The organism is Paraburkholderia sp. J94 (genome assembly GCF_905220285.1).
GTDB lineage: Bacteria > Pseudomonadota > Gammaproteobacteria > Burkholderiales > Burkholderiaceae > Paraburkholderia > Paraburkholderia tropica_A.
Genome location: NZ_CAJMZH010000001.1, coordinates 691,332 through 746,986, shown reverse-complemented (window position 1 = coordinate 746,986; position 55,655 = coordinate 691,332). Strand labels below are relative to the sequence as shown.

Here is a 55,655-nt window from a genome sequence, read left to right as displayed (position 1 = left end):
GCCCGGCGATGCGCCGGTTCACGTTCGGCAGCGCGTCCGAGGGCGCGGACAGCGCCGCGCGCACGCCGCCGCAATGGTGATGGCCGCAGACGATGATGTGCTCGACTTCGAGTGCATGCACGGCGTATTCGACGACGCTCGACGCGTTGGCGTCGTCGGCGGTGAACAGGTTCGCGATGTTGCGATGGACGAACAGCTCGCCCGGCTGCGCATTCACGATGCGCTCGGCGGGCACGCGGCTGTCCGAGCAACCGATCCAGAGCGCGCGTGGGCGCTGGCCTTGCGCGAGCTGCGTAAAGAATTCGGGCTCGCGCGCGGCGACCTCCGAGGACCACGCGAGATTGGCAAGCAGAAAGCGTTTCGGATGATTCATCGATCGAGGCTCCAGAATGAGCCGGCTAAAGAAGGTCCCGCGAGGCCGGCGTTGCGATCGATGTTTACGAATTGCTTTCTGTGGCTTGGTTCCGAAAATAAATCGGCTTCCCGGTGGAAAAAAATCGAAAATAATTTCGGTTGTGTATTTTATGAAGAATGCATGAAAAGGCGTGATGCGGAACCTTTCCCTTGTGCTATGCAAGACGCAACGTTATAGTTTTCGGACAAAATAACCTGAGAGAACCAGGCCCGCTGGCGCGCCCATTTTCATGGCGCAGCATTCGCGGCCTGGCGCCGGAGTCATGCATGTCCGAAATCGATCCCTGGTTGGGCCGTTATCCGCTTTTCCGCGAGGCGCTCCGGCATGGCGCCACTTCATTGAACGCATTACCGCTTCAGGCGCGAACGGTCGTATTTAATCGACTGTGCATGATTGAACCGGGCGCGAAATCCCCACAATCCACAAAATCGACACAATGCACAATTGGCGAAGTGCGCGTTGCGTATGTTGAATTGCCGATGACGATTGTCGACGCGGCGGTGCGCACGGAAATGGCCGATCAGAGTCCGCGCGGTGCCGAATCGCTGGAATTGCGCGCCGCGCTCGAAGAAAACGCCGTGCGTTATCCCACGGTCGCGCGGCCGCCGTGTTTGCTGATGCCGGGCGTGGGCGTGTTTCTCGACGGCTGGATGCGCTTTCTCGCTTATCGCGCGCGCGGCGATTTGACGGCGCCGCTGCTCGCGGTCGATTGGCACGATCTTTACGCACGCGTGGCGCGTGCGGACGGCGAATCGATCGATGAAATGGATGGCGCGCTGCTCGAATAAGCGATGAGTCAAAAGATTCTGGTCAGTGCCTGTTTGCTCGGGCGTCCCGTGCGTTACAACGGCTCGGCGAAAACGCTGGCGCATGCCACGCTTGACGCCTGGCAGCGCGAAGGCCGCGTCGTGCCCATCTGTCCAGAACTGAGCGCGGGATTTCCGGTGCCGCGCCCCGCCGCGGAAATCGCGCTCGCGCAATCGGGCGACGCGGTGCTCGCGGGCGCCGCGCGCGTGATCGACGAACACGGTGCCGATGTGAGCGCGCTCTTTATCGCGGGCGCGCAGGCGGCGCTCGATCTCGCGCGCGAACACGATTGCCGGTTTGCGCTGCTGATCGACGGCAGTCCCTCATGCGGCAGCCGCTTTATTTACGACGGCACATTCGCGGGCCGCAAGCTGGCGGGTGCGGGCGTGACGGCGGCATTGCTGCGCGCGCACGGCATTGAAGTGTTCGCCGATTCGGAAATCGACGCGCTCGCGGCGCGTCTCGCGCAAACCGCTTAGCGCATTGCCGCGCCAATACGCGAGCGTACAATGGCGCGATTCAATCACAGCACGCGGCGAATGGCGCGCCGGCCCAGCGCATGGAAATCAAATGGATCGAGGACTTCATCGCGCTCGCGCAATATCAGAGCTTTTCGCGCGCGGCTGAATTTCGCAATGTCACGCAATCGGGTTTCAGCCGCCGCATTCAATCGCTCGAACAATGGGTGGGCGCGGAACTCATCGATCGCAGCAGTTTTCCGCCTGTTCTGACGCCCGCCGGGCAACTGTTTCGCGAAGTGGCGGACGACGTGCTCAGCAAACTCTTCGATACGCGCGCGATTATTCGCACCGAGCAGCGGATTGGCGGCAAGAGTCTGCAAATCGCGGCGGGTCATACGATTGCGCTGAATTTTCTGCCCGCGTGGCTCAAGCAATTGGCGCGGCATGTCGGCGACATTCCCGCGCGCGTGGTGCCGACCAACGTGCACGATTCGATTTTGATGCTCGTGAACGGCAATTGCGAACTCATGTTCGCGTATCACCATCCCGAACTGCCGCTGCATCTCGATCCCGCGCGATACGAGCATGTGACCGTGGGCATCGACACGTTATTGCCCGCTAGTCGCCCGAATGCGCGGTCCGCGCCGATTTACCGTTTGCCCGGCACCGCGAAACAGCCTTTACCGCATATCGCTTATACGGAAACCAGTTATTTCGGCCGCTGCGTGGCGCTGCTGCTCGGGCACGCGGCCACGAAACCGCTATTGCGCCTGCACTACGAATCGGACATGGCGGCGGTGCTCAAGGAACTCGTGATGCAGGGCGAGGGCGTTGCGTGGCTGCCGAAAAGCGCCATTGCGCGCGAACTGGCCGAGGGCGAACTGGTGCCGGCCGGGCCGTCGGCCTGGCATCTCGACGTGGAGTTACGCGTGTATCGCGACGCCTCGAATCGCAGCGAGTTTCTCGACACGCTCTGGCAGCATCTGCGCGCGGCGGCGCCAGGCGGCCACGCATAAAGCAAGCCCGATCGCCAGGGTATTCCCGCGTTATGCGAGTTCCGCATACGCATATGCCAGACCGGCATCGACGTCTTTTTTCTGCTCCCTACCATCCGTTCTGACTGCGCGGCCCTCGTCGCGCGCCATTCAAGGACGGATATGAAGAATCGCCTCACTCTGAATATTGGCGTCGGCATGCTGCTGGGCGTGGCGGCCGGCTACGTGTGCCACACGCATGCAGTCGATGCCGCGAGCGCCAAGACCATCGCCGGTTATTTCTCGATCGTCACCGATATCTTTCTGCGGCTCATCAAAATGATTATCGCGCCGCTGGTATTCGTCACGCTCGTTTCGGGCCTGGCGGGCATGGAAAGCGGGCAGGACGTCGGGCGGATCGGTTTGCGTTCGGTGGGCTGGTTCGTGTGCGCGTCGCTCATTTCGCTCGCGCTCGGACTCGTGCTCGCCAATCTGCTACAACCGGGCGCGGGGCTGCATATGACGGCGGGCGCGGGCGAGGTCGACACCGGTCTCAACACGGCGGCGCTCAACGTCAAGGACGTGCTCACGCACGCGTTTCCGACGAGTCTGCTCGACGCCATGGCGCGTAACGACATTCTGCAGATTCTCGTGTTCTCGGTCTTTCTCGGCCTCGCGCTCGGCGCGCTCAAACGCCAGTCGCGCGTGGCCGTTGTGATCGAATGTATCGACGGCATGGTGCCGGTCATGCTGCGCGTGACGAATTACGTGATGCGCGCCGCGCCGCTCGGGGTGTTCGGTGCGATTGCCTCGGCCGTGACGCTGCGTGGGCTCGACGTGCTTTACACCTACGGCAAATTGATCGGCTCGTTTTATCTCGGACTGCTGATTTTGTGGGCGATTCTCGTGGCGGTGGGTTATCTGTTTCTCGGTCGCCGCGTGGGGACATTGCTCAAGGTGATTCGCGAACCCGCGATGATCGCTTTCTCGACGGCGAGCAGCGAAGCGGCGTATCCGCGCCTCACGGAACAACTCGAACGTTTCGGCGTGGAAAAGAAAGTGGTCGGTTTTACGCTGCCGCTGGGCTACGCGTTCAATCTCGACGGCTCGATGATGTATCAGGCGTTTGCAGCGATTTTCATCGCGCAGGCGTTTGGCGTGGAGATGCCGGTCTCGCAGCAGGTCTTCATGCTGCTCGTGCTGATGTTGAGCAGCAAGGGGATGGCGAGCGTGCCGCGCGGATCGGTGGTCGTGGTGGCCGCCGTGGCGCCAATGTTTCATCTGCCTGCCGCGGGCGTGGCGATGGTGCTCGCCATCGACCAGATTCTCGATATGGGCCGCACGATGACCAATGTGATCGGTAACAGCGTGGCGACCGCCGTGATCGCGAAGTGGGAAGCGGCGCGTGAGCCGCAGCGTGAGACGCCTGCGCAAGCGCTGTTTTCGCAAGCGCAGGGAGACGCGCAGTGATGCAAGGCGCAGGGTTGAAGGCGCTGAAATTCGGCGTGATTGGCGGGACTGCGCCGCTCGTGAGCGCCCGGTTTTATAGCGTGCTGGCGAAGGTGGCGGCGGCGCGAGCGGATGCGCAATATTTCGATGCGATTTTCCGCCAATTGCCGATGCCATTCGAAGCGTTCGATTCATCGGATTGCAAACTGCGGATATTCGAAACGATACGTGAATTCGAAAAATGCGGCGTGACGACGGTGCTGTTGCCGTCGCTCGCGAATCAGGCGTTGATCGATGAATTGAAGGCGAATACGCGTCTGGCTGTGCTCGGCAAATTCGAGGCGATGCAGTTTGCGATATTGGAATCGTTTCCTGATGTGAGGCGCGTGGGTTTGCTGATGTCGGATGACGTGCATGTGCAGTCGCCGTTTGCGTGGCTTTATCCGCGCGTACAGAGCGAGCGACGCGACGATTGGCGTGATGATTGGCAGGCCGCGTGCGAAAGCCTGGTCGAGCAGGGCGCGCAAGTGATCGTGCACGAGCTGAGTGCCGTTTCGCTTGCCGACGCCCAAAAGGCCGCGCCGAACGTGCCGATGATCGATGCGAATCTCGCCTACGCGCGCTATGCGATTGAAGGCCGTCACGATTGGCCGACGCCCGACGTCAAAGTGGGTGTGGTCGGCGGCATCGGTCCGGCGGCGACGGTCGATTTTCTGCAAAAGATCGTGCGCAATACGCCCGCCGCGCGCGATCAGGATCACATCAAGATGCTGGTCGAGCAGAATCCGCAAATTCCCGATCGCACGGAAAACCTGATCGGCGACGGCGCCGATCCCACGCTCTCGCTTTACGCGGCCTGCAAGCGGCTGGAGGAGGGCGGCGCGGGCGTCATCGCCATGCCGTGCAATACGGCGCACGCATTCGTCGAGCGCATTCAGCCTCATCTCGGCGTGCCCATCGTCAATATGCTGACCGAGACCGCGTGTTATTTGCGCGCGGCGCTTCCTGCGCTGCGCGATGTGGGCGTGCTCGCGACTTCGGGGACGATCGAAAGCGGTGTGTATCGAAAGGCGCTCGAATCGCAGGGGCTGCGCGAAGTCGCGCCGGGTGCCGCATTGCAGGCGCGCGTGATGGCGGCGATTTACGGCAAGCAGGGCGTGAAGGCGGGCTTCACGACCGGGCCATGTCTCGACGATATCTGCGCTGCGCTGGATGGTTTGATTGCCGAGGGCGTGGAAGTCGTCATTCTGGGCTGCACCGAATTGCCGCTGTTGCTCTCGTGCGCGACGTACGAATCGGCGGCGGGCGGGCGCGTCACGCTCATCGATCCCACGGACGTGCTGGCGAAGCGCTGTGTCGAGTTTGCGAAAGGGCATCGAGATCAGATAGCGACATTATAAGGTTAATGTCAAATCTCTAGATGGATAAGGTAGAAAATTGACGGTTTACGTAGTATTATTTATCAAATCGTAGCCGTGAAAATTCACCATGTCCGACATCGCCCCCGACGAAGTCCGCATCGCCGCGGAAATCGAGCGTCTTAAAGCCGACTTTCCCAAGACGCGCGAGCTGTATCGCGAAGTCTGCGCGCTGTTGTTCTTCCGCTTCGGCGTCACGCCCACCGCGAACCGGCTTTATCAACTCGTTCGGCGCGGCAGCATGGGTACGCCCACGGCCGTGCTGTCCGAATTCTGGGCGGAGTTGCGCGAGAAAAGCCGTGTGCGCATCGAGCACGCGGACTTGCCCGAGGAGTTGCAGGGCGCGGCGGGCGAACTGATCGGGGCGCTCTGGAAGCGCGCAACGGCATCCGCGCAGGCGTCGCTCGCGGCGCTGCGCGAGGAGGTCGAGGCCGCGCGGCAGCAGGCCGAAGCCGCCGTCGCCGGTTTGCGAAACGACCTGGCCCGCACCGAAACCGCGCTGGAGCAGCGCACCGCTGCCCTGCTCGCGGCGCAAGTGCGTATTCAGGACCTGGAGCAGTCGCAGGCGGCGGCGTCGGCCACGCGCGAGGCGCTGGAGGGCGAAGTTGAGCGGCTTCAGCAGGGCAATCGCGAGCGGGACAACGCATTGACGCAGGCGCGCGCGGACTTCGGCGCCGAACTCGACAAGCTGCGCACCAGCGCCGAGCTTGCCGAAACGCGGCTGCAAGCCGCTGAAAAGCGCGCGTTGCTGGAGATCGAGCGCGAGCGCTCGGCTGCGGCGCGCGTGCAGCGCGATAGCGAGGCCGCCGCGAAGCGCGCCGCGCGTGCCGAGGAAAGCGCGCGTGCCGAGATTCAGTCGCTGCAAGGTCAGCTTGGCGATCTGCGCCATCAGGCCGGCGTGCTCGAAGGGCGGCTCGACGCGCTGCGCGCCACGCATGCGGCGCAGGCGAAAGAACTCAGCGCGGCCCGCAACAAGCCTGGTACGGGCAGCGCGCCGACACCCGTGCGCCGTGCGCCGCGCCGCGCCGGACGGCCCGCCGAAGCCGCCGCGAAACCGCTGCGTCCCGCGCGCAAGACGGCCGCGAAATCGTAATTGCTCCACGCTGGCGTTGGCTTTTCGTGGCCCTACGAGCATGGCACTCTCTGGGTCTAGCGCTAGAGCCACCGCTTCGTTAGTCTGATCGGCATTTCATCGCAACCAGGAGATGCCGAGGATGTCCGAGACCGATAACGCCGCGAGCAAGACCACGCCGCCGTCGCCGCGCACGCGCGTGCGCCGCATGGCCGAGCGCGCCGACTACGAGACCGCCACGCTGTACTCGATTCTCGACGCGGCCTATGTGTGCCACGTCGCGTTCGCCGACGATCACGGCGTGCACTGCATCCCCACCGCGTGCTGGCGCGAAGGCGATCATCTCTACATCCACGGCTCGAACGGCAGCCGCATGCTCAAGCTCGCCGCCGAAGGCGCGCAGTGCTGCGTGACGATCACGCATCTCGACGGCCTCGTGCTCGCGCGCTCCGCGTTCCATCACTCGATGAACTATCGCTCGGCGATGATCTACGGCGCGTTCGACGTCGTGCCCGCCGGGCAGAAGGCCGCCGCGCTCGACGCGTTTCTCGAACACATCGCGCGTGGCCGCGTGCATGAAGTCCGCCGCGGCGATCGCAACGAACTCGCCGCGACGACGATCCTGCGTCTGCCGCTCGATGAAGCCGTGTCGAAGATTCGCACCGGCGGTCCGAGCGACGACGAAGCGGATCTCGCGTTGCCGGTCTGGGCCGGTGTGCTGCCGATGGCGCTCACGCCGCTGCCGCCCGAGCGCGTCGAGGGCGCGCAAGACGCGCAAGGCCAGGAAGCCCAGGAATTCGAGCCGGATTATGTGAAGGCGTGGGCACGGCGTGCGTCGGTGACGTCGCGTTGAAGCGGGGCACGAAGTCAGCGCCTGCTGGATAGCGGGCGCGTCCGCGCAATTGTTTTCTTCCGGGCATGCGCCTTTGATAAGCTCCGACCATGCCCGACATCAAGCTGAACATCACGCTCGACGACAGTCCGCCGATCGCGCCAGACGCCGCGCTGACGCGCGCGGACCGCGTCTATTACACGCTGCGCAACGAAATCTTCGACATGCACCTGCTGCCGGGCGACCGGCTCACCGAGGGCGCGATCGCGGAACGTTTCGCGGTGTCGCGCACGCCCGCGCGCGAAGCGCTGCAGCGGCTGCAAAGCGACGGGCTGATGCAGGGCTACGTGCGCGGCGGCTGGGAAGTCGTGCCGATCGACAACAAGCGTTTCGACGATCTCTACGAAATGCGCCAGATGATCGAGACCTTCGCGGTGCGCAAGCTGTGCTCAGGCGAAGCGCCGCAAGCCGAACTGCATCTGCTGCTCGACGCGCTCGACCGTATCTGGAAAGTCGGGCGCGCGCAGCGCATCGCCGATGGCCGCAAGCTCGTCGAACTCGACGAGGGGCTGCATCACGCGCTGGTGGCGGCGGCGGGCAACGACGAACTGACCGCGACGATGCAGCGCGTGACCGACCGCATCCGCGTGGTGCGGCGGCTCGATCTCGTGCACGGCGACGGCATCGCCGAAACCTACGACGAGCACGCCGCGATTCTCGACGCGATTCGCCGTGGCGACAGCGCGTTAAGCGTCGAACTCGTCTCGCGTCACATCGGCGGAAGTCAGGCGAGCGTCAACGGTCTCACGCTGCAACGCCTGCGCGCCGTGCGCACCGAGACGGGGCGCGATGCCGTTGTGCACGCACCAGCCCGGCCTCGGCGCACCACCTGACGGCACGGCGGGGCGGCCCGCGAAAGGCCGCGTAGGCAGGCTGAAAGCCTTATCCAATCGGCATTCTCAGGGTTTTTACCAAGACTTGGCACGGATTTCGCATTAACGTTTTCGTTGTATACAAGGAAACGTCGATGCCTCTCGAACACACTGCCGAACGCTTTGCTGAACTCCACGCAGCACCCACACTGAATCCCACGCGCGGTTCGCGCGGCATGGCGGTCGCGCCGCACGCGCTCGCTTCGCAGAGCGCGCTCGCCGTCCTGCGCGAAGGCGGCAACGCGGTCGAGGCGATGATCGCCGCCGCCGCGACCATCGCCGTGGTGTATCCGCATATGAACAGCATCGGCGGGGACGGCTTCTGGCTGATCTCGCGTCCCGGCCACGCGCCCATCGGCATCGAGGCGTGCGGTGCGGCGGCGATGCGCGCCGACATCGCCACCTATCGCGCGCTCGGTCTCTCCGCGGTGCCCGCGCGCGGCCCGCTCGCCGCGAATACGGTGGCGGGCACGGTGTCCGGCTGGGACTTCGCGCAACGCTATTCGCAAGCCGCGCTCGGCGGCCGCTTGCCCGTCGCGCGCCTGCTCGAAGACGCGATTCACTACGCGAAGTACGGCGTGCCGGTCACGCGCAGCCACGCCGATTGCGTCGCGGGCAAGGGCGCGGAACTGCAAAACGTGGCGGGCTTCGCACCCACCTTCATGCCCGACGCGCGCGCGCCGCGTACCGGCGAGCGCTTCGCGAACGCGCGGCTCGCGGCGACGCTGCAACAACTCGCCGATGCGGGCCTCGACGACTTCTATCGCGGCGATCTCGCGCGCAGCATCGCGCGCGATCTCTCGTCGCTCGAAACGCTGATCACGCTCGACGATCTCGAACGCCATCGCGCGCGCGAACGCACGCCGCTCGCGCTCGAACACACGCTCGGCACGGTCTACAACATGCCCCCGCCGACGCAAGGGCTCGTCTCGCTGCTGATTCTCGGCGTGCTCGACCGCGTGCTCACCGACGGCATGGACCCGCTCGGCCCCGAATTCGTGCACGCGTGCGTGGAAGCGACCAAGCTCGCGTTCAAGGTGCGCGACCAGTACGTGACCGATCCCGACCATATGCGCATCGATCCCGACGCGCTGCTCGCGCCCGCCGCGCTCGACGCGATGGCGCGCGAGGTGTCGATGTCGCGCGCGATGCCGTGGGGCAACGGACGCGGTCCCGGCGACACGGTCTGGATGGGCGTGGTCGACAACGAGGGCGTGGCCGTCAGCTTTATCCAAAGCATCTATCACGAGTTCGGCAGCGGCATCGTGCTGCCGGAATCGGGCATCAACTGGCAGAACCGCGGCTGCAGTTTTTCGCTCGATCCCGCGTCGCTGAATCCGCTGATGCCGGGACGCCGTCCGTTCCACACGCTCAATCCCGCGCTCGCGCAGTTCGCCGATGGCCGCACGATGGTCTACGGCAACATGGGCGGCGACGGCCAGCCGCAATCGCAAAGCGCGGTGTTCTCGCGCATCGCGCGCTACGGCTGGAATCCGCAGGCCGCGATCGATGCGCCGCGCTGGCTGCTCGGCCGCACGTGGGGCCAGTCGACCGATTCGCTGAAGCTCGAAGCGCGCTTTCCGGCGGAGACGGTCGACGCGTTGCGCGCGCTGGGCCACGACGTGGAAGTGCTCGCCGCGTATGACGAAGCGATGGGGCATGCCGGCGCAATCCTTCGCTATCCGAATGGATTGTTCGAGGCGGGCCACGATCCACGCAGCGACGGCGCGGCCGCGGGCTGGTAGCGCAAGCCAGCGCTCCACCTAATCGACTGATCGACTTTTTTTTTATATCCGGTTCGGCGGCTTGCCGAACCGGAGGGCGTCTCTCGTCCTTTTTCATCCGCATTCAACGGGGAAAACACATGAACACACGCACTCAGACGCTGCACGCTCAGACCACGGACGGCGCGAACGCCGTCGCGACGCATAACCGCTGGCTCCAGCTCGGCCTCGGCCTGCTGTGCATGATGGCGATTTCGAGCCCGCAATATGTCTGGACGCTGCTGACCAAGCCGCTGTCCGCGAAGCTCGGCGTGCCGCTGCCCGAATTGCAGGTCACGTTCTCGCTGCTGATCATTTTGCAGACCTTCTTCTCGCCGTTTCAGGGCAAGCTGATCGACCGCTTCGGCCCGCGTCTGCTGATCTCGCTCGGCACGGTGATGTCGGGCCTGAGCTGGGTGCTCGCCTCGATGGTCACGAGCACGTCGATGCTCTATCTCACGTACGGTCTCGTGGGCGGGCTCGGCACGGGCATCGTCTATGTCGGCGTGGTCGGGCTGATGGTGCGCTGGTTCCCGGATCGCCGCGGCTTCGCGGCGGGCGCGGTGGCGGCCGGTTATGGCATGGGCGCGATCGTCACGACGTTCCCGATCGCGGCCTCGCTCGCGACGCGCGGCCTCGACGCCACGCTCTGGATCTACGGCATCGCGTTCGCGGTCGTGGGCTTTCTCGCTTCGCAAGGCCTGCGCGTGCCGCGTGACGGCGCGGCTGCCGCGGCGCATGCTGCCGCCAACGTGCCGAACCTGCGTCCCTCGCAGATGATGAAGTCGCCGCTGTTCTGGCTGATGTTCGCCATGATGACGATGATGTCGACCTCGGGCCTCATGGTCACGTCGCAGATGGCGACCTTCGCGGCCGATTTCGGCATCACGAAAGTGGTGGTGTTCGGCATGGCCGCGCTGCCGCTCGCGCTGACCATCGACCGCTTCACGAATGGCCTCACGCGTCCGTTGTTCGGTTGGGTCTCGGATCGATTCGGCCGCGAAAACACGATGTTTTTCGCGTTCGCGCTCGAAGGCGTGGCGATGGCGCTGTGGCTGCTGACGCGCGATAACGCCGTGCTGTTCGTGCTGCTCTCGGGCGTGGTGTTCTTTGGCTGGGGCGAAATCTTCTCGCTGTTCCCGTCGACGCTGACCGACACCTTCGGCACGCGTCACGCTACCGAAAACTATGGCTGGCTCTATATCTCGCAGGGCATCGGCTCGATCTTCGGCGGGCCGCTCGCCGCGCTGCTGCATCTGCACGCGGGTAGCTGGGTGCCGGTGTTCGCCTCGGCGATCACGCTCGATATCGTCACCGCCGTGCTCGCGCTGTTCGTGCTCAAGCCGATGCGCGCGCGTTTTCTGCAGAAGGGCGCGGCGGTTGCGGCCAACTGATTCGGCCCACGTGATACGGCGCGCGCTCAGACGGTTTTGATGGCGCGCGCCACGATCGCGAAACCGCCCGCATACGCCGCCGCGATGATCGCGAATCCGGCCGCCGTCGCGCGTCCCGAATCCGCGATGCTATGCAGGACCACCGACGCAATCGCCACGCCGATCAGCGAGCCGATCTGGCGGCTCGCGTTGAGCGACGCGGCGGCGAGATTGGCGTCCTCGGGCCGCGCGGCGTGCATGACGACGAGGTTCATCGCCGGGATCGCCTGGCCCGCGCCGAAGTTCGCGACGCCGATACAGACCGCGAGCGCCCAGTAAGGCAGCGCGTCGATGCCGAGCATGGCGACGCTGCCGAGCGTGGCGAGCGCGAGCCCGGCGAGCAGCGTGCCGCGCGGACCGAAGCGGCGGCTCACGCGCGCCGAAGCGAGATTGCCGATGCCGAACATCGCCATCAGCGGGAAAAGCTGGAAGCCGGTCACGAGCGCGCTCGAACCGCGCTGCTGCTGAAGGTAGAGGCTGATCAGAAAGATTTCGGCGAGGATGCCGAAGTTGATCGCGAGGCCGAGCAGGCTGCCCGCAACGAAGCGCGGTTCGCCGAGCAGCGCGCGCGACAGGATGCGGTGGCGCGCGAAACGCTCGCGCAGCGCGAACGCGGCCGTGGCCGCGAGGGTCGTCAGCGCGCTCGCGACGATCGCGGGCGAGGTCCAGCCCAGACTCGGTCCCTGGATCAGCGTGAGGCTCAGCGCGCCGAGCGCGAGCGCGGCGAGCAGGTGGCCCGCGCCGTTGAGCGGCCCCGCATGGCGCGGCGAACGCGCCACGTAGCGCTGCGTGAGCCACAGACCCGCGAGGCCCACCGGCAGGTTCACCCAGAAGATGCTGCGCCAGCCGATCGCATCGACGAGCACGCCGCCGACGCATGGACCGAGCGCCATCGCCGCCGACACCAGCGCGCCCCAGATGCCGATCATGCGCGTGCGCAGCGGGCCGGGCGCAAAGGCGAGCGTCAGCAGGCTCAGCGAACTCGGCATGAACAGCGCCGCGCCGCCGCCTTGCAGCAGCCGCGCGGCGATCAGCGCGGCGGGCGTGGTGGCGCTCGCGCACAGCGCCGAGGCCGCCACGAACAGCGCGAGACCGATCAGATAGAGGTTCTTCGAGCCGTAACGGTTCGCCAGTGCGCCGCCGAACAGCAGCAGCGCGGCGAAGCTGAGCGCGTAGGCGTCGACGACCCAGACGAGCGTCGTCAGCGAGATCGCGAGGCTCGTCTGCATCGCCTTGAGCGCGACGTTGACGATCGTGACGTCGAGCATCGCCATGACGAAGCCGCAGGCGAGCGCGACCATGATCGTCGCCGGGCGCGCGCCCGGAGGCGCGAGCGCCGCGCGGGATTCTGCCGTTTCGGCCGAGACCGGATTCACGCCGCTCTCCCGCCGAGATAAAGCCGCCGCATCTCGTCGCTGTCGAGCAGGTCGGACGACGCTCCTTCGAGCGCGACGCGGCCCATCGTCAGCACGATGCCGCGGTCGGAGATGCGCAGCGCCTCGATCGCATTCTGCTCGACCATCAGGACACCGATATGTTCGGTGTCGCGCATGCGCACGATCGCGTCGAACACCTCATCGACCATTTTCGGCGACAGGCCCGCCGACGGTTCGTCGAGCAGCAGCATGGCGGGGCGCGGCATCAGCGCGCGCGCGAGCGAGACGATCTGGCGTTCGCCGCCCGAGAGCGCGGCGGCGGGCGAGCGGTAGCGCCGCCGCAGCACCGGATATTGCTCGCACAGTTCCTCGATGCGCGCCTCGCGCGGAAACGACGACATCCCCTGGCCGCCGAGCATCAGGTTCTCGCGCACCGTGAGCGCGCCGAACACGTTGTCGGTCTGCGGCACGAAGCCGACGCCGTGCAGGCGGACCTTGCGATGCACGGGCTCGCGCGCGAGGTCGGCGCCCTGCAGTTTCACCGTGCCCGCGCGCGGCAGCAGAAAGCCCGCGATCGCCTTGAGCAGCGTGGACTTGCCGCAGCCGTTCGGACCGAGGATCGAGACGATTTCGACCGCGCCCACGTGCAGCGTCACGCCATGCAGAATGTCGACGCCCGGCGTGTACCCGGCGACGAGTCCATCGACTTCGATCATGAGGCCTCCAGGGAGCGGCGGCCGTGCGCGCGGCCGAGGTACGCGTCGAGCACGCGCCGGTTGCGCTCCAGTTCGGCGGGCTTGCAGTTGGCGATGGCCGCGCCGCGGTCGAGCACGACGCAGCGGTCGCAGAGTTCGCGGATGAAATGCATGTCGTGCTCGATCACCATCAGCGTGACGCCGAGCCGGTGAATGCGCCGCAGTTCCGCCACCAGTTCGCCGCGCAGATTCGGATGGACGCCCGCCGTCGGTTCGTCGAGCAGCAGCAGCTTCGGCTCGGTCATCATCGCGCAGGCGATGCCGAGCAGCTTCTTCTGGCCGCCCGAGATCGACGCGGCGGGCAGATGCGCGACCGCCGCGAGCTTCAGTTCGTCGAGCAAGGCTCTCGCGCGATCGCGTGTTTTCTGTTCGAGCGCGCGCATTGCTGGGCCGCGCAGCAGCGCCGCGCCGATGCCGTGACGCTCCGACGACGCGGCCATCGTCAGTTCGAGCACCGACATGCGCGCGGGCATCGACGGCAACTGGAACGTGCGGCGGATGCCGAGCTGCGCGATGCGCTGCGGGGACAACCGGTCGATGCGCTGGCCGTCGAAGCGGATCTCGCCGCCCGCGAGCGGCGCGAAACCCGTCACGGCGTTGAGCACCGTGCTCTTGCCGGAGCCGTTCGGCCCGAGCAGGCCGACGATCTCGCCGCTGCCGACCGTCAGCGCGAGCCCGGACAGCACGATATTGCCGCCGTAGTGAATGGCGATGCCGTCGAGTTCGAGAAGCGCGCTCATGGCTGGACCTCCAGACGTTCGGGCAGCAGCCCGCGCGGCCGCCACAGCAGACAGGCGAGCAGCATCAGCCCGACGAGGCCGAGCCGCACGGCGCCCGCGAGATCGCTGCCGACGCCGAACCAGTCCTTCAGGAAGGGCGCGAGCGAATAGACCGCCTGCACGAGCACGGCGCCGACCAGCACGCCCGCATTGCTGCCCAGGCCGCCGACCATCACGATGGTCCAGAGCGCGAAGGTCTCGGACGAGAGCATCGTGTCGGGGCCGACGTAGCTGATGTACCAGGTCAGCAGCGCGCCCGCGAGCGCGGCGGGCAGCGCGGCCGCGACGCTCGCGCGCGTCTTCAGCGAGAGCGGGTCGTAGCCGAAGCAGACGGCGAGCGCCGGTTCCTCGCGCATGACCTTCAGCGCGCGGCCGAAGCGGCTGCGCACGATGCGCCGGTAGGCCAGATAGACGAGCGCGAGGCAGCCGGCCGCGACCGCGAGAAACGCCAGATCGGCCCACGGCGCGGCGAGCCCGCCGAACAGCGGCGCGATGCCGCCGATGCCTTGCGCGCCGCCCGTGAGCCAACTCTCGTTGAGCGCGACGGTGCGCAGGATTTCGGCGACCGCGAGCGTCGCGATGCCCCAGTAGTCCGACGACAGCATGCGGCCGAGCCGCGCGATGGCGACGGCCAGCACGCTGGCGGCCGCGAGCGCGAGCAGCAGGGCCGCGGGCAGTGGCCAGCCCAGTTGCGATGCGATCCCGGCCGCGTAGGCGCCGAGCCCGGCGAACGCGATGAAGCCGAAATTGACCATGCCCGCATAGCCCGCCTGGAGGTTGAGCCCGAGCGCCATCATCGCGGCGAGGCAGGCCGAGGTCAGCAGATGGATCAGGAAACTAGACACGCCGCACCTCCCGGTCGAAGATCCCGTACGGCCTGAACATCAGCGCGACCAGCAGGATCAGGAACGACACCGCGCTGACGTAGGTGACCGGAAACGCCAGCGAACCGTGGCCGGTCAGCGCGCCGAGATCGGTGTCGAGCATCACGGTTTCGGCGAGCGCGATCAGCAGCGCGCCCGCCGCCGCGCCGAGCGGATTGCCGAGGCCGCCGAGAATCGCCGCGGAAAACACGGGGATCAGCAGGTTGTTGCCGAGATTCACGTGCACGCTTTCCGTGAGCCCGAGCATCGTGCCGCCCAGCGCCGCGAGCACGCCGCTCGCGAACGTGATGATGTTGGTGACGCGTTGCGCGTCGATGCCGGTCGCGAGCGCGAGCGGGCGGTTCGAGGCGAGCGCGCGCATCGAGCGGCCGATATCCGTGCGGTAGAGCAGCACGGCGAACAGCAGCAAGGTCAGCGCGCCGCAGACGATCGAGTCGAGCTGTGCGTGCGAAACGGCGACCTCGCCGATCAGCAGCGGCGGCGTCAGATCCTGCGAATACTGGAGCGGACGCGAGCCTGCGGTGCCGAGCACGAGCGCGACCGCGATCAGCGAGACCGCAAGCGAGCCGATCATCGCGACCGCGCTGCCCGAGCGCAGCAGCCGGGCGAACACGAAGGCGTTGAGCAGCACCGCGAGCAGGCCGACCAGAGCGCACGACGCGGTGGCGGCGAGCACGAACGGCAGACCGGCGCGCTCGAAACCGAGCGAGGCGAACGCGCCGAGCATCGCGTATTGCACGTGAGCGATGTTGGGAAAGCGGATCAGCGAGTAAAGCGTGGACAGTCCGATCGAAACGAGCAGCAGGTCGGACGTGCGGATCAGGACGTCGAGCAGGAACTGCAGCATGGCGTTCTCCGTGGAAGTCAGACGAGGACGCTTACTGGGCGACGACGGCCTGCTTGAAGACCACTTTCTCGTAGGGCTGGACCGCGCGCTGACCGTCGCCGTCGAAGGCGATGTCGCCCGTCACGCCGTCGTAGCCTTTACCGATCGCGGCCATCGCGGTGCGGATCTTCGCCGGGTCCGCCGAATGCGCGCTGTTGATCGCCGCCGCCGCGAGCATGGTGGCGTCGTAGGCGTAGCTGCCGAACGCGGAGCGCGGCGCTTCCTTGTAGGCGCTCTGGTAGGCGTCGGCGTAGGCTTTCGCGGTGCCACCGAGGGCGCCCACTTCAAGACCGATCTGGCCTTGCGCGATCTGCGGCGGCGTATCGCTCGTGCACATCGTCAGATAGATGCCGTACCACGGCGTCTTGTTGAGCTGCATTTCGTACGCCTGACGATTGAGCGTCGCGGCTTCCTGGCCGTAGGCGCTGTAGACGTAGGCATCGGGCTTCGCGCGCGCCGCCTGCTCCAGTTCGCGGCGATAGGTCGACTGGCCCTCGGTATAGAGCACCTGTGAGACGACCGTGCCGCCGAGCGCCTCGAAGCGCTTCTTGAACTCGCCCGCAAGACCCTGACCATAGCCGTTGTTCGGCGCGATGAAGGCCACCCGGTGCAGGTTGCGCGCGTAGACGTCCTGCGCGGCGAAACGCGCCGAAAGATCGTCCAGGCCGATCACGCTGAACGAGCCCGCGCCGATCTTGCGCACCTGCTGGCTCGACGAGCCGATATTGACGTGCACCTCGCCTTGCCGCACGAGGAACTGGCCGATCGGAATCGTCACCGACGACGAGAATTCTCCGAGCACGACCGGCACGTGATCGACCGTGGCGAGCTTGCGCGTGGCGTCGAGCGCGGTGTTTGCCGTGCCGCCCGAATCCTCGACCCGCACCTTGAGCTTCTGGCCGAGCACGCCGCCTTGCGCATTGATCTTCGCGACCGCCAGTTCGATGCCGCGCCGCTGGTCCTCGCCGATCGACGCGCTCGATCCGCTCAACGGCAACACGGCGCCGAGCTCGACGTCCGCCCACGCAGTCGACACGCACAGCTGCGCCGCGACGGCGGCCCCGACACTCCAGCGAAACAGGCTCATCGTGGTTCTCCTTTTGCAGTTCTTTGTTGGGTTTTCAGATGGGTTTTTGATGCGCTTTGAACGGTATCGATATACAAAAGTGTCTACAGAATTGCTGAAAAAAAATAGTTGTGCGAGAAATTTTTAGGCATTTATTCGGTGCACGAATCGTGCGCTGTGAAACGCGCTTCTGTTTCGATAAATGCCCTTAAAAAGCGCATGTTTTCGCATTTATTGGGCTTGCGTCCGCACCGTTTTGGACGGTCTTGCACGTGCTTGGCGCGAGGCCGTTTTTTATTGAAAATGTGTATACACTTCTGAATAAGCGATGCTAGGATCGGCTCCAACATACCTGCCTAACGGAGGCGTCTGGATGGAAATCAAGCGATATGAAACCGGCGAGCGGATGAGTCAAATGGTGGTCGCAGGCGGGTTCGTTTTCATCGCGGGACAGGTGGCCGACGATACGTCGCTCGACGTCGCCGGCCAGACCCGCCAGATTCTCGACAAGCTCGACCGTCTGCTCGAAATCGCGGGCGGCGACAAACGCCAGATCGTCTCCGCGAACATCTGGCTCGCGGACCATCGCAGCTTCGCCGAGATGAACAGCGTCTGGGATGCATGGGTGCCGAAGGGCCATGCGCCTGCGCGAGCCTGTGTCGAATCGAAGCTCGCGTTCGAGCAGTACACGGTCGAGATCGGCGCGATTGCCGCCATCGCAGAGTCGACGTCCACGGCTGCCTGACCCCGGAGAACGCGCATGAAAACCATCGTGCTCGGTGGCGGAATCGTCGGCGTGACCACGGCCTACTTTCTGGCGAAGGCCGGCGACGAAGTCGTGGTGCTCGATCGCCGCGACGGCGTCGCGCTCGAAACCAGTTTCGCGAACGCCGGCCTGATCGCGCCGGGGCATTCGTATACGTGGGCGTCGCCGCGCGCGCCGAAGATCCTGCTCAAGTCGCTGTTCATGGAAGGGCAGGCGCTGCGGCTCAAGCCGAAGGCCGACTGGCGCATGTGGGCGTGGTGCTGGCTGTTCCTGCAGAACTGCACCGCCGAACGTTCGCGCCGCAATACCTCGATCAAGGTGCGCCTGTGCCGCTACGCGCAGCAGCAGCTTCAGCAGGCCACGCGCGACGAAGGGCTGGCCTATGACCGCATCAGCGGCGGGCTGCTTTATCTGTATCGCGATCCCGCATCGTTCGAGCGCGGCGTGGCCAATATGTCGATTCTTTCGGACAGCGGCCTGCCGCTCGAAACGCTCGACCGCCAGGCCACGATTGCGCGCGAGCCCGCGCTCAAAAGCGGCGGCGACGATATCGCGGGCGCGATCTATTGCCCGAGCGACGAGAGCGGCGACGCGCATCTGTTCACGCGCGCACTGGAGCAGCGTTGCCGCGAGCTGGGCGTCGATTTTCGCTTCGGCACCGCGATCGAGGGCATCCGCGCGTCAGGCGACGGCATCGACTATGTGCAGACTTCGGCGGGGCGGCTCAACGCCGACCGTTACGTGCTCGCGCTCGGCTCGTACTCGCCGTTGCTCGCGCGCGACCTCGGTTATCGCTTGCCGATTTATCCGGTCAAGGGCTATTCGGTCACGCTGCCGGTCGAGGCTTCGCACGACGCGCCGATGCTCGGCGGCGTCGAGGAGAATCAGCTGGTCGCGTGGGCGCGCTTCGGGCAGCGTCTGCGCCTCACGGCCACGGCCGAGTTCTGCGGCTACGACACGGCGCATGCGCCCGCCGACTTCTCGCACATGCTCGCGACCGCGCGCGCCTTGTTCCCGAATGGCGCCGATTATGCGCGGCCGTCGTACTGGGCCGGCTTGCGCCCGATGACGCCGGAGGGCACGCCGCTGATCGGCGCGACGCGCCATCGCAATCTGTTTCTGAACACGGGCCACGGGCATATGGGCTGGACCATGTCGTGCGGCACCGCGAAAATCCTCGCCGACGTCATGAACGGCCGGCAACCCGAGATCGACATCACAGGGATGACACTACAGTGAGCGAACTTCTAACGAACCGCATCGAGCCCGCTGTCGATGCCCCGGGTGACGACGCGTACACGCGCTTCGACTTCGCGCTCGACGACGGCATTTCCTCGCGCGCGGCGATCGGCCTCGTCGTGCTCGCCACCGATCACACGATCGAATACGAATGGCGCAGCCTGCTCGCGCTGCCGGGCGTGGCATTCTACGAAAGCCGCGTCGAGAATTCGGCGGAGATTACGCCGGCCACGCTGCGCGAGATGGACGACCGCATCGCGCCGGGCGTGGCGCTGATCCGGCCCGGCGAGCATCTCGACGTGGTGGCGTTCGGCTGCACCTCGGCGTCGATGGTGCTCGGCGAGGAGCGCGTGTTCGAGCGAATCCGCGAGGCGCGTCCGGGCATCGCGTGCACGACGCCGATCACGGCGGCGCGCGTGGCGCTCGATGCACTGGGCGCGCGCGGCGTCGCGCTGCTCACGCCGTACGAGCGTCCGATCAATGAGGCGATGGCGCGTTATCTGCGCGAGCGTGGCGTCGATATCGTGCGGATGGGCTCGTTCGAGCATCGCGACGACAACGAAGTCGCGCGCATCGACCGAGCCTCACTGGAGCAGGCGGTGACCGAACTGGCGAGCGATCCGGCCGTCGACGCGGTGTTCGTGTCGTGCACGAGCCTGCGTCTCGCCGCAGCGATCGCCGATCTCGAAGCGAAGCTCGACAAGCCGATTCTGTCGAGCAATCATGCGCTGGCGTGGCACGCGTTGCGGCTCGCGGGCGTGGACGATTCGATGCCGCAATTCGGGCGCTTGTTTACGGTTTGACGCGCCATTTAAGGCGCCATTTAACGCGTCATTCAACGCGCCGTTTAACGTGCGATCCCGCGCAGGTTTCAACGCACGCTTTCACGCGCGGCAACACGGGCAGGGTAGGCGATAATGTGCAGTCACAGATCGATTCAGGAGACGAGATGGCAGCGAATTCCGTGATGACGCGGAACGTGCGTCCCGGTTTGCGCGACTCCGCCGCGCCCAGGCGCACGGGCATGACGGTGAACGATATTTACGAGCAGTTGAAGCAGATGGCGGTGCTCTATGAGATCCGGCCGGGCGAGCGCGTCAACGAACTGGAACTGGCGGAGCGGCTCGACGTGAGCCGCACGCCGATCCGCGAGGCGCTCAACCGGCTGGTGGCGGAAAACCTGTTGGCCTTCGTGCCGAATCGCGGCTTCTTCATTCGCGAACTCGACGGCAAGGACGTGTTCGATCTGTTCGAGCTGCGGCGCTCGATCGAATCGACGGCGGTCATGCTCGCTTGCGAGCGCGCGTCGGACAACGATATCAAGGGGCTGCGCCGCTTCTGGAAGCAGGTGATGAAAAGCGCGGAGCGGATGCCGTCCGATGAACTCGTGGTGAAAGACGAGGAATTCCATCTGGAACTGGCCGCGATGTCGGGCAACGGCGAGATCGGGCGTGTTTTACAGGGCATCAATGCGCGAATTCATTACGTGCGTTGGGTCGATGTCGATCAGCGCCGCAACGAGGCGTTCACCGAGCATTTGCAGATTCTCGACGCGCTGGCCGAACGCGATACCGCGCGCTGCATGGCGTTGACGGACACGCATATTCGCTGGCGCATGGAGGAAATCACACGCGTCGTGCACGCGAGCGTGGTGAAGCTGTACGCAAAATAACGGACGCACGGGCCTGATCGGCCCGACGCGTTCGAACGAGACAGCGGCAATCAAAAGGAGGAACCGGCCGTGCGCGATCCGCGCGGTGCGATCGTCACTTTTGCGAAGAGGCGTCGTCATGAAACATGGCACGTTGATTACGCTGTACAAGCCGGACGCGCGGCAGGCTGAGCATCTGCTGCGTTTGCCCGCGCTGAGCCCCGAAGTGGTCGCGGTCGATAATTCTCCGCAGGCGGACGCCGTGCTGCATGCGCGTCTCGCGGCGCACGGCGTGAGCGTGATCGCCAATCACAATCGCGGCGGCATTGCGGGCGCATTCAACGCGGGCCTCGAATTCCTGATCGGACGCGGCTGCGATGTGTTCTTCATCTTCGATCAGGATTCGACGGTGCCGGACGATTATTTCGACCGGATGCTGATCGGCTGCGCCTCGCTGGGCGAGCCGCGTTTTCTCGTCGGTCCGCGCATCTTCAACCTCAATGTGCGGCGCGATCTGCCGCTGTTCACCGTGCGGCGCTGGTCGGCACGGATCGCGCCGATCCGCGACGGCGCGCACGGGCTGCTGCCGTGCTCGGTGATCATCTCGTCGGGCACCGCGATTTCGCTCGCAGCCTACCGCGCGCTCGGGCGTTTTCGCGAGGACTTCTTCATCGACCACGTCGACGCCGAGTACTGCATGCGCGCCCAGGCGCATGGCGTGCCCGTGTGCGTCAACGCCGATGTCTCGCTGCCGCACGAGCTTGGCAAGGCAACGCCGGGACAGCACTGGCCGCGCGTCGATATCTTCGATCAGAGCGCCTTGCGGCACTACTATGCGGCGCGCAACTGCATTCTCGTGGCGCGCGATTACTGGCACAGCTATCCGGCGCTGTTGCTGATCAATCTGATCACGCTGAAACATCTCGCGTTCGTGCTGCTGCACGCACGGCAAAAGCGCATGAAACTCCAGGCCATTCTGTGCGGTATTGGCGACGGCCTGCGGGGCAAATGCGGCCGCGTCTGAATTCGCGGCGATCCAGTCCGATTCCTTTGTTTGAACCCCAAGCACGATACGGGAATCGGTTGTTCAGTAGGTAATCCTAACTTAATGCGGAAGGGAAACGAGATGAATGGAACGAGGCCGATCAAGCGTCGCTATACGGGTGCCTACTCCGTGGCGCCGACCATTTTCACCGAGACGGGCGCGCTCGATCTCGAAGGGCAGAAGCGCTGCGTCGATTTCATCATCGATGCGGGCGCGGACGGCCTGTGCATCCTCGCGAATTATTCGGAGCAGTTTTCGCTGACCGACGACGAACGCGCGCTGCTGACTTCCACGATACTCGATCACGTGGCCGGACGCGTGCCGGTGATCGTCACGACCACGCACTTCAGCCCGACGATCTGCGCGGCGCGCAGCCGCGCGGCCCAGGCCGCCGGCGCGGCGATGGTGATGATCATGCCGCCTTATCACGGCGCGACGATCCGCTGCAACGAGGCCGCGATCGAGCGCTTCTTCACCGAGGTGTCCGAGGCCATCGAGATTCCGATCATGTATCAGGACGCGCCGATGAGCGGCACGTCGGTCTCGGCGGCGTTCCTCGCGCGGCTCGCGCGCGAGGTCCGCAACCTGTCGTACTTCAAGATCGAAGTGCCGCAATCGGCGGCGAAATTGCGCGAATTGATCGAACTGGGCGGTGATGCGATCGAGGGTCCGTGGGACGGCGAAGAGGCGATCACGCTGATGGCCGACCTCGACGCGGGCGCGACCGGCAGCGTGCTCGGCGGCGGCTACCCGGATGGTCTGCAACCGATATTGAAGTCGTATCTGGCGGGGGACCGCGACGAAGCGATGGCGGGCTACGCGCGCTGGCTGCCGCTCATCAACTACGAAAACCGCCAGTGCGGGCTGATCGCCTGCAAGGCGCTGATGAAGGAGGGCGGCGTGATCGCGTCGGATGCGGTGCGCCGTCCGCTCGTGCCGCTCCATCCGGGCACGCGGGCCGGGCTGATCGAGATCGCGCGGCGGCTGGACGCCCAGGTGCTGCGCTGGGCGCATTGAAGCGGCGTTCGTGCAATGCGCATGGCGCGAGCCACGCCTCGATCTGCGTGAACTCGCGCCCTGCGTGCGTGACGATCAGTCTGCGCCGTCGCGCCAGGCGTCGATGCGGCCGCTGTCGAGACCGAACTGATCGAGCGCGCGGCTCACCGAATGATCGACCATTGCTTCGAGGCTCGCGGGCTTCGCGTAGAAGGCGGGAACCGGCGGAAACACCGTGGCGCCCGCTTCGGTCAGCGTCGTGAGATTGCGCAGATGAATCAGGTTCAACGGCGTTTCGCGCACCATCATCACGAGCGGCAAGCGCTCCTTGAGCACGACGTCGGCGGCCCGTGTGAGCAGCGTGCTCGTCACGCCCGACGCAATCTCGCCGACCGTGCGCATCGAACACGGCGCGATCAGCATGCCGAGCGTGCGAAACGAACCCGAGGCCACCGACGCACCCACATCGGCGATCGGGTGCACGTGATCGGCGAGCGCGTGAACCTCGTCGCGCGAAAGCGGCGACTCGTATTCGCGCGTGAGTTCGGCGGCGCGCGACATCACGAGATGCGTTTCGACTTTCATCTCGCGCAGCAGACGCAGGGCGCGCTCGGCGTAGACGAAACCCGTCGCGCCGGTGACGCCGACGATCAGCCGCCGGTGGCCGTGACGCGCGCGATGAGGCGAACGCTCACGCATCGCCGTGCGCATCGGCAAACAGCTCGGGCGCGAACGGACGCGGATCGACGTCCATGAACTTCGCGCGTTCGAACTCGCCGCGCAGATGGAACGGCGCGGTGCAGTCGAACACGGTCTTGCAGGTCACGCCGCGCGCGGGCAGCGCCGGGTTGAAGTCGGGCGTCTGCGACGGATCGAGCACATGGCCGTTCACCTTCGGCAGGAACATCGTCGACAGGTCGCCCTGGAAGCGCGTGGTCATGGCCCACATCACGTCTTCGGTGTCGAAGGGGTCGACATCGGTGTCGACGAGAATCACGTGCTTGAGTTCGGAGTACACGCCGAGCGCGATGATCGCGGCCTGACGCGCGCGGCCGTCGTCGAACGCCGATTGCTTGTTCACCTGAAGCACCGCGAGCAGCTTGCCGCCGCCGGCCGTGTGCGCGTAGACCTGCTTGACGAAGCCCGGCATCGCCGCTTCGACTGCGTTGTAGATGCTCGCCTCGGTCGGAATGCCCGCGAGACTCGTGTGCTCCTCGCCGGGCCCGACGAGCGTTTGCATGATCGCGCCGTGACGCATCGTCACCGCCTTGACCTTGATGACCGGCAGCGAGGGATTCGCTGGGCCGTTATAGCCCGGAAACTCCGGCATCGCGTGACCCGTGTTCGTGTTCTGATCCTCGACGACGCGCACGTTCGGCAGAATCTCGCCCTCGATGACGATCTCGGCGCGCGCGATGGACTTCTGCGCGACGCTCACGCACTCGACCAGCTCGACCGGCTTGCCGCGCAGGCCGCCCGCGATCGAGAGTTCGTCGAAACCCAGCGGCGTGGTCGGCGCCTCGAAGCACGCGCCGATATGGATGGCCGGGTCGAGGCCCATGTTGATCGAGACCGGCAGCGGTTCGCCGCGCGCTTCGGCCTTCTGGCGGAACGTGTCGATATGGCGGCCCGGCGCGAAGAAGATCGAGAGTTCGTCGCGGCCCTGCACGCAGAGACGGTGGATCGTGACGTCGGCGTGGCCGGTATCGGGATCGCTGCCGAGCACGAGGCCGAGGCACAGGAACGGGCCCGCATCGCTTTCGGTATTCGTGGGCGCGGGGATCAGCTTGCGCAGATCGAAATCGGCGTCGCTCGCGAGATGCACGACCTGCTGGCAGGGCGCCTGGTCGCGCGGCACGGTGGTCGGCGCGATCGCGTTGTGCACGGCGTCGGCCATGCGTTGCGTGAGGCGGCGCGGTTCGGCATCGAGCAGCAGGCCGACGCGCTTGCGGCTCGCCATCAGGCCGACCAGCACGCGGCTCTGCGGATAACCCTTGACGGCGTTGAACATCATCGCGGGTCCGAGACGCGTCGGACGCTCGACGGTGCCGCCCGCGCCGATGCGCTTGTAGACGCCGGCCAGTTCGGCGTGCGGGTCGACTTCGCGATCGGTTTCGATCAATTGCCCCGGCGTCGCCGCGAGGCGCGCAAGCGCGGAGCGCAGATCCTCGACGGGCGCGGTGGCGTTCGGTTCGATGGTGGAAGGGCGGGGGGATTCGATTCGTTGATTCATGGCATAGCTCTCTTTTAACGGCTGACCCGCTGACGCTGGTACGGCGAGCGTGCGTCATCGCTGGGACAGGCTCTATTTGACCCCCTGAGGTAGATTGAATCAATCAATCAAAACCGGCGATTTTGATAAGATAATCTTATTTTTAAACGGGGCGGCCATGGACTTCCGTTACTTCCGCACCTTCGTGATCGCGGCCGAGGAACTGCATTTCGGGCGCACCGCCGAGCGCCTCGGCATCGCTCAACCGGCGGTCACGCAGCAGATGAAAGTGCTCGAAACGCAGCTCGGTTTCAAGGTGTTCCAGCGCGTGCGTCGCGGCATCGAACTCACGGCGGCGGGCGCGGTTTTCCTTGATTACGCGCGTCAGGCGCTCGCGCAGGCGGAAACCGCCGTGCTGGCGGGGCGGCGCGCGAGCCGCGGCGAACTGGGCAAGCTGTGTATCGCGTACGCCAACTCGGTGGCGCTGGAGCCGGAGTTGCCGGCGCTGCTCAAGCGCTTTGCGCAGGAGCGGCCGGACGTCGAACTCGAACTGCGCGGCATTCCGGTTCAGGCGCAGATGAACGCGCTGACCGACGAGCGCATCGACGTGGCCTTTCTGCGTTCGCCGCCGGGGCCGCTGCCGATCTCGATCCGCATCACGCCGTTCTCGCGCACGCCGCTCGATCTCGTGCTCGCGCACGATCATCGCTGCGCGAAACGGCGGCGCATGGCGCTGCGCGATGTCGGCGACGATCGCCTGATCGTGGTCGACGATCCGCCCGGCGTGGGCGTCGGTCATCGGGTGCAGGAGTTGTGTCTGGAAGCCGGTTTCGTGCCGAAGAACGTGCTGCGCACCACCGATTCGTTGGGTGTGCTGAGTTTTGCGGCGGCCGGTCTGGGCGTGGGCGTGGTGCCGCGCACGCTCGCGCGTTTTCAGGTGGAAGGCGCGGTGTTCAAGCCGCTCGAAATGGCGAACGGCTACAGCGAAGTGGTGATCGCGACGCGCATGTACGATCGGTCCGCGGGGACGCGCGCGTTGCTCGATATGGTGGGGAAAGCGTGAGGCGGGCCTGAGCCGCCTCTAGCCCGCCTCTAGCGATTCACAGGCCGCGCCGGCGCGCCGCCGCTGAAAAACAGCCGCACGCCGAGCGCGATCATCACCACGCCGGTAAAGCGCTCTTGCCAGGCAATCAATCTGGGGTAGCGGCGCAGCCACTCGCCGACGGTGCCCGAGGCGAACGCAACGCCACCGAGCGAAACGATCCCGGTCAGCTTCTGGATCGAACCGAGGATCAGGAACTGCGACCACAGCGGGCCGCGCGCCGGATCGACGAATTGCGGCAGAAACGCGAACATGAACAGCAGCGACTTCGGGTTCGTCAGGCTGTTGAGCGCGCCTTGCCGAACCGCCTTCCAGTCGGACACCGGCGCTTCGCTTTTCGTCCGCGTGTGGCCGGACGCGCTCGCCGCCAGCATTTTCACGCCCAGCCAGATCAGATAGACGGCGCCCGCCCAGCGCAGCACGTTCAAGGCGGTCGGGTAGCGGTGGATCAGCGTCGCGAGTCCGAGTACGAGCATCGATACCTGAACGATTCCCGCGACGAACACCATGCCGACGACCGTGAACAGCGCGGTGCGTCGGCCCTGACCGACCCCGCGCGCCAGGACCAGCATCATATCGGGGCCGGGTGACAGTTCGAGCAGGCAGAGCGCGGCGAGAAAGGTCAGGAAGGTGGCAGGGGTGGGCATCGCAGGGCGGCGGTTGAAGGTGGGGGCGGTAACGGAAGTCGAGCGCGATATTTTACAAACTTCGACAAGCCGGTCGCGTGGCGTCGGCTTTGCTCCCGGCTTTGCGCTCGACTCCGTGTGCCCATTGCGCGCTGCTTCGACTGCGCGCCAATCCCGGCTTGACGGGCGCCTGGCCGCCTTATCGGGCAACTCCCCATTTGCATCCGTGAAAATGTCGTGCTAATTTTTCATGAAAATAGTGACGTAAAATTTCACGGATGCCGCCATGTTCGTCGAATCGACCCAGCATGTTGAGAGCTACTACGCCCGCACCTGGCCCGGCGCACTGCCCGCGCGGCCGGCGCTGGAAGGCGAGCACGACGTCGATGTCGCGGTCGTCGGGGCGGGGTTCAGCGGGCTGCATACGGCGCTGCGGCTTGCGCTGGCGGGCAAGCGCGTGGCGGTCGTGGAGGCGAGCCGCGTCGCGTGGGCGGCGTCCGGGCGCAACGGCGGCCAGGCGCTGCTCGGCTGGTCGTGCGATATGGGACCGCTCGAACAGGCGATTGGCGTCGAGGGCGCGCGCGAACTGTGGGACAGCATGCGCTGGGCGGCGCGCGAAGTGCGTGAACTGCCCGCGCGTCATGGTTTCGATATCGACTACCGGCCGGGGAGTTTGTGGACCGCCGTGAAACGCGGGCGCGTCGGCCTGCTCGAAGAGGCGCGAGACGAAGCCGCGCGCAAGTGGGGCTACGACGCGCTGCGCGTGATTCACGAAGCGGAGATGCCCGGGTGGGTGGGCAGCCGCCGCTATCGCGCGGCGCTATACGATCCCGAGGCCGGGCATCTGAATCCGCTCAAGCTCGCGCTCGGCCTCGCGGCGGCCATCGAGCGCGCGGGCGGACGCATTTTCGAGCAGACGCGCGTGCGCGAGTGGCGCGAAACGCCCGCGGGTTTCGTCGTCGCGACGCCGCATGGCACGCTCTGCGCGGACACGCTCGTGCTCGCCTGCAATGCCTATATCGACCGCCTCGATCGCGATCTCGCGCGCCGCGTGCTGCCCGTCGGCACGTATCAGATCGCGACGCAGCCGCTCGATCCGGCGCTCGCGCAGTCGCTGCTGCCGCGCAATAGTTGCGTGATCGACAACCAGTTCGTGCCCGACTACTTCCGGCTGAGTCCCGATCATCGCCTGCTGTTCGGCGGCGCGTGTTCCTATCTCGGCGGCATTCCGAAGGACATCCGCGCGGCGATCCGGCCGAGCCTCGAACGCGCGTTTCCGCAATTGCGCGGCGCGACGCTGGACTACGCGTGGGGCGGCCATATCGACATCAGCATCCGGCGCACGCCCGATGTCGGTCACGCGCGCGGGCGCTACTGGCTGCAAGGTTTTTCGGGGCACGGCGTGCTGCCGACGCTGGCCGCCGCGCGCGCCGTCAGCGACGCGATCCTCGGCGACACGCGCTTGCTCTCGCATTACGAGGGCATTCATAATCCGCGCTTTCCGGGCGGCGACTCGCTCGCCGCGCCGCTGGAGGCGCTCGGCAAGCTCTGGTATCGATTGCGCGACGTCGTTTAGCGACCCGGCCCCGCTCCGACCGAATCGAACGCACATGGACAAACAGGAAGAAATCGAAGGTCTCGCGATCCTGATTCGCGATCTGCGCAAACACAAAAAGGTGACGCTGTCCGACCTCGCGAGCCGGATCGGGCGCTCGGTGGGCTTTCTCTCGCAGGTCGAGCGCGGCCTGTCGCGGCCCACGGTGGCGGATCTCACCGCCATCGGCGAGGCGCTGCAGACGCCCACCACGTACTTCTACAGCGTGAGCAAACCGCGCGCGCTGCCGTGGGTCACGCGGCCCAGCGAGCGGCGCACGCTGTATTACGGCGGCGGCATCACCGACGTGCTGGTGTCGCCGACGATGTCGTCGGGCTTTTCGATGCTGGAGAGCCTGCTGGAGCCGGGCGCGACGAGCGGCGAGCGCCCCGTCGACGACAGCGACGAGCAGGGCGGCTTCGTGCTCGAAGGCGAGCTGACGATCTGGGTCGACGGCGAACACGACGCGGTCACTTTGCGCACCGGCGACAGCTTCCAGTTGCCGTCGCGCTGCCGTTTCAGCTACGCGAACCGCTCGGAACAGAACGCGCGCGTGCTCTGGGTGTTCGCGTAGTTTGACGTTTGCAGACGCGCGTCTGAACGGCGCGCATCGGCGCACGCGCATTGATAATTTTACGGAATCCGAATTAAAAGCAAGCAAGACGTCCGACTTCTCGCGAAACGAAACGCGACACAAAAGGAAATCGAAGTGATTGCCAATGCAAACGCCTACGCCAACACCAGCGCGAACTCACACGAAAACGACCTGCTGGCCGAAGTCCGCGCCTTTCGCGCCGCGCATCCCGACGTGCGTTACGTCGATCTGATCTGCCTCGATCTTCCGGGGCATTTCTACGGCAAGCGCTATCCGATCGACATGCTCGAAAAGGTCGCCGCGGGCGCGATGCTCAAGCTGCCGCAGAACTGCATCCTGCTCGGCGCGCAAGGCGGCGTCTATCCGATCGGCGATTATTGCTTTCGCGACGGCGACCCCGACGCGCCGCGCCGCCTCGTGCCCGGCACGCTCAAGCGCGTGCGCTGGGAACAGCAGCCGCTCGCGCAGATGCTCATCACCTCGGACGGCACGGCGGCGCCCATCGGCTTCGAACCGCGCGAAGTGCTCGCGCGCGTGCTCGAACGTTTCCGGCGGCGCGGACTGAAGCCGGTGGTCGCGTTCGAACTGGAGTTCTATCTGTTCGATGCGAAGCTCAGCGAGGGCGTGCCGCGTCACGCGCGCGATCCGCTCGGCGGCGACGAGGACGATCAGCCGAACATGCATATCGAGCGCCTTTCGCGTTTCGCGCCGGTGCTGCACGAGATGGTCGACGCGGCGCGCGAGCAGGGCGTGGACGCGACCGTCATCACGGCGGAACTCGGACCGGGCCAGTTCGAGATCAACTTCGGTCATTGCGACGACGCGCTGCGCGCCGCCGACTGGTCGGCGCTTTTTTGCCGTAGCACGCGCGGCGTGGCCACGAAGCACGGTTATCGCGCGAGCTTCATGTCGAAGCCGTGGCTCGACGCGCCGGGCAGCGGCATGCACGTGCACGTGAGTCTCTACGACGAGGCGGGCCGCAACGCGCTCGCGGCGAACGGCCGGCGCGGACTGCGTCACGCGGTGGCCGGCTGCCTCGCGCTGCTGCCGCATTGCATGCCGGTGTTCGCGCCCAATCACAACGCATTTCGCCGCTACGGCGCGATGGTCAACGCGGCGAGCCGGGCGAGCTGGGGCTTCGAGGATCGCGACGCGTGCATCCGCATTCCGGAGTCCGACGAGGCGAATCTGCGCATCGAACACCGTCTCGCGGGCGCCGACGCCAACCCGTATCTGGTGCTCGCCGCGATCCTCGCGGGCATCGAACATGGCCTCGACGCGCAGCGCGAACCCATCGCGCCGCTCAACGAAAACCGCGCCAGCGGCGTCGATTTTCCGGGCGACATGCTCGCGGCGGTGGCCGCCATGCGCACGCATTCGGGCGTGCGCGAAGGGCTCGGCGAGGACTTTACGATGGTCTTTTGCGAAAATAAACGTCAAGACCATCTCGATTTCATGAACGCCATCCACGCACGCGAATATCGGTGGTTTTTGTGAAAATAGGCGAAATAGATACAAAATAAGCGAGAAAATCGCTCTGCACGAATCGTTCCAGTTTGTGACAAGGCGGTGTAAGCCCCGTGTGCCGGAGGTTTCGATATGCAACGCGATTTGCCTGTTTCGCCCTTGTGCGGTAGGGTATGCAGGTTTTCTCAACTCAACACAGGAAGCAGATGAACAAACAGGAACTCATTGACGCAGTCGCCGCAAGCACGGGCGAGACCAAGGCAGCCACGGGAGCCGCAATCGACGCGATCCTCGAAGTGGTCACCAAGGCGGTCACGTCGGGCGATTCCGTGCAGCTCGTCGGCTTCGGTTCGTTCTCGACCGGCCAACGTGCCGCTCGCGTCGGCCGTAACCCGGCCACGGGCGCGGAAATCCAGATCGCTGCGGCGAAGACGGTGAAGTTCACGGCTGGCAAGGCCTTCAAGGACGCCGTCAACGCGTCGTGATGTCGTCTGCCGCCGGCTGACCGTTCCGCAAGGTCCGGTTAGCCGCGTCGTCGAACCGGGCGGGCGCGGGCGGTAACTTACCGCCTGCCTCCGCCGCGTGGCACGCCTTCGGGCGGCAACGCATCTCAAGCCGGGAGCAGGGCGCGTCGCGCCTTGCTCCCGGTGTGCATTTCTGGCGCGGGTTTTGCGGTGCGCTTTGTCGTTGCGTCTTTGCGTTGCGTTTTTGCGTTGCGCTTTATTACGCAGCGGGCGTGACATCACGGCATCACGCGTCGACGTCGCGTGTTTTGCGCCACTGTTTTACGTTCCAGTTTTACATTCCATTACGCCTCGCCCTTGCCCGCCGAAGCGCGCAAATCCTCATTCGCCGCGCCATTGCGGTGCAGTTCATAACGGTGACGCTTGGCCTCGTACATTGCGGCGTCGGCTTCGCGCAGCATCGCCTCCACACTCTCGCCTTCCTCGCAACTGGCCCAGCCGAGTGAAAAGCTCAGACGCGGCCCGCCATAGAACTGGTTGTTCAATTCGACGAGTTTCGTGATGCTGTCCGCGACGATTTCCGCGTCGCGCACGTCCGCGCCCGGCATCAGCACGGCGAATTCGTCGCCGCCGATGCGCGCCGCGTGATAGGGCTTCTGGATCGCCTTCGCGAGCACTTCGCCCGCGCGGCGCAGCAGCGCGTCGCCGGCCGCGTGGCCGAGCTGATCGTTGACGGTCTTCAGATTGTCCATGTCGACGACGATCGCGCTGACCGGGAACGGCCCCTTGCGCTGCAGACGGTTCAGTTCGTCGACATAGAACGAGCGATTCTTGAGCTTCGTGAGCACGTCGTGCTTGCCGAGGAATTCGAGGTAAGCCTCGGCTTTTTTGCGCGCGGTGATATCGGTGAGCGCGAGCAGCACGAGATCCCACTTTTCCTCGTGGCCGGGAAACACCGAGAATTGCAGATGCACGTTCAGTTCGCTGCCGTCGAGCGCGTAATTGACGACCTCGCGCTGCTGAAACAGGCGGCCTTCCCAGAGGTCGAGCAGCTGCTCGCGGAAATGCGGCCGCATCTCGTCGCGGAACACATCGGGCAGGCGCGCGAGCAGCGTGGCCTTGTCGGGCGCGCGATACATGCCGAGCGTGTAGTGATTCACGTCGATCACCTGAATCTCGCTCATGCAGCGCTCGACGAACTCGGGATGCACGTCGGTGAACGTGCGGAAATCGACGATGCCCTGCATGCGCGCTTCTTCGATCAGCTCGCGGATCGCCGAAAAATTCTCGACCCACAGCGACACCGGCGAGTGCTCGAAAATGCCCTGCGCGTAGAGCTGGCTCGCGGCCGCGCGCTGACGCGCGTCCTCCAGCGCGGAGACGTCCTCGATCGCCACGAGCACGCGGCTCCAGTCGTCCTCGTGGCCGGGCAGGATCACGCCGCTCAGCAGAATGTCCATGCGCCGCCCGCCGAGCGTGTAGTTCACGCTCTTGCTCTGGAAGCGCGTTTCGCCGACCCACATCCGTTCGAGTTCGCCGACGTGCGCCTGGAACATGTCGTCGCGCAGCACGTCGGCGAGGCGCGCGGTGAGCTCCTCGTGACTGCTCGCGCCGTAGAGCTTGAGCGTGTGCTGGTTCACCTTGAGCACGCGGATGCACGCCGAGCATTCGGCGACGCGGCGCGGATCTTCCAGCAGCCAGGCGCGAATATCGACGACGCCCGCCGCCCGCCAGCGCTCGAACAGCGAACGCAGCTGGCTATAGTCCTCGAGCCACAGCGAAGTGGGCGTGACGTCGAAGAAGTCGAGCAGGTCGACGCCCATATTGGCAAAGCTGGCGGCGGTGGCCGGGGTGCCTTGTTGCATGTCGGTGCGGTGTGGTGGCGAGGTTGGGGCGCGCGCGGTCCGGCGCGCAGCGGCTGGGCGCGGCGGCGGGTGCCAGGCGCGCGCTATCCCGCATCCTACCCGAATACGGGCCGCATGAAACTGCGTTCATAACTCACGATGCAGCGGGTCTCGTTGGCGTACTGAAAGGCCGCCTGGCAGTCGGGATCGTCCATCGAACGCGCGCGATAGGTTTCGTAGGCGGCCAGGCTCGGGAACGAGAACAGCGCGAGCGCGATGTTATTCGCGCCTTCGGACGGCAGAAAGTAGCCGTGATGCTGGCCGCCAAAACGCTCGACGAGCGGAATCCACATTTTGGCGTAGGCCTCGAATTCGGCCAGACGATAAGGGTCGATGACGTAACGCAGGCTGCAGGTGATCATGACGGCGGTCCTTGTTGGCGTGTGGCGTGGCGCGCAGGGAGCGTATCGTTGCGCGCGCCTCCTGTGACGGATGGGCACGATTGTAGCGATCCCGGACGCTCGCTCAATAACCGTTTGATACCTGTCAACGTCCTCTTTTCGTCGGGCTCTAAAGTCAAAAAGTGTAAAGACAACGGCTGCAACGCAAGAGGAGGGATGCGCGATGTATGAACGGATTCTGGTCGCCTATGACGGCAGCGCGACGTCGCGCGCGGCGCTGACGCATGCGATCCGGCTCGCCGATATCTGCGGGGCGGAGCTGCGCGTGCTGCATGTGCTCGACGCCACATCGCCGTTCGGGCTGGGCGCGAGCTACGTGCCCGCCGATCTGCTGGATGCCTGGCGCGGCGACGCGCGGCGCTTGCTGAAGGACGCTGATGAGCAGGCGCGGATCGCGGGCGTGGCGTGCGAGACCGATCTGATGCAGCTTGCGAGCCTGAACGACGATATCGCGAGCGGCATCGCGCGCGATGCGGCGGCGTGTGGTGCGCGGCTCGTCGTGATCGGTACGCACGGGCGGCGCGGGATGCGCCGCGCGTTGCTCGGCAGCGTGGCCGAGCGGGTCGCGCGTCAGGCGCCGTGTGCGGTGCTGCTGGTGCGCGTCGGGGACGAGCCAGCCGATGCGCCTGGCGAATCGAACGGTGAATCGACCGAATCTGGCGGCTAGCCGGGCTCGATCCCGCGTTCGAGTTCGAAGCCTTCGTCCAGCCATCCGGTGATGCCGCCGATCATCACCTTCACCGGGCGGCCGAGCCGCGCGAGCCGGATCGCGCCGCGCGTCGCGCCGTTGCAGTGCGGGCCCGCGCAATACGTCACGAACAGCGTATCGGGCGCATACGCGTCGAGCTTCGAGGCGACGATCTTGCCGTGCGGCAGATTCACCGCGCCGGGCACATGACCCTCGGCGTAGAGCGCCGGGCCGCGCACGTCGAGCAGCACGAAATCGGGCGGGCGGCTGCGATCGGCGAGCGTGGCGTGCACGTCCCAGCAATCGGTCTCGAAGGCCAGCGAGGCGCCGAAATGCGCCAGCGCGTCCGCGCTCGCGGCGGCGGGAATTTCGCTGACGAAGGAGGGAGAAAGCTGCGGCTGCGTGGACATCGTTATGCTCCGGTTTCGGGTGTCGATGCGAGCTATTTTCGCGTGGTTCGCCGTCGTGACGACAGTGGCGCGATCGTCATTTTCCGGTAACATCGCGCCATGTCCGAACCGGCTCCTCAATCCGCTCCTCACCTCGTCGTCGCGCTCGCTTACGACCGGCTTTGCACCTTCGAATTCGGCTGCGTGACCGAGTTGTTCGCGCTCGAACGGCCCGAACTCGACGTCGCGTGGTATCGCTTTGCCGTGTGCGCGGCGGAGCGCGGACCATTGCGCGCGGCGGGTGGCGTGACCGTGTCGGCGCCTTATACGCTGGCGATGCTCGATCGCGCGCAGACCATCGTGATTCCAGGCTGGCGCGACGCCGACGAGCGTCCGCCCGAAGCCCTGCTGCGCAAGCTGCGCGCTGCTTACGCGCGCGGCGCGCGTCTGTGCTCGATCTGTTCGGGCGTGTTCGTGCTGGCGGCGGCGGGCGTGCTCGACGGCAAGCGCGTCACGACGCACTGGCGTTACGCGGACAAGTTGCAGCAGCGCTATCCGCAGCTGCAGGTCGAAGCCGATGCGCTCTATATCGACGAAGGGCAGGTGCTGACCTCGGCGGGATCGGCGGCGGGCATCGACATGCTGCTGCACCTCGTGCGCCGCGACCACGGCGGCGCAGTCGCCAACCGCGTCGCGCAGCGGCTCGTCGTGCCGCCGCATCGCGAGGGCGGACAGGCGCAGTTCGTGCCGCGTCCGATGCCGCGCGACGAGAGCAGTCCGCTCGCGCGGCTGATGGACTGGGTGCGCGCGAATCCGCGGCTCGAACATAGCGTGGCGTCGCTGGCGGCGCGCGCGGCGATGAGCCCGCGCACGCTGCAGCGGCAGTTTCTCGACGCGACTGGGATGGGGCCATACGAATGGGTCGTGCGCGAGCGCGTGAGCGTCGCGCGCGATCTGCTCGAAGCGCGGCCGACGCTGAGCATGGAGCGCGTGGCCGAACTCGCGGGCTTCGGCTCGGAAGAATCGCTGCGGCGGCATTTCCGGCGCATCGCGCTCACGAGTCCGGCGGCGTATCGCGAGCAGTTTGCACGCGGCGCGCGGCGTCGCTCGGCTGGGTAATCAGCATTCCAAAGTAATCTGACCAAACTACGCCAACGCTCGCTCGCGCTTGCGCTGCCTGTTTCCTCTGTTCCGCGTTTCTCCATTCCGCCCAGCCCGACGTTTTGGCCGCGACGCCCAGCGCCGTGAAAACGGCGCGCGCCTGTCCGTCGCCGTCTGCGGGACACGGCGTCCGCCACTTCGCCCATTCATCCGATCAATAAAATTAGCATTGGGCGAATTGATTTGGTATTGACAAACAAATTGGGCCACTCCTATGATGGCCCCACAGTCTCCACCCCGCACCGTGCGCGTCGCGCCGAACGGGGTGGGGCGACTGTGAGCCGCCACGGCGCGTCAGACGCCGGCGACCGAAAGCCCGCCACGCGGGATTCGCCACAATGTTTGGAGACAGGCTCATGCCTCAATCGATCATCACGGACCGCGCGTCCGAGCGTCCGCTCGCGCCCGCCGCCCACGCTTCGGGCGCGGCCAGCGCCAGCGACGACCTGCTGTTTCGCAAGGTCGCGTGGCGCGTCATCCCGTTTCTGTTCGTCTGCTATGTCGTGTCGTTTCTCGACCGCATCAACATCGGCTTCGCGCAGTTGCAGATGAAGCACGACCTCGGTTTCAGCGATGCGATGTACGGGCTCGGCGCGGCGATCTTCTATATCGGCTACGTGCTCTGCGAGGTGCCGAGCAACATGCTGCTCGCGCGGTTCGGCGCGCGCCGCACCTTCATGCGCATCATGCTGCTGTGGGGCATCGCCTCGACCTGCATGATGTTCGTGCACACGCCCACGCATTTCTACGCGCTGCGCTTTCTGCTCGGCGTGTTCGAGGCGGGCTTCTTTCCGGGCATCGTGCTCTATCTGACCTACTGGTTTGCGCCGCGCCGGCGGGCGGCCGTGTTCTCGATCTTCTTCGCGGGCGTCGCGGTGGCGGGCGTGCTGGGCGGGCTCGTCTCGGGCTGGATCATGCGCGACATGGGCGGCGTGCTCGGACTCGAAGGCTGGCGCTGGATGTTCGCCATCGAAGGGCTGCCCGCCGTGCTGCTCGGTTTGCTGGCGGCGTTCTGGCTCGTCGACGGTCCCGAGCAGGCGCGCTGGCTCAGCGACGCGGAAAAGTCCCAACTGATCGCGCAACGCGATGACGCGCACGCGTCGCATTCCTCGCACGATTCGCGCTCGTTCGGGGCCGCGCTGCGCAATCCGCGCGTCTATCTGTTCGCGTTCATCTACTTCTCGCTGACCTGCGCGTCGCTGACGCTCAACTTCTGGATGCCGCTGATGATCCGCGACTTCGGCGTGCACGACGTGCTGGCGATCAGCCTCTACACCGTGATTCCGAATGCGGTGGGCGCGGTGGGCCTGATGCTGATCGCACGGCGCTCGGACCGGCGCGGCGAGCGGCGCTGGCACTTCGCGGCCTGCACGGTCGGCGGCGGCCTCGCGCTCTCGCTGCTCACGCTGCATCTGGCGAGCTTCGCGGCGATGATGGCGATACTGTCGATCGCCGCCGTGCTGATCTTCGCCGCGCTGCCGATCTTCTGGTCCGTGCCGCCCGCGTATCTCTCGGGCAAGGCCGCGGCGGCGGGGATCGCGCTGATCAGCAGTATCGGCATTACGAGCGGCATCGTGAGCCCGTGGGCCATCGGCCTGATCAAGACGCACACGGGCAGCATGGACAACGCGCTCTACGTGCTGGCGGCGTTGCTCGTGACGAGCGGCGCGGCGCTGCTGATCGGCGTGCCCGCGCCGCGCAAGGCGCGTTGAGCGGCGGCGGCCGGCACGCGTTCAGGCGTCGCGCAGTCAGTCCAGCTGCTCGATTGCGTCCACTCGGTCGGGATAAAACGCCAGAAGGTTTCTGATCGGCTCGACGGCCGCGTGCGGATGCTCGTAGGTCCAGACCGCGTTCGCCGAGCGCTCGCCGCCCGGCACGATCGAGTAGTACGCGCAGTCGCCCTTGTACGGGCACCAGGTGCTGTGATCGGTGCGCGCGAGCAGCGACATGTCGGTGTCCTCGCGCGGCACGTAGAGCACCGGCGGGTAGTTCGCTTCGCGCAGCGTGAGCGCGTGGCGCGTGTCGACGAGGGTGTGTCCCGCGATCTTCACGACCACGCGTTTCGGCGTGGGCTCGATCGTGATCGGATGATCGGGCCCGGGGATTTTCACGGTTTTCGTTGGCATGACGCGGCTCCTTGCGGTCGGCATTCGGCGCACGGCCGTGGCGGTTGCCGCGTGCTGCGCTCGCTCGACAGTGTAGGGCGAAGCCGCAAATGCCGCTCGCGCCGCGCCGCGCTGCAAGGTCAGGCGGCAGGGCGCCGCCTGGTCATGACAGATTGATGACTGCCGGTGAGAATTTACTGCTGCGGCGCGCCGTTCCAGGCGGGCAGCGTCACGCCGTGATAGACGGCGAGAATCTTCGCCGCCACGTTCGGCTGCTGGTAGCTGGCGACGAGCGTCTTCACCCACGGCGCGTTCGCGTCCTTCTCATTCACGGCGATGAAGTTGCGGTACGGGCTGCCATCGACCTTTTCCTGCGCGATGCGCTCTTGCGGAATGCGGATGCCGGCCTTGATCGCCCAGTCGGTATTGACCACGGCGGCATCGAGATCGCCGATCGCGCGTCCGACGATCCCCGCATCGAGTTCCTTGATCTTGATTTGCTTCGGATTGCTTGCGATATCGCGTGCCGTGGGCAGCAGGCCGACGTCGCTACGCAGCTTGATGAGCCCCTGGCCCTGCAACAGCAGCAGCGCGCGGCCTTCGTTGCTCGGATCGTTCGGCACGCCGATGGTCGCGCCCTGCGGCAGCGCCGCGACCGACGGATACTTGCGCGAGTAGAGCCCGATCGGCTGCACATAGGTGAAGCCCACCGGCACGATGGTGTAGTGGCGAGCCGCCACCTGGGCGTCGAGATAGGGCTTGTGCTGGAACGAATTGGCGTCGAGATCGTGCTCGGACAGCGCCTCGTTGGGCTGCGTGTAATCGGAGAACGTCGTCACCTTGATGTCGAGGCCGTGTTGCGCGGCATTCGCGGCCACCACGCGCCAGACGTCCTCGTCCTCGCCGGACATGATGCCCACGCGCAGCGTCTGCGCGGCCTGCGCCGCCGAGGCGAGCGGCCCGAACAGACCGGCGACGAGCGTAAGCGAGGCGAGTCCCGCGGCGATCAGGGTTCTTTTGTTCTTGTTCATAGTCAGGGCGCCCGTGGCGGAGTGAAAGATGGGGCGATGCTAGGACGCGGGCGGGCCGCGCCCAACCAATTTCGCGCACGTTGTTTATCGCACGCAGGCTGATAAGCACATCGCGGCGCGTGCTTATGGCTGGACCGACTGGCGGATCTGGGGTGCGATGCGGCCACACCACGCAATGCACGCAATGCACGTCTCGCGCGAAGCATATGCGTATTCGTCGTTTTGCGGCGGACCGGGCGATGACTACGATGCACCGATCGTCACTCCGCACGGATTCCGCTCATGTCGACTCTCGCCGTTCCCGCGCACGCCGATCCTGCCGATCGCCTCGATGCGCGCACCGACGCCGCCGCGCCGCCCACGCGGCCCGTCATCCGCTCGGCGCAGGACGTCGCGCGCATCGTCAACGAAGGGGCGCAGACGGGCAGCAAGGCGCGCGTGGTGATTGCCATCGCGCTCGGCGGCGTGTTTCTCGACGCCTACGATCTCACCTCGCTCGCCTACGGCGTGAAGGACATCGCGCGGGAATTCGCGCTCTCACCGGTGCAGGTGGGTTTCGTCTCCGCCGCGATCACGTTCGGCGCGATTCTGGGCGCGCTGTTCGGCGGCTATCTGACCGACCGCATCGGGCGCTATCGCGTGTTCATGGCCGACATGCTGTTCTTCGTGGTCGCCGCCATCGCGGCCGGGCTCGCGCCCAACGCGTGGGTGCTCGGCGGCGCGCGCTTTCTGATGGGCTTCGGCGTGGGGCTCGATCTGCCCGTGGCGATGGCCTTTCTCGCCGAATTCTCGCGCGTGGCCGGACGCGGCAACAAGGCCGCGAGCGTGGCCGCCTGGTGCCCCGCGTGGTACGCGGCCACGAGCACCTGCTATCTGCTGATTCTCGCGCTCTACGCGATTTTGCCCGCGCATCACGCGGACTGGCTCTGGCGTTTGACGCTCGCGTTCGGCGCGGTGCCGGCGCTGTTGATCATCGCGGTACGCAGCCGGTATATCAGCGAGTCGCCGGTGTGGGCCGCGAATCAGGGCGATCTCGAAGGCGCGGCGCGCATTCTCAAACGCTCGTGGGGCGTCGACGCCGTAGTCGAGCGCGACGACACCACCACCGCGCAGCAACACACGCCGCGCGACGCATCGTGGCGCAATTACGGCGTGCTGTTCAACGCCACCTACCGTCGCCGCACGATACTCGCGGCGACCATCGGCGCGGCGTCGTCGTTCGGCTATAACGCGATCATCTTCGGCTTGCCGGTGATCATCGCGAGTTTTCTGAAGCAGGGGCCGCTCACGACCATCGTCGCTTCGCTGCTGCTCAATCTGCTGTTCGCTTTTGTCGGCGGCCTGATTGGCGTGCGCACCGCGCCCACCGTCGGCGCCTGGAAGATGACGGTGGCAGGGCATGCGCTGCAAGTCACCGCGCTGATCGGGCTGGCGTTGATCGGCCATCCGTCGAGCGGCGTGTTCGTCGCGCTCGCGATTCTGCTGCTGGGCGCGTATCTGTTCGGGCAGGGCTTCGGCCCCGGCTCGCATTCGATGACGTATGCGTCGCTTAGTTATCCGACTTCGCTGCGCGGTATCGGCGTGGGCTTCAATCAGACGCTCGTGCGTTCGTCGTCGACGATTTCGCTGTTTCTGTTTCCGGTGCTGGCGGCGGCGCTCGGCACGAAAGTGTTCTGGGTGATCGCGGTCGCGCCGCTGACCTCGCTGCTCGTGCTGCTCGCGATTCGCTGGGAGCCGTCGGGCTACGACATCGACGGCGAGGATTACGCGCCGCCAGCGAGCGAGGCCACGCGACGCGCCGACGATTGCCCCGCGTGCCTGCGCGGTTGAGCGGTTGAGCGGCTCAGCATGGCGGCGCGCATCGGTGTGCCTGCTCCATAGCCGAAAACCTCATATGCAATCGCGGATTTTCTAGTAGGGGATTGCCGCAGGGGCTGTTCAAATGACCGCAGGACTCGCCTGCCGCGATGCGCGGGCGAGGCGCTCACCGGTCCATTCGAAGCCATCCTGTCATGCCGAAGACGAAGCAACCGATTCTGCTCAACGCGTTCAACATGAATTGCGTGGGCCATATCAATCACGGCCTGTGGACGCATCCGCGCGACCGCTCGGCCGATTATCGCCAACTCGCCTACTGGACGGACCTCGCGCGTACGCTCGAACGCGGCCTGTTCGACGGGCTGTTTCTCGCGGATATCGTCGGCGTCTACGACGTCTATCAGCGCAATGTCGATGTCACGCTGCGCGAGTCGATTCAGTTGCCCGTGAACGATCCCACGCTGCTCGTGCCCGCGATGGCGGCGGCTACGCAGCATCTGGGCTTCGGCGTGACGGTGAATCTCACTTACGAAGCGCCGTATCTGCTCGCGCGGCGCTTTTCCACGCTCGATCATCTGACGCAGGGGCGCATCGGCTGGAATATCGTCACCGGCTATCTGGACAGCGCGGCGCGCGCCATGGGCGTGCGCGAACAGCTGCCGCACGACGAGCGTTACGAGCGCGCCGACGAATACCTGGAAGTCCTGTATAAATTGTGGGAAGGCAGCTGGGAAGCGGACGCGGTGCGGCGCGACAAGGCCGGGCGCGTCTACGCCGATCCGGCGAAGGTGCATCGCGTGCAGCATAAGGGGCGTTATTACGATGTCGACGGCTACCATCTCGCGGAACCGTCGCCGCAACGCACGCCGGTGCTGTTTCAGGCGGGCAGTTCGGGACGCGGCCAGCGTTTCGCCGCGCGCCACGCCGAGTGCGTGTTCATTTCGCCGCCCAATCGCGCGGTCGGACGCGAAACGGTACGCGCCTTGCGCGAGCAGCTCGTGCGCGCGGGGCGCCGTCCCGACGACGTGAAGGTGTTCGTCGGCGCGGCGGTCGTGCCGGGCGCCACGGAGCGCGAGGCGCGCGAGAAGTACGCGGACTATCGCCAGTACGCGAGCCGCGAGGCGGGGCTTGCGCACTTCGCGGCGAGCACGGGCATCGACTACGCGCAATACGATCTCGACGCGCCGGTCGACTACACGCCGGGCAACGCCATCGAATCGGCCACGCGCACGGCGCAGCAGCACGGCTGGACGCGCCGCTCGCTGCTGGAAATGTTCGAACTGGGCGGGCGCTATCCGGCCATCGTCGGCAGCGCGTCGCAGGTGGCCGACGAGTTGCAGGCGTGGGTCGAGGAGGCGGGCGTGGACGGCTTCAATCTGAGCCGCACCGTGGTGCCCGAGAGCTACGAGGATTTCGTCGATCTGATCGTGCCCGAGTTGCAGAATCGCGGGCTGTATAAGACCGCCTACGAACCGGGCTCGTTGCGCCACAAGCTGTTCGGCGAGGGCGACACGCTGCCCGAGCGCCATACTGGCGCGGGTTTCCGGCACAAGGAGGCGGCGTCCGTTTGAGTTGGGCGGGTGCGCGGTCGCGCCCAAAATATCGGTGACGGCGATATTTCCTGTTTATGCGTATAAGCGATATTTGTGATTTATGCCTCAGAGGCATATAATCGCTTTATGCTTCACAGGAATATCCCATGAAGATCATCGTCAATACGCCGGCGGCGCTCGCCGAAATTCTGCTGTCGGCCAGAAAAGAGTACGGACTGACCCAGGCGCAGGCCGCGAGCGCGCTCGGCATCGGCCAGCCGCGCCTGTCGGCGCTCGAAACCACCGGCACGGCCAGCATCTCGCTGGCGCAGATGCTCGCGCTGCTTTCGCTCTACGGCCTCGAACTCTGCGTGCAGTCGCGCGACAACAGCGGGGTGCTGGAGGCGCGCGAAGACCGGCTGGAGTGGTAGCGCATGGGCCGCAAATCGCATTCACGCAGCCTGTCGATCTGGGCCAACGGCGAGCGCGTCGGCACCTGGACGCTCGGCGTCACGGGCGAAGCCGAGCTGCGCTACGACGCCGCCTGGAAGGTCTCGGAGGCCGGTCGGCCGCTCTCGCTGTCACTGCCGTTCGGTATCGGCGAGCGGCCGCTGCGCGGCGAGCGCGTCCATCATTACTTCGACAATCTACTGCCGGACAGCCTGCCGATCCGCCGACGCATCGCGGCGCGTTTTCGCACCGGTTCGGTCGACGCATTCGATCTGCTCAAGGCGATCGGGCGCGATTGCGTGGGCGCCGTGCAACTGCTCGACGAGGACGAAACGCCCGTGCCGCCGGGGCGTATCGAAGGCACGCCGCTCGACGAGTCCGACATCGAACGGCTGCTGCTCGAAGCCTCGGGCGCGCTGCCCGCGCGTGCCGACGATGACGGCGATAACGACGAGCCGCTGCGCATCTCGCTCGCGGGCGCGCAGGAAAAAACCGCGCTGCTCCATCACGAAGGCCGCTGGCTGCTGCCGCACGGCGCCACGCCCACCACGCACATCCTCAAGCTGCCGCTCGGCCTGATCGGCCATCGCAAGGTCGATTTCAATACCTCGGTGGAGAACGAGTGGCTGTGTCTCGCGCTGCTCGCGGCGTATGGGCTGCCGGCCTCGTCGGCGCGTATCGTCACGTTCGGCGCGCAGAAGGTGCTCGCGGTCGAGCGCTTCGACCGCGCCGTGTCGCGCACGGGCGCGCTGCTGCGCCTGCCGCAGGAAGACTTCTGCCAGGCGCTCGGCGTCGCGCCGCATCTCAAGTACGAAGCCGAAGGCGGTCCCGGCGTGCGCGAGATCGCCGATCTGCTGCGCCAGTCCCAGCAGGCGCGCGCGGATATCGAAACCTTTCTCGCCGCGCAGATCGTCTACTGGATGATGGCCGCGCCCGATGGCCACGCGAAGAATTTCAGCCTGCGTCTGCTGCCGGGCGGCCGTTTTCAGCTCGCGCCGCTTTACGACGTGATGTCGATCTGGCCCGTGGCCGGCGACGGCGGCAATCAGTGGTCGTGGCACAAGGCGTCGCTGGCGATGGCGGTGTGGGGCAAGAGCCGTCACTACCGCATGCGCGACGTGAAGCGCGCACATTTCAACGCCACGGCGCAGCTTTGTCATTATGGTTCGGATGCCGAATCGATTATCGAGCGTCTGATCGATCGCACGCCCGCGGCGATCGAAACCGTGAGCGCCGCGCTGCCTGCGGGCTTTCCCGAGCGCGTCGCCACGAAACTGTTCGACGGCCTGCGTTTTTCCGCGCAACGGCTTGCGCAATGATTCACTGATTCACAGAATCGCCCGCATGCTCAACGCGCCGCCGGCGCCACGTGTTCCATTTTCGCTTCGCCGTAGAGCACGTAGATCAGCTCCAGCATGCGGCGAATATCTTCCGATTCGTCGAGCATGCGCATGCTCATGATGACGGGCGAAACGAGCTGCTTGTCGTCGAGATCCTTGTACGAGACGTCGTCGCGCTTGAGTCCGTAGACGCTGCTCGGCACGATCGAAATGCCTTCGCCCGCCGCCACGAGCCCTAGCGCGATCTGCAGTTCGCGCGCTTCGTAAATGCGCATCGGTTCGAGCCCGCGATCGTGAAAACCCGCGAGCACCTGATCGGCGTAACTCGGACGCGGCTGCTTGGGAAAGATGATGATGGTCTCGTTGAGCAGGTCGTGCAGCGAGAGTTCCGGCTTCGCGTCGATCAGCGGATGCCCGAGCGGCAGCGCCACGATCATGCGCTCCTCGCGCAGCACCACGCGGCGAATGCTCGGATCTTCGAGCCGGATGCGCCCGAACCCCACATCGATACGGCCTTCCTTGAGCGCCTTGATCTGATCCATCGTGGACATTTCCACGAGGCTCAGTTCGACCGCGCCATTCTCCTGGCGAAAGCGCCGGATGATCTTCGGCAGCATGCCGTACAGCGTCGAGCCGACGAAACCCACCGTGAGCCCGCGCTCGATCTTGCCGACGCGCCGCGTCATCGATTCGAGTTCGGTGGTTTGCGCGAGCAGTTGCACCGCGTGCTGATAGAAGAAGCGCCCGGTGTCGGTGAGCTTGAGCGGTCGCGAGTCGCGCTCGAACAGTTGCACGCCGAGCAGTTCTTCAAGCTGCTGGATCTGCCGCGACAGCGGCGGTTGCGCGATATGCAGCCGCTGCGCGGCGCGCGTGAAATTGCGCTCCTCGGCCACGGCCACGAAGTAGCGCAGATGTCTCAGTTCCATATTGCCCGCCTGCCTGATTTGCTCGCCCGCCATACCTCGCGAGCATGAATTTACCTGTCATATACGGGTTTTCCCTCGTATTTACGATAATAACTATACCCCAAAGGTATGAAGCCGCAGCCCGAAAAGTATTGGACGGTCCCTTTGGGCGACGCGTATAAATCCATTCCATGAACTCCACTCCTGCCGTTGCCGCCATGAATTACGCGACGATCGAACGTATCGAAACCTCTCTCGTCGATCTGCCGACGATCCGCCCGCACAAGCTCTCGGTCGCCACCATGCACGGCCAGACGCTGATGCTCGTCAAGGTGTTTTGCAGCGACGGCGTGATCGGCGTGGGCGAGGGCACGACCATCGCGGGCATGGCCTACGGCCCGGAAAGCCCCGAAGCGATGAAGCTCGCGATCGACGCGTACTTCGCGCCCGCCATGATCGGCCAGGACGCCACGCGCATTCAGGCCCTGATGGCGCATCTCGGCAAGCTCGTGAAGGTCACGCACTTCGCCAAGAGCGCGCTCGAAACCGCCTTGCTCGACGCGCAGGGCAAGCGCCTTGGCGTGCCCGTGAGCGAGTTGCTCGGCGGCCGCCGCCGCGATCGTCTGCCGGTGGCGTGGACGCTCGCGTCGGGCGACACGACCAGGGACATCGCCGAAGCCGAAGCGATGCTCGAAGCGCGCCGTCATCGCGTGTTCAAGCTGAAGATCGGCGCGAAGGCGCTCAAGACCGATATCGAGCACGTCGCGCAGATCAAGCGCGCGCTCGGCGACCGCGCGGCGGTGCGCGTCGACGTGAACATGGCGTGGAGCGAAACGCAGGCGGCCTGGGCGATTCCGGCGCTCGCCGACGCGGGCTGCGAACTGGTCGAGCAGCCGGTGGCTTCGGCAGCGGCGCTCGCGCGCCTGATGCGCCGTTTCCCGATCGCGCTGATGGCCGACGAAATCCTGCAAGGCCCGGAAAGCGCCTTCGAGATCGCGAAGCAGCACGGCGCGGATGTCTTCGCGATCAAGATCGAACAAAGCGGCGGGCTCTTTGCGGCGCAACGCGTGGCGACGATCGCCGACGCGGCCGGCATCGAACTGTACGGCGGCACCATGCTCGAAGGCGCGTTCAGCACGGCGGCCTCGGCCCATCTGTTCGCCAGTTTCGCCAATTTACAGTGGGGCACCGAATTGTTCGGCCCGCTGCTCATCACCGAGGAAATTCTGACCCAGCCGCTCGATTACAGCGATTTCGAATTGACCGTGCCGACCGGCCCGGGACTCGGTATCGAGCTGGACGAAGCGAAGGTCAAGCGATTCACGCGCGACGGTCTTATCAAAGTCACGCGCTAAATCGCGCTATCCCGTTACAGATTGCAGATAAAGGATTCAACGATGCTTTTCCAGGTACGCATGGACGTGAAGATTCCGGCCGATATGCCCGCCGACGTCGCCAACGAAATCAAGGCGCGCGAAAAGGCTTATTCGCAGGATCTGCAACGTAGCGGCAAGTGGCGCCATATCTGGCGTGTCGTGGGCGAATACGCGAATTACAGCATTTTCGACGTCGAAAGCAATGCGGAACTGCACGACATTCTCACCGCCTTGCCGCTGTTTCCGTATATGGACATTTCGGTGACGCCGCTGTGCCGTCATCCGTCGTCGATTCGCGATAACGATATTTGAGTCGGAGTTGAAGACCGGGCTGCAACATCGATAGCCCCATTCCTTATTAGAGGGCGCCCACGCCCCATTGAAAATTTTCCCCCGCTAAAAGATTAAGTGGAGACAGTGATCATGAACGTGAAAGTGTTCGACACGAAAGAAGTGCAGGACCTGCTCAAGGCCGCGACCAACGCGGAAGGCGCAGGCGGCAATGCGCGTTTCAAGCAGGTGCTCAGCCGCCTGCTGGGCGATCTGTTCAAGGCCATCGACGACCTCGACATCACGCCCGACGAAGTCTGGGCCGGTATCCATTATCTGAACAAACTCGGCCAGGACGGCGAGGCGGCGCTGCTGGCGGCCGGCCTCGGTCTGGAAAAGTATCTCGACATCCGCATGGACGCCGCCGATAAAGCGGCCGGCATCGAAGGCGGCACGCCGCGCACGATCGAAGGCCCGCTCTACGTGGCCGGCGCACCGGTGCGCGAGGGCGTCTCGAAGATCGACCTGAACCCCGACGCCGAAGCCGGCCCGCTCGTCATTCACGGCACCGTGACCGGCCCGGACGGCAAGCCGGTGGCGGGCGCGGTGGTCGAATGCTGGCACGCCAATTCGAAGGGCTTTTATTCGCACTTCGACCCGACGGGCGCGCAGGACGACTTCAATCTGCGCGGCGCGGTGCGCACCGGCGCGGACGGCAAGTACGAAATCCGCACGCTGATGCCCGTGGGTTACGGCTGCCCGCCGCAAGGCGCGACGCAGCAGTTGCTCGACGCCGTCGCGCGTCACGGCAATCGCCCGGCGCACGTGCACTTCTTCGTCACCAGCGAAGGCCACCGCAAGCTCACGACGCAATTCAATATCGAAGGCGATCCGCTGATCTGGGACGACTTCGCCTACGCCACGCGCGAGGAACTGATTCCTCACGTCGTCGACAAGACCGGCGGCGCGTCGCTGGGCCTGAAGGCCGACGCCTACAAGTCGATTGCGTTCGACTTTTCCCTGACCACGCTCGTGCAGGGTAAGGACAACCAGATCGTCAACCGCCCGCGCGCAGCCGCGACGGCGTAATCGCCCGCCAGCGCGACGGTGCTACGCCACCGTCGCCGCCGGGTTCCCGCGAGATTCAATGCACACCGATGCGCGAAAGCCGTGCAGGAGCTTGCTCGCGCCTACGGAGAGAAACCATGTCCGCCACCATCGACAAAGCCAACGAACTGGAACACCTGTTAGCCACTGCGGTGCAGGACGACAAGCAAGCCGGTGTGTACCGTTGCCGTCGCGATATCTTCACGAATGCCGCGTTGTTCGATCTGGAGATGAAACACATCTTCGAGAGCAACTGGGTTTATCTGGCGCACGAAAGCCAGGTGCCGAACAACAACGATTACTACACCACGTGGATCGGCCGCCAGCCGGTGGTCGTCACGCGCGATAAAACCGGCGAGTTGAACGCCATCATCAATGCCTGCGCGCACAAGGGCGCGATGCTGTGCCGCCGCAAGCACGGCAACAAGGGCAGTTTTACGTGTCCTTTCCACGGCTGGACGTTTGCCAATACCGGCAAATTGCTGAAAGTGAAGGACGAAAAGACCACCGAATATCCGGTGCAATTCAATAAGAACGGCTCGCACGATCTGAAGAGAGTCGCGCGATTCCAGAACTATCGCGGCTTCCTGTTCGGCAGTCTCAACGCGGATGTGATGCCGCTCGAAGATTATCTGGGCGAAGCGCGCGTGATCATCGACCAGATCGTGGATCAGGCCGCGCAAGGGCTCGAAGTGCTGCGCGGCAATTCCTCGTATGTCTACGAAGGCAACTGGAAAATGCAGATGGAAAACGGCTGCGACGGTTATCACGTCAGCACCGTGCACTGGAATTACGCCGCCACGATGGGCCGCCGCAAGGAAGACGGCACGCAGGCCGTCGATGCGAATAGCTGGAGCAAATCGATCGCGGGCGTGTATGGCTTCGATCACGGCCATATTCTGCTGTGGACCAACACGATGAATCCCGAAGTTCGCCCGGTTTATCGCCAGCGCGACGAAATCAAGGCGCGCGTGGGCGAAACGAAGGCCGATTTCATCGTCAATCAAACGCGCAATCTGTGTCTCTATCCGAACGTGTTTCTGATGGATCAGTTCAGCACGCAAATTCGCGTGGTGCGTCCGATCAGCGTCGATAAAACCGAGGTATCGATTTTCTGTTTCGCGCCGAAAGGCGAGAGCGCCGAAGACCGCGCCACGCGCATTCGTCAATACGAAGACTTTTTCAACGTCTCCGGCATGGGTACGGCCGACGATCTGGAAGAGTTTCGCGCCTGCCAGAACGGTTATGCGGGCACCACGGCGCTCTGGAACGATCTCTCGCGCGGCGCGCCGCTGTGGGTCGAAGGCGCCGACGATAACGCCAGAAAGATGGGCCTGAATCCGCTGATTTCCGGCGAACGCAGCGAAGACGAAGGCTTGTTCGTGGTGCAGCACGAATACTGGGTGCGCGTGATGCGCGACGCGCTCAAGAAGGAAAGCGAGGAGTTGCCGGTATGAGCATCGATTATCAAACGATTTGCGCGACGCTCTATCGCGAAGCGCGTTTTCTCGACGACCGGCAGTGGGACGAATGGCTGGCCTGTTACGCGGACGATGTCACCTACTGGATGCCCGCCTGGGACGACGACGATCAATTGACCGACGACCACGAAAGCCAGGTGTCGCTGATGTATTACCCGGATCGAGGCGGACTCGAAGATCGCGTGTTCCGCATCAAGACGGAGCGCAGCGGCGCTTCGATGCCGGAGCCGCGCACGGGCCACAACGTCACGAACGTGGAAGTGCTGGCCGATCGCGGCGACGAAGTGGACGTGCGCTACAACTTTCACACGCTAAATCATCGCTACAAGGTCACCGATCATTTCTTCGGCACCATGTTCGTGACCTTGCGCCGTTCGGGCGATCAATTACTGATTGCCTATAAAAAGATCGTGTTGAAAAACGACTATATCCGGCAAGTGCTCGACGTGTATCACGTGTGATGTCGGGCGCAACGTATCAGAGGCAGTAAAGGAGGTTCCCATGTCCAGTTTCAAGATTGCGCTGAATTTCGAAGACGGCGTCACGCGGTTCATCGACTGCAAGGCCGGAGAGAAAGTGCTCGACGCCGCGTTTCGCGCGAAGATCAATTTGCCGATGGATTGCTCCGATGGCGTTTGCGGCACCTGTAAATGCCGCGCCGAAAGCGGCAGTTACGATCTCGGCGACGACTATATCGAAGACGCGCTCAGCGACGACGAAAAAGACGGCGGCCTCGTGCTCACGTGCCAGATGGTGCCGCAAAGCGATTGCGTGATTGCGATTCCCAGTTCGTCCACGGCGTGCAAGACGGGGCAGAGCCAGTTCGCCGCCACGGTCACGAAAGTCGAGCAACATAATGACGCCGCCGTGGTGCTCGAAATGGACGTGGACGCCAATGCGCCCGTATTCCTGCCCGGTCAATATGTGAATATCGACGTGCCGGGCAGCGGCCAGCATCGCTCGTATTCGTTTTCTTCCGCGCCTGGCGAATCGAAAATCAGTTTCCTGATCAAAAAGATTCCCGGCGGCGTGATGAGCACGTGGCTCGAAAGCGCGCAAGCGGGCGATAAACTGAATCTGCAAGGTCCGCTCGGCAGTTTTTATTTGCGCGACGTGCAGCGCCCGCTACTGTTTCTCGCGGGCGGCACGGGACTCGCGCCGTTCCTTTCGATGCTCGAAGTGCTGGCGCGTACGCATGCGCAACAGCAGGTGCATCTGATTTACGGCGTCACGCGTGATCTCGATCTCGTGCAGGTCGAAGCCATCGAGGCGTATCGCGCGAAGCTGCCGAATTTCACTTATTCGACCGTCGTGGCCGAAGCGGAATCGACGCATCCGCGCAAAGGCTGGGTCACGCAGCATATTCCGGCCAATGCGCTCAACGATGGCGATGTCGACGTCTACCTCTGCGGGCCGCCGCCGATGGTCGACGCCGTGCGCAAGTATTTCGACGACGAAGGCGTGAAGCCCCACAGCTTCCACTACGAGAAGTTCACGCCTAATGCCACCACTGCCACCACCGGCACGAACGTTACGGCGAAGGCGGCGTGATGAGACAACGATTCGCAGGCAAGGTCGTGGTCGTCACGGGCGCGGCGCAGGGCATCGGCATGGGCGTGGCGCTGCGTGCGGCCGCGGAGGGCGGCAAGGTGGTGTTCGTCGATCGCGCGGTGTTCGTCGCCGAAGTGGCGGCGCAGGCGCAAGCCGAACGGGCCGATGCGCAAACGGCGGCTTTCGTCGCCGACCTCGAAACCTACGAGGGCGCGCACGCGGCGATGGCGTTCGCCGCGCAACGGTTCGGCGGCATCGACATTCTGATCAACGGCGTGGGCGGCGCGATCCGCATGCGTCCGTACGCGGAATTCGAGCCCGCGCAAATCGACGCGGAAATCCGCCGCTCGCTGATGCCCACGCTCTATACATGCCACGCCGTGCTGCCGCATTTGCTCGAGCGCGGCGGCGGCACCATCGTGAACGTCTCGTCGAACGCGACGCGCGGCATCCGGCGCGTGCCGTATTCGGCGGCCAAGGGCGGCGTCAACGCGCTGACGCAATCGCTGGCGATGGAATACGCGCCGCAGAATATTCGCGTGGTCGCCGCCGCGCCGGGCGGCACCAGCGCGCCGCCGCGCCGCGTGCCGCGCAACGCGGCGGGCGATACCGAGCAGGAAAAGGCGTGGATGGACGAAGCCGTGCAGCAGGTCACGGAATCGACTTTCTTCAAGCGCTACGGCACGCTCGACGAGCAGATCGCGCCGATCCTGTTTCTCGCGTCCGACGAGGCCAGCTATATCACCGGCGCAGTGCTGCCGGTGGCGGGCGGCGATAACGGTTGAACGCGCCTGATGGCCGCGAGCGCTACAGCTTCGGGCAAGAGAACACGTTCAAAGGCGGCGTATCGATGCCCGGTTTGCCGTCGTTCGCGGGCGTGCCTTGCGGCGGCGTCGAAATCAGGCGCACGCCGTTTGGCGCGGCGTTCGCGAGTGCGTATTTTTCCGCACTCGCGGGAGCTGAACCGGCGGGTTGCCCGGTCGGCTGCCAATACGCGCGATAGAGCGCGCCGTCGTGAAAGAGCAGCAATTTGCCGTGCGCGGTCTGGCCGCCGCTATTGAAATCGACGGGCTCGCCGTCACGCAGCACGAAGTGCGCGTCGGGGCCGCCAGGGCCGCTGAGCTTGCCGCACAGCGGCCCGGTGGTGGTGGTGGGCGTGGCGTCGCCAGATGTGCCAGACATATCGGCGGCGCACGCGGGCGCGATGGCGAGCCCAACCGCGCTCGCGCACCAGCACGCGCTCAGCGCCAGCTTCCAGGACGCTTTCATGGCGACCTCGCATCGGGAAAGGCAATCTATCCGATCAGCAATCGCCATGCCGCGCCGCTGCATCGGCGTTATTCATCCGGCACTTTAATCGGCTCATCCAGATAGTTGAAATTTTCAACTATTTGACTATACTCCGATGCGTTGCCGGTTCGCCGGCCATGCAGCGGGAGCGCGCGTGTCATCCGGTCAGTATTCCGATTTCCTCACCTTCAGGCTCGACCTCACGAGCGCCTTGCTCAGCGAGCGCGCCAATGCCGTGTATCGCGAGCGCTGGGGGCTCGACGTGCGCGCGCTGCGTGTGCTGCGCATCGTCTGCGCGGAGCCGGGCGTCACGCCGAAAGCCGTCTCGCAGCGCGCGCTGATCGAAAAAACCCTGTTGTCGAAAACGCTCGCCGAACTGGAGTCGCGCGGCCTGATCGGCCGCGACACGCACGCCGACGACCGCCGCAGCGTCGCGTTGCGCGGCACGCCCGAAGGGCAGAAGGTCGCGAAGGCATCGGCGAAAGCCGGGGCCGCGCTCGAAGCCGAACTCGCCGTCGCGCTGACCGAGGCCGAGCGCAAGACGCTCGACCGCCTGCTCGGCAAGCTGTCGGACAGCCTGCTCGACGGCGCATCCGCTTGACGCCCCACGCTGCGTCCCCATCCGCCATCCCGTATCCGAAGCCGTCATTGAAGGAGCCGCCCATGTCCATTCCGGTCGCCACCCCGCTCGTCGAAACCGTCGCGCCTGCCGTCGACGCCTTGCTGCCCGAACTCGAAGCCGTCTACAAGGATCTGCACCAGCATCCCGAACTCTCGATGCAGGAATTCCGCACCGCGAAGATCGCCGCCGATTACGTGGAAGCGCTGGGCTACGAAGTCACGCGCGAAGTGGGCGTGACCGGCGTGGTGGCGATCCTGCGCAACGGCGAAGGCCCGACCGTGATGCTGCGCGCCGACATGGACGCGCTGCCCGTGACCGAAGCGACCGGCCTGCCGTATGCGAGCAGCGTCACCGCAAAGGACGACGAGGGCGTGCAGGTGGGCGTCGCGCACGCTTGCGGCCACGATCTGCACGTGACCTGGCTGATGGGCGCGGCGCGGCTGTTCGCGCAGCATCGCGACGCGTGGCGCGGCACGCTGATGTGCGTGTTCCAGCCCGGCGAGGAGGTCGGGCGCGGCGCGCGCAGCATGATCGACGACGGCATGATCGCGCGCTTCCCGAAGCCCGACGTGATCCTCGGCCAGCACGTGATGGTGGGCGCGGCGGGCACGGTCGGCTATCGCAGCGGCACGATTCTCTCGGCGGGCGACAGCCTCAAGGTCAAGCTGTTCGGGCGCGGCTCGCACGGCTCGCAGCCGCAGACCTCGATCGATCCCGTCATCATGGCGGCCTCGACCACGCTGCGCCTGCAGACCATCGTCTCGCGCGAGATCTCGCCGCGCGACAGCGCCGTGCTCACGGTGGGCGCGCTGCAGGCGGGCACGAAGGAAAACATCATCCCCGACGACGCCACGCTCAAGCTCAACATGCGCACCTACGACGAGGACGTGCGCGAATACATGCTGGGCGCGATCCGCCGCATCTGCTGCGCCGAGTGCATGGCCTCGAACGCGCCGCGCGAGCCGGAATTCACGACGCTGTCGAGCTATCCGCTGACCGTCAACGACGACGCCACCACGGCGCGTCTGCGCACCGCGTTCGAAGCGCGTTTCGGCGCGCGCGCCTACGAAACGCAGCCCGCGGCGGCGAGCGAGGACTTCAGCGTGTTCGGCCGCGAATGGGGCGTGCCGTACGCGTTCTGGTTCATCGGCGGCACCGATCCCGAGACCTTCGAGCAGGCGAAGGCCGCGAAGAAAATCAACGAGATTCCGAGCAACCATTCGCCGAAGTTCGCGCCGGTGCTCGACGGCACCTTGCGCACCGGCCTCGAAGCGATGTTGTGCGCGGCCGCCGCGTGGCTCGGCCACGAAAGCGAGGCCGCGTGAGCATGGCGCTGGGCGCGCACGTGGGCGCGCATATGAACGCCCACACGGCGTATACGGTGCTCGATCTGATCGGCACGTTCGCCTTCGCGATCTCGGGCGCCGTGGCCGCGCGGCAGCGGCGGCTCGACCTGTTCGGCATCGTCGTGGTGACGTTCATGGTGGCGTGCGGCGGCGGCATCGTGCGCGATGTCTGCATCGGCGCGATTCCGCCTGCGGGGCTGTCGAACTGGGCCTATCTCGCGGTCTCGCTGGCCGCGGCGGGGCTGACCATCGCGGCTTATCCGCAGGTGCGGCGGCTGCGCCATCCGGTGCTGTTCTTCGACGCGATCGGGCTCGGCCTGTTCGCGGTCGCAGGCGCGCAGAAAACGTGGATCTGGACCAATAGCGCGGAGACCGCCATCGTGCTCGGCATGGTGAGCGCCGTGGGCGGCGGCGTGCTGCGCGATATTCTGCTCTCGCGCGTGCCCGCGATTCTCGAACGCGAGATCTACGCGTCGGCGGCGCTGCTGGGCGCGGCGGTGCAGATGGGGCTCACGTACTTCGACTGGTCGTCGTTCTGGACGCCGTGGGTGGCAACTATCGCCTGCGTGGCGCTGCGGCTCGCGTCGCTTTACTACGGCTGGCGTCTGCCGGTGTTTCAGACGCGCGATCTGGTGAAGAAGCCACCGCGCAACACGGCGGCCGACGAGGCGTCGCGCGACGCGAGGTGAAGCGGCGCGTTCAGCGCGCCGTGCGGGGCTTTTCCTCGAACAGCATCAAACCCACGAGGCTGATGATCCCGCAGCCGAACACGTACCACGCGGGCGCGTAGAAACTGCCCGTCGCGCGCCACAACGCGCCGACGGCCAGTTGCGCGAAACCGCCGAACAGCGTCACGCCCACCGCGTAGATGATGCCGAGCGACGTCGCCCGTACTTCGGGCCGCAACGCTTCGAGCATCATCAGGAAACCCGCCGGGCTCGTGAGCGTCATCAGGCCGATCAGTACGAGCACGACCGCCAGCACCGTGCCCACCGCAGGCCACGCGGCAATCGCCGCGAAGGCCGGAAACAGCAGCGCGAGCGAAACGAGCGAACCGGCCGCCAGTAGCGGCTTGCGGCGCGTCACGCGGTCCGCGAGCCGCCCCGCGAACGGCGAACCCACCAGCAGCACCACGCCCGCCGCGCAGCCGCTAGCCGAGGCGGCCGCCGTCGGCATATGCAGCGTCAGCGCGAGAAACGCGGGCAGGAAGAACACGATGGTGTACATCGTGCCGGTCGCGCCGATCACGAGCATCGTGCCCGCCACGATCTGGCGCAGCGGCAGTGCGCGGCGCACCGGCGCGGCGTGGGATTTTGCCTGGGCGTTCGAATCCGCAGCAGATGAAGCAGACGCAGCGGCATGCGCAGGCAAGGTATCGTCCAGACGCGCGCGCAGCCAGAAGCCCACCGGCCCGATCGCAAGGCCGATCAGAAACGGCACGCGCCAGCCCCACGTCACCAGTTGCTCGTGCGTCAGCGACTTCGAGAGCAGCACGGCGATCAATGCACCCGCGAGCGCCGCGCCGCCCTGGCTCGCCATCTGCCAGCTCACCAGCACGCCGCGCCGGCCCTCGCGGCCCGACTCCATCAGCAGCGTGGTCGCCGCGCCCACTTCGCCGCCCGCCGAAAAACCTTGCAGCAAGCGTCCGAGCACGATCAGCGCAGGCGCGGCGAGGCCGATCTGCGCATACGTGGGCGCGAGGCCGATCAGCCCGGTGCCGAGCGCCATCAGCAGCACGGTGAGGATCAGCGCGGGCTTGCGTCCCGCGCGGTCCGCATACGCGCCGATCAGCACGCCGCCGAGCGGACGCACGACGAAGCCCACGCCGA

At 65.5% G+C, this 55,655-nt stretch carries 56 protein-coding genes (2 of these 56 cut by a window edge); 38 read left to right on the top strand and 18 right to left on the bottom strand.

The annotated features are described in order from the left end of the window. A protein-coding gene (locus U4Y88_RS03310) for a carbonic anhydrase (protein ID WP_321782212.1) crosses the window boundary here: on the bottom strand, positions 1-373 show its 5' portion. The gene continues 224 nt to the left of window position 1, outside the view; the window shows 373 of its 597 coding nt (coding positions 1-373); the start codon lies at positions 371-373; the stop codon falls past the left edge of the window. Between the two features lie 521 nt (positions 374-894). Between U4Y88_RS03310 and U4Y88_RS03305 the strand changes: the two genes are divergently transcribed. The 10 genes from U4Y88_RS03305 (at position 895) to oxlT (ending at position 11,517) form a co-directional block, all read left to right on the top strand. After that, positions 895-1,203: a hypothetical protein gene (locus U4Y88_RS03305; RefSeq protein ID WP_321782210.1), complete on the top strand. Its 309-nt coding sequence runs from the start codon at positions 895-897 to the stop codon at positions 1,201-1,203. A gap of 3 nt (positions 1,204-1,206) precedes the next feature. Next, positions 1,207-1,701 carry a DUF523 domain-containing protein gene (locus U4Y88_RS03300; protein WP_321782208.1) on the top strand — a complete coding sequence of 165 codons (495 nt, stop codon included), beginning with the start codon at positions 1,207-1,209 and terminating at the stop codon, positions 1,699-1,701. Positions 1,702-1,781: 80 nt separating this feature from the next. Next, entirely contained in the window at positions 1,782-2,699 is a 918-nt protein-coding gene (locus U4Y88_RS03295; RefSeq protein WP_321782206.1) for a LysR substrate-binding domain-containing protein, read from the top strand. Positions 2,700-2,840: 141 nt separating this feature from the next. Beyond that, on the top strand, positions 2,841-4,127 hold the full coding sequence (locus tag U4Y88_RS03290) for a dicarboxylate/amino acid:cation symporter (protein WP_321782204.1): 1,287 nt from the start codon (positions 2,841-2,843) through the stop codon (positions 4,125-4,127). Next, positions 4,127-5,506 carry an aspartate/glutamate racemase family protein gene (locus U4Y88_RS03285; RefSeq protein ID WP_321782262.1) on the top strand — a complete coding sequence of 460 codons (1,380 nt, stop codon included), beginning with the start codon at positions 4,127-4,129 and terminating at the stop codon, positions 5,504-5,506. The genes U4Y88_RS03290 and U4Y88_RS03285 overlap by 1 nt, the downstream gene beginning before the upstream one ends. Before the next feature lie 88 nt (positions 5,507-5,594). Beyond that, on the top strand, positions 5,595-6,617 hold the full coding sequence (locus U4Y88_RS03280) for a DNA-binding protein (protein ID WP_321782202.1): 1,023 nt from the start codon (positions 5,595-5,597) through the stop codon (positions 6,615-6,617). Positions 6,618-6,738: 121 nt separating this feature from the next. Continuing rightward, positions 6,739-7,449, top strand: coding sequence for a pyridoxamine 5'-phosphate oxidase family protein (locus U4Y88_RS03275; protein ID WP_321782200.1), 711 nt, complete (start codon positions 6,739-6,741; stop codon positions 7,447-7,449). Positions 7,450-7,538: 89 nt separating this feature from the next. Next, positions 7,539-8,321 (top strand): GntR family transcriptional regulator, encoded by a 783-nt coding sequence (locus tag U4Y88_RS03270; protein ID WP_321782198.1) that lies wholly within the window; start codon positions 7,539-7,541, stop codon positions 8,319-8,321. Between the two features lie 134 nt (positions 8,322-8,455). Beyond that, positions 8,456-10,105: a gamma-glutamyltransferase family protein gene (locus tag U4Y88_RS03265; RefSeq protein WP_415774384.1), complete on the top strand. Its 1,650-nt coding sequence runs from the start codon at positions 8,456-8,458 to the stop codon at positions 10,103-10,105. A gap of 119 nt (positions 10,106-10,224) precedes the next feature. Further along, positions 10,225-11,517 carry an oxalate/formate MFS antiporter gene (gene oxlT, locus U4Y88_RS03260; RefSeq protein ID WP_321782196.1) on the top strand — a complete coding sequence of 431 codons (1,293 nt, stop codon included), beginning with the start codon at positions 10,225-10,227 and terminating at the stop codon, positions 11,515-11,517. Between the two features lie 26 nt (positions 11,518-11,543). On the opposite strand, the gene U4Y88_RS03255 is transcribed toward oxlT, so the two are convergent. From U4Y88_RS03255 to U4Y88_RS03230, 6 genes are read right to left on the bottom strand one after another with little or no spacing between them, the layout of a single operon-like run. Beyond that, positions 11,544-12,932 carry an MFS transporter gene (locus tag U4Y88_RS03255; RefSeq protein WP_415774383.1) on the bottom strand — a complete coding sequence of 463 codons (1,389 nt, stop codon included), beginning with the start codon at positions 12,930-12,932 and terminating at the stop codon, positions 11,544-11,546. After that, positions 12,929-13,648 carry an ABC transporter ATP-binding protein gene (locus tag U4Y88_RS03250; protein ID WP_321782195.1) on the bottom strand — a complete coding sequence of 240 codons (720 nt, stop codon included), beginning with the start codon at positions 13,646-13,648 and terminating at the stop codon, positions 12,929-12,931. The genes U4Y88_RS03255 and U4Y88_RS03250 overlap by 4 nt, the downstream gene beginning before the upstream one ends. Next, positions 13,645-14,427: an ABC transporter ATP-binding protein gene (locus tag U4Y88_RS03245; protein WP_321782193.1), complete on the bottom strand. Its 783-nt coding sequence runs from the start codon at positions 14,425-14,427 to the stop codon at positions 13,645-13,647. The genes U4Y88_RS03250 and U4Y88_RS03245 overlap by 4 nt, the downstream gene beginning before the upstream one ends. Continuing rightward, positions 14,424-15,311 carry a branched-chain amino acid ABC transporter permease gene (locus tag U4Y88_RS03240; protein WP_321782192.1) on the bottom strand — a complete coding sequence of 296 codons (888 nt, stop codon included), beginning with the start codon at positions 15,309-15,311 and terminating at the stop codon, positions 14,424-14,426. The genes U4Y88_RS03245 and U4Y88_RS03240 overlap by 4 nt, the downstream gene beginning before the upstream one ends. Then, a complete protein-coding gene (locus tag U4Y88_RS03235; protein WP_224009913.1) occupies positions 15,304-16,197 on the bottom strand; it encodes a branched-chain amino acid ABC transporter permease in 894 nt (297 codons plus the stop codon). The genes U4Y88_RS03240 and U4Y88_RS03235 overlap by 8 nt, the downstream gene beginning before the upstream one ends. A gap of 31 nt (positions 16,198-16,228) precedes the next feature. Further along, complete coding sequence (locus U4Y88_RS03230; protein ID WP_224009915.1) at positions 16,229-17,323, bottom strand: ABC transporter substrate-binding protein; 1,095 nt, start codon at positions 17,321-17,323, stop codon at positions 16,229-16,231. Positions 17,324-17,675: 352 nt separating this feature from the next. Between U4Y88_RS03230 and U4Y88_RS03225 the strand changes: the two genes are divergently transcribed. The 6 genes from U4Y88_RS03225 to U4Y88_RS03200 all read left to right on the top strand — a co-directional run bounded on the left by U4Y88_RS03225 (position 17,676) and on the right by U4Y88_RS03200 (position 23,020). Beyond that, complete coding sequence (locus U4Y88_RS03225; RefSeq protein WP_321782190.1) at positions 17,676-18,047, top strand: RidA family protein; 372 nt, start codon at positions 17,676-17,678, stop codon at positions 18,045-18,047. 15 nt (positions 18,048-18,062) lie between these two features. Then, on the top strand, positions 18,063-19,307 hold the full coding sequence (locus U4Y88_RS03220; RefSeq protein ID WP_321782188.1) for a D-amino acid dehydrogenase: 1,245 nt from the start codon (positions 18,063-18,065) through the stop codon (positions 19,305-19,307). Next, entirely contained in the window at positions 19,304-20,110 is an 807-nt protein-coding gene (locus tag U4Y88_RS03215) for an aspartate/glutamate racemase family protein (protein WP_321782186.1), read from the top strand. The genes U4Y88_RS03220 and U4Y88_RS03215 overlap by 4 nt, the downstream gene beginning before the upstream one ends. A gap of 146 nt (positions 20,111-20,256) precedes the next feature. After that, entirely contained in the window at positions 20,257-20,979 is a 723-nt protein-coding gene (locus tag U4Y88_RS03210; protein ID WP_405044943.1) for a GntR family transcriptional regulator, read from the top strand. A gap of 118 nt (positions 20,980-21,097) precedes the next feature. Then, on the top strand, positions 21,098-21,982 hold the full coding sequence (locus tag U4Y88_RS03205) for a glycosyltransferase family 2 protein (RefSeq protein ID WP_310630130.1): 885 nt from the start codon (positions 21,098-21,100) through the stop codon (positions 21,980-21,982). Between the two features lie 102 nt (positions 21,983-22,084). Next, positions 22,085-23,020: a dihydrodipicolinate synthase family protein gene (locus tag U4Y88_RS03200; protein WP_310630129.1), complete on the top strand. Its 936-nt coding sequence runs from the start codon at positions 22,085-22,087 to the stop codon at positions 23,018-23,020. A gap of 75 nt (positions 23,021-23,095) precedes the next feature. Here U4Y88_RS03200 and U4Y88_RS03195 read toward each other — a convergent pair whose 3' ends face one another. Together U4Y88_RS03195 and U4Y88_RS03190 are read right to left on the bottom strand one after the other, a co-directional pair. Next, positions 23,096-23,698, bottom strand: coding sequence for a UbiX family flavin prenyltransferase (locus U4Y88_RS03195; protein WP_321782184.1), 603 nt, complete (start codon positions 23,696-23,698; stop codon positions 23,096-23,098). Continuing rightward, the gene (locus U4Y88_RS03190) at positions 23,691-25,232 is read right to left on the bottom strand and encodes a UbiD family decarboxylase (protein WP_224009930.1); all 1,542 of its coding nucleotides are present in this window, start codon (positions 25,230-25,232) and stop codon (positions 23,691-23,693) included. Before U4Y88_RS03190 ends, U4Y88_RS03195 begins: the two co-directional genes overlap by 8 nt. A gap of 157 nt (positions 25,233-25,389) precedes the next feature. On the opposite strand from U4Y88_RS03190, the gene U4Y88_RS03185 reads away from it, so the two are divergent. Further along, positions 25,390-26,274 carry a LysR family transcriptional regulator gene (locus U4Y88_RS03185; RefSeq protein ID WP_224009931.1) on the top strand — a complete coding sequence of 295 codons (885 nt, stop codon included), beginning with the start codon at positions 25,390-25,392 and terminating at the stop codon, positions 26,272-26,274. A 29-nt stretch (positions 26,275-26,303) separates the two neighbouring features. On the opposite strand, the gene U4Y88_RS03180 is transcribed toward U4Y88_RS03185, so the two are convergent. Then, positions 26,304-27,149, bottom strand: a complete 846-nt coding sequence (locus tag U4Y88_RS03180; protein WP_321782183.1) for a LysE family translocator — start codon at positions 27,147-27,149, stop codon at positions 26,304-26,306. 76 nt (positions 27,150-27,225) lie between these two features. Between U4Y88_RS03180 and U4Y88_RS03175 the strand changes: the two genes are divergently transcribed. From U4Y88_RS03175 to U4Y88_RS03160, 4 genes are all read left to right on the top strand, one after another. Continuing rightward, complete coding sequence (locus U4Y88_RS03175; RefSeq protein WP_321782181.1) at positions 27,226-28,515, top strand: FAD-binding oxidoreductase; 1,290 nt, start codon at positions 27,226-27,228, stop codon at positions 28,513-28,515. 34 nt (positions 28,516-28,549) lie between these two features. After that, positions 28,550-29,107, top strand: a complete 558-nt coding sequence (locus tag U4Y88_RS03170; RefSeq protein WP_224009938.1) for a helix-turn-helix domain-containing protein — start codon at positions 28,550-28,552, stop codon at positions 29,105-29,107. A gap of 138 nt (positions 29,108-29,245) precedes the next feature. Next, the gene (locus tag U4Y88_RS03165) at positions 29,246-30,625 is read left to right on the top strand and encodes a glutamine synthetase family protein (RefSeq protein WP_321782256.1); all 1,380 of its coding nucleotides are present in this window, start codon (positions 29,246-29,248) and stop codon (positions 30,623-30,625) included. Between the two features lie 143 nt (positions 30,626-30,768). Further along, positions 30,769-31,080 (top strand): HU family DNA-binding protein, encoded by a 312-nt coding sequence (locus tag U4Y88_RS03160; protein WP_161495561.1) that lies wholly within the window; start codon positions 30,769-30,771, stop codon positions 31,078-31,080. A 323-nt stretch (positions 31,081-31,403) separates the two neighbouring features. Here the strand turns inward: U4Y88_RS03160 and U4Y88_RS03155 are convergent, their stop codons facing one another. Next, a complete protein-coding gene (locus U4Y88_RS03155) occupies positions 31,404-32,924 on the bottom strand; it encodes a diguanylate cyclase domain-containing protein (protein WP_415774382.1) in 1,521 nt (506 codons plus the stop codon). 95 nt (positions 32,925-33,019) lie between these two features. Beyond that, a complete protein-coding gene (locus U4Y88_RS03150; RefSeq protein ID WP_224009940.1) occupies positions 33,020-33,325 on the bottom strand; it encodes an NIPSNAP family protein in 306 nt (101 codons plus the stop codon). Positions 33,326-33,527: 202 nt separating this feature from the next. Between U4Y88_RS03150 and U4Y88_RS03145 the strand changes: the two genes are divergently transcribed. Further along, positions 33,528-34,031: a universal stress protein gene (locus tag U4Y88_RS03145; protein ID WP_321782179.1), complete on the top strand. Its 504-nt coding sequence runs from the start codon at positions 33,528-33,530 to the stop codon at positions 34,029-34,031. On the opposite strand, the gene U4Y88_RS03140 is transcribed toward U4Y88_RS03145, so the two are convergent. Further along, positions 34,028-34,462 (bottom strand): rhodanese-like domain-containing protein, encoded by a 435-nt coding sequence (locus tag U4Y88_RS03140; protein ID WP_321782177.1) that lies wholly within the window; start codon positions 34,460-34,462, stop codon positions 34,028-34,030. The genes U4Y88_RS03145 and U4Y88_RS03140 overlap by 4 nt on opposite strands. Before the next feature lie 99 nt (positions 34,463-34,561). Here U4Y88_RS03140 and ftrA point away from each other — a divergent pair, with 99 nt between their 5' ends. After that, on the top strand, positions 34,562-35,560 hold the full coding sequence (ftrA, locus tag U4Y88_RS03135) for a transcriptional regulator FtrA (RefSeq protein ID WP_321782175.1): 999 nt from the start codon (positions 34,562-34,564) through the stop codon (positions 35,558-35,560). 398 nt (positions 35,561-35,958) lie between these two features. Then, positions 35,959-37,314: an MFS transporter gene (locus U4Y88_RS03130; RefSeq protein ID WP_321782173.1), complete on the top strand. Its 1,356-nt coding sequence runs from the start codon at positions 35,959-35,961 to the stop codon at positions 37,312-37,314. A gap of 36 nt (positions 37,315-37,350) precedes the next feature. On the opposite strand, the gene U4Y88_RS03125 is transcribed toward U4Y88_RS03130, so the two are convergent. Both U4Y88_RS03125 and U4Y88_RS03120 read right to left on the bottom strand, forming a co-directional pair. Next, entirely contained in the window at positions 37,351-37,728 is a 378-nt protein-coding gene (locus tag U4Y88_RS03125; protein ID WP_310630119.1) for a DUF427 domain-containing protein, read from the bottom strand. Positions 37,729-37,901: 173 nt separating this feature from the next. After that, entirely contained in the window at positions 37,902-38,738 is an 837-nt protein-coding gene (locus tag U4Y88_RS03120; RefSeq protein WP_205991658.1) for a MetQ/NlpA family lipoprotein, read from the bottom strand. Positions 38,739-39,020: 282 nt separating this feature from the next. Between U4Y88_RS03120 and U4Y88_RS03115 the strand changes: the two genes are divergently transcribed. The 4 genes from U4Y88_RS03115 (at position 39,021) to U4Y88_RS03100 (ending at position 43,857) form a co-directional block, all read left to right on the top strand. After that, the gene (locus U4Y88_RS03115) at positions 39,021-40,568 is read left to right on the top strand and encodes an MFS transporter (RefSeq protein WP_321782171.1); all 1,548 of its coding nucleotides are present in this window, start codon (positions 39,021-39,023) and stop codon (positions 40,566-40,568) included. 182 nt (positions 40,569-40,750) lie between these two features. After that, the gene (locus tag U4Y88_RS03110) at positions 40,751-42,127 is read left to right on the top strand and encodes an LLM class flavin-dependent oxidoreductase (RefSeq protein ID WP_310630117.1); all 1,377 of its coding nucleotides are present in this window, start codon (positions 40,751-40,753) and stop codon (positions 42,125-42,127) included. A gap of 128 nt (positions 42,128-42,255) precedes the next feature. Further along, positions 42,256-42,519, top strand: a complete 264-nt coding sequence (locus U4Y88_RS03105; protein WP_224009955.1) for a helix-turn-helix domain-containing protein — start codon at positions 42,256-42,258, stop codon at positions 42,517-42,519. 3 nt (positions 42,520-42,522) lie between these two features. Continuing rightward, positions 42,523-43,857 carry a type II toxin-antitoxin system HipA family toxin gene (locus tag U4Y88_RS03100; protein ID WP_321782169.1) on the top strand — a complete coding sequence of 445 codons (1,335 nt, stop codon included), beginning with the start codon at positions 42,523-42,525 and terminating at the stop codon, positions 43,855-43,857. 29 nt (positions 43,858-43,886) lie between these two features. Here the strand turns inward: U4Y88_RS03100 and U4Y88_RS03095 are convergent, their stop codons facing one another. Next, on the bottom strand, positions 43,887-44,804 hold the full coding sequence (locus U4Y88_RS03095; RefSeq protein WP_224009958.1) for a LysR family transcriptional regulator: 918 nt from the start codon (positions 44,802-44,804) through the stop codon (positions 43,887-43,889). A 197-nt stretch (positions 44,805-45,001) separates the two neighbouring features. Here U4Y88_RS03095 and U4Y88_RS03090 point away from each other — a divergent pair, with 197 nt between their 5' ends. The 7 genes from U4Y88_RS03090 (at position 45,002) to benD (ending at position 51,353) form a co-directional block, all read left to right on the top strand. Further along, entirely contained in the window at positions 45,002-46,138 is a 1,137-nt protein-coding gene (locus U4Y88_RS03090; RefSeq protein ID WP_321782252.1) for a muconate/chloromuconate family cycloisomerase, read from the top strand. A gap of 42 nt (positions 46,139-46,180) precedes the next feature. Further along, entirely contained in the window at positions 46,181-46,471 is a 291-nt protein-coding gene (gene catC / locus U4Y88_RS03085; protein WP_224009961.1) for a muconolactone Delta-isomerase, read from the top strand. A 111-nt stretch (positions 46,472-46,582) separates the two neighbouring features. Then, positions 46,583-47,518 carry a catechol 1,2-dioxygenase gene (gene catA, locus U4Y88_RS03080; protein WP_224009963.1) on the top strand — a complete coding sequence of 312 codons (936 nt, stop codon included), beginning with the start codon at positions 46,583-46,585 and terminating at the stop codon, positions 47,516-47,518. Positions 47,519-47,634: 116 nt separating this feature from the next. Next, positions 47,635-48,993: a Rieske 2Fe-2S domain-containing protein gene (locus tag U4Y88_RS03075; RefSeq protein WP_321782167.1), complete on the top strand. Its 1,359-nt coding sequence runs from the start codon at positions 47,635-47,637 to the stop codon at positions 48,991-48,993. Beyond that, positions 48,990-49,478 carry a benzoate 1,2-dioxygenase small subunit gene (gene benB / locus U4Y88_RS03070; protein WP_224009967.1) on the top strand — a complete coding sequence of 163 codons (489 nt, stop codon included), beginning with the start codon at positions 48,990-48,992 and terminating at the stop codon, positions 49,476-49,478. The genes U4Y88_RS03075 and benB overlap by 4 nt, the downstream gene beginning before the upstream one ends. A gap of 40 nt (positions 49,479-49,518) precedes the next feature. Beyond that, positions 49,519-50,568 carry a benzoate 1,2-dioxygenase electron transfer component BenC gene (benC, locus tag U4Y88_RS03065; RefSeq protein ID WP_321782165.1) on the top strand — a complete coding sequence of 350 codons (1,050 nt, stop codon included), beginning with the start codon at positions 49,519-49,521 and terminating at the stop codon, positions 50,566-50,568. Continuing rightward, entirely contained in the window at positions 50,565-51,353 is a 789-nt protein-coding gene (gene benD / locus U4Y88_RS03060; RefSeq protein WP_310630541.1) for a benzoate diol dehydrogenase BenD, read from the top strand. The genes benC and benD overlap by 4 nt, the downstream gene beginning before the upstream one ends. A 22-nt stretch (positions 51,354-51,375) precedes the next feature. Here benD and U4Y88_RS03055 read toward each other — a convergent pair whose 3' ends face one another. Continuing rightward, entirely contained in the window at positions 51,376-51,837 is a 462-nt protein-coding gene (locus U4Y88_RS03055; RefSeq protein ID WP_321782163.1) for a hypothetical protein, read from the bottom strand. 175 nt (positions 51,838-52,012) lie between these two features. Between U4Y88_RS03055 and U4Y88_RS03050 the strand changes: the two genes are divergently transcribed. From U4Y88_RS03050 to U4Y88_RS03040, 3 genes are all read left to right on the top strand, one after another. Further along, on the top strand, positions 52,013-52,459 hold the full coding sequence (locus tag U4Y88_RS03050) for a MarR family transcriptional regulator (protein ID WP_321782161.1): 447 nt from the start codon (positions 52,013-52,015) through the stop codon (positions 52,457-52,459). A 62-nt stretch (positions 52,460-52,521) separates the two neighbouring features. Then, positions 52,522-53,805, top strand: coding sequence for a M20 family metallopeptidase (locus U4Y88_RS03045; RefSeq protein ID WP_224009977.1), 1,284 nt, complete (start codon positions 52,522-52,524; stop codon positions 53,803-53,805). Positions 53,806-53,837: 32 nt separating this feature from the next. Continuing rightward, positions 53,838-54,515 (top strand): trimeric intracellular cation channel family protein, encoded by a 678-nt coding sequence (locus U4Y88_RS03040; protein WP_310633858.1) that lies wholly within the window; start codon positions 53,838-53,840, stop codon positions 54,513-54,515. A gap of 10 nt (positions 54,516-54,525) precedes the next feature. Here the strand turns inward: U4Y88_RS03040 and U4Y88_RS03035 are convergent, their stop codons facing one another. After that, positions 54,526-55,655: the 3' portion of an MFS transporter gene (locus U4Y88_RS03035; RefSeq protein ID WP_321782159.1), read on the bottom strand. The gene runs 226 nt beyond the window's last position; 1,130 of the gene's 1,356 nt are visible here — the last part of the coding sequence; its start codon lies beyond the right edge, outside the window — the gene reads right to left on this strand; the stop codon is at positions 54,526-54,528.

What these genes read in the sequence shown, in the direction of transcription:
- U4Y88_RS03305 (WP_321782210.1), top strand. Translation starts at nt 895, where the DNA reads ATGACGATTGTCGACGCGGCGGTGCGCACGGAAATGGCCGATCAGAGT.
- U4Y88_RS03300 (WP_321782208.1), top strand. Translation starts at nt 1,207, where the DNA reads ATGAGTCAAAAGATTCTGGTCAGTGCCTGTTTGCTCGGGCGTCCCGTG.
- U4Y88_RS03295 (WP_321782206.1), top strand. Translation starts at nt 1,782, where the DNA reads ATGGAAATCAAATGGATCGAGGACTTCATCGCGCTCGCGCAATATCAG.
- U4Y88_RS03290 (WP_321782204.1), top strand. Translation starts at nt 2,841, where the DNA reads ATGAAGAATCGCCTCACTCTGAATATTGGCGTCGGCATGCTGCTGGGC.
- U4Y88_RS03285 (WP_321782262.1), top strand. Translation starts at nt 4,127, where the DNA reads ATGCAAGGCGCAGGGTTGAAGGCGCTGAAATTCGGCGTGATTGGCGGG.
- U4Y88_RS03280 (WP_321782202.1), top strand. Translation starts at nt 5,595, where the DNA reads ATGTCCGACATCGCCCCCGACGAAGTCCGCATCGCCGCGGAAATCGAG.
- U4Y88_RS03275 (WP_321782200.1), top strand. Translation starts at nt 6,739, where the DNA reads ATGTCCGAGACCGATAACGCCGCGAGCAAGACCACGCCGCCGTCGCCG.
- U4Y88_RS03270 (WP_321782198.1), top strand. Translation starts at nt 7,539, where the DNA reads ATGCCCGACATCAAGCTGAACATCACGCTCGACGACAGTCCGCCGATC.
- U4Y88_RS03265 (WP_415774384.1), top strand. Translation starts at nt 8,456, where the DNA reads ATGCCTCTCGAACACACTGCCGAACGCTTTGCTGAACTCCACGCAGCA.
- oxlT (WP_321782196.1), top strand. Translation starts at nt 10,225, where the DNA reads ATGAACACACGCACTCAGACGCTGCACGCTCAGACCACGGACGGCGCG.
- U4Y88_RS03250 (WP_321782195.1), bottom strand. Translation starts at nt 13,648, where the DNA reads ATGATCGAAGTCGATGGACTCGTCGCCGGGTACACGCCGGGCGTCGAC.
- U4Y88_RS03245 (WP_321782193.1), bottom strand. Translation starts at nt 14,427, where the DNA reads ATGAGCGCGCTTCTCGAACTCGACGGCATCGCCATTCACTACGGCGGC.
- U4Y88_RS03235 (WP_224009913.1), bottom strand. Translation starts at nt 16,197, where the DNA reads ATGCTGCAGTTCCTGCTCGACGTCCTGATCCGCACGTCCGACCTGCTG.
- U4Y88_RS03230 (WP_224009915.1), bottom strand. Translation starts at nt 17,323, where the DNA reads ATGAGCCTGTTTCGCTGGAGTGTCGGGGCCGCCGTCGCGGCGCAGCTG.
- U4Y88_RS03225 (WP_321782190.1), top strand. Translation starts at nt 17,676, where the DNA reads ATGGAAATCAAGCGATATGAAACCGGCGAGCGGATGAGTCAAATGGTG.
- U4Y88_RS03220 (WP_321782188.1), top strand. Translation starts at nt 18,063, where the DNA reads ATGAAAACCATCGTGCTCGGTGGCGGAATCGTCGGCGTGACCACGGCC.
- U4Y88_RS03210 (WP_405044943.1), top strand. Translation starts at nt 20,257, where the DNA reads ATGGCAGCGAATTCCGTGATGACGCGGAACGTGCGTCCCGGTTTGCGC.
- U4Y88_RS03205 (WP_310630130.1), top strand. Translation starts at nt 21,098, where the DNA reads ATGAAACATGGCACGTTGATTACGCTGTACAAGCCGGACGCGCGGCAG.
- U4Y88_RS03200 (WP_310630129.1), top strand. Translation starts at nt 22,085, where the DNA reads ATGAATGGAACGAGGCCGATCAAGCGTCGCTATACGGGTGCCTACTCC.
- U4Y88_RS03195 (WP_321782184.1), bottom strand. Translation starts at nt 23,698, where the DNA reads ATGCGTGAGCGTTCGCCTCATCGCGCGCGTCACGGCCACCGGCGGCTG.
- U4Y88_RS03190 (WP_224009930.1), bottom strand. Translation starts at nt 25,232, where the DNA reads ATGAATCAACGAATCGAATCCCCCCGCCCTTCCACCATCGAACCGAAC.
- U4Y88_RS03185 (WP_224009931.1), top strand. Translation starts at nt 25,390, where the DNA reads ATGGACTTCCGTTACTTCCGCACCTTCGTGATCGCGGCCGAGGAACTG.
- U4Y88_RS03175 (WP_321782181.1), top strand. Translation starts at nt 27,226, where the DNA reads ATGTTCGTCGAATCGACCCAGCATGTTGAGAGCTACTACGCCCGCACC.
- U4Y88_RS03170 (WP_224009938.1), top strand. Translation starts at nt 28,550, where the DNA reads ATGGACAAACAGGAAGAAATCGAAGGTCTCGCGATCCTGATTCGCGAT.
- U4Y88_RS03160 (WP_161495561.1), top strand. Translation starts at nt 30,769, where the DNA reads ATGCAGGTTTTCTCAACTCAACACAGGAAGCAGATGAACAAACAGGAA.
- U4Y88_RS03155 (WP_415774382.1), bottom strand. Translation starts at nt 32,924, where the DNA reads ATGCAACAAGGCACCCCGGCCACCGCCGCCAGCTTTGCCAATATGGGC.
- U4Y88_RS03150 (WP_224009940.1), bottom strand. Translation starts at nt 33,325, where the DNA reads ATGATCACCTGCAGCCTGCGTTACGTCATCGACCCTTATCGTCTGGCC.
- U4Y88_RS03145 (WP_321782179.1), top strand. Translation starts at nt 33,528, where the DNA reads ATGTATGAACGGATTCTGGTCGCCTATGACGGCAGCGCGACGTCGCGC.
- U4Y88_RS03140 (WP_321782177.1), bottom strand. Translation starts at nt 34,462, where the DNA reads ATGTCCACGCAGCCGCAGCTTTCTCCCTCCTTCGTCAGCGAAATTCCC.
- ftrA (WP_321782175.1), top strand. Translation starts at nt 34,562, where the DNA reads ATGTCCGAACCGGCTCCTCAATCCGCTCCTCACCTCGTCGTCGCGCTC.
- U4Y88_RS03130 (WP_321782173.1), top strand. Translation starts at nt 35,959, where the DNA reads ATGCCTCAATCGATCATCACGGACCGCGCGTCCGAGCGTCCGCTCGCG.
- U4Y88_RS03125 (WP_310630119.1), bottom strand. Translation starts at nt 37,728, where the DNA reads ATGCCAACGAAAACCGTGAAAATCCCCGGGCCCGATCATCCGATCACG.
- U4Y88_RS03120 (WP_205991658.1), bottom strand. Translation starts at nt 38,738, where the DNA reads ATGAACAAGAACAAAAGAACCCTGATCGCCGCGGGACTCGCCTCGCTT.
- U4Y88_RS03115 (WP_321782171.1), top strand. Translation starts at nt 39,021, where the DNA reads ATGTCGACTCTCGCCGTTCCCGCGCACGCCGATCCTGCCGATCGCCTC.
- U4Y88_RS03110 (WP_310630117.1), top strand. Translation starts at nt 40,751, where the DNA reads ATGCCGAAGACGAAGCAACCGATTCTGCTCAACGCGTTCAACATGAAT.
- U4Y88_RS03105 (WP_224009955.1), top strand. Translation starts at nt 42,256, where the DNA reads ATGAAGATCATCGTCAATACGCCGGCGGCGCTCGCCGAAATTCTGCTG.
- U4Y88_RS03100 (WP_321782169.1), top strand. Translation starts at nt 42,523, where the DNA reads ATGGGCCGCAAATCGCATTCACGCAGCCTGTCGATCTGGGCCAACGGC.
- U4Y88_RS03095 (WP_224009958.1), bottom strand. Translation starts at nt 44,804, where the DNA reads ATGGAACTGAGACATCTGCGCTACTTCGTGGCCGTGGCCGAGGAGCGC.
- U4Y88_RS03090 (WP_321782252.1), top strand. Translation starts at nt 45,002, where the DNA reads ATGAATTACGCGACGATCGAACGTATCGAAACCTCTCTCGTCGATCTG.
- catC (WP_224009961.1), top strand. Translation starts at nt 46,181, where the DNA reads ATGCTTTTCCAGGTACGCATGGACGTGAAGATTCCGGCCGATATGCCC.
- catA (WP_224009963.1), top strand. Translation starts at nt 46,583, where the DNA reads ATGAACGTGAAAGTGTTCGACACGAAAGAAGTGCAGGACCTGCTCAAG.
- U4Y88_RS03075 (WP_321782167.1), top strand. Translation starts at nt 47,635, where the DNA reads ATGTCCGCCACCATCGACAAAGCCAACGAACTGGAACACCTGTTAGCC.
- benB (WP_224009967.1), top strand. Translation starts at nt 48,990, where the DNA reads ATGAGCATCGATTATCAAACGATTTGCGCGACGCTCTATCGCGAAGCG.
- benC (WP_321782165.1), top strand. Translation starts at nt 49,519, where the DNA reads ATGTCCAGTTTCAAGATTGCGCTGAATTTCGAAGACGGCGTCACGCGG.
- U4Y88_RS03055 (WP_321782163.1), bottom strand. Translation starts at nt 51,837, where the DNA reads ATGAAAGCGTCCTGGAAGCTGGCGCTGAGCGCGTGCTGGTGCGCGAGC.
- U4Y88_RS03045 (WP_224009977.1), top strand. Translation starts at nt 52,522, where the DNA reads ATGTCCATTCCGGTCGCCACCCCGCTCGTCGAAACCGTCGCGCCTGCC.
- U4Y88_RS03040 (WP_310633858.1), top strand. Translation starts at nt 53,838, where the DNA reads ATGAACGCCCACACGGCGTATACGGTGCTCGATCTGATCGGCACGTTC.